We start from the raw sequence: 57,092 nt of genomic DNA, 5'->3' as shown, positions 1-57,092 counted from the left end.
GTCGCGCTTTGGCTGGGAATGGCCGTTCTTCGTGCTGGGCGGCATTGGTGTGCTGGCGGTATTTGTCTGGATGGGCTTTATGCGCAGTCCGCGCCACCATCCGCAGGTTTCGGATGCCGAGCTGCGCTATATCGAGCAGGGTGGCGCGCTGGTTGATATTGATGAGGCGCACACCTTAAAAGCCCGCCCGCCGCTGAGCAAAGCGATGTTTAAAAAGCTGCTGAGCAACCGCATGCTGTGGTGCGCCTATATCGGACAATATTGCACCATTGCGCTGAGCTACTTCTTTATTACCTGGTTCCCGATCTATCTGGTGCAGGCGCGCGGCATGAACATTCTGGATGCCGGCTTCGCCACCATCGCGCCGGCGCTGTTCGGCTTCCTCGGCGGCATCAGCGGCGGCTATATCTCTGACAAACTGCTGGCGAACGGCTGGAGCCTGTCGTGGGCGCGCAAAACGCCGTATATCGTCGGCATGTTGATGGCAGCGTCGCTGATTCTGGCGGCGGTCATTCCCAGCAACGTCGGTATTATCGCCATCATGTCATTCGCCTTCTTTGGCAAAGGCGTGGCGGCGGGCGCGGGCACCTGGACAATTGTCAGCGATACCGCGCCGAAAGAGGCGGTTGGTCTGGCGGGATCGATATTTAACGGCATCGGCAATATGGCTGGTTTCATCACGCCGCTGCTGTTCGGCATCATCGTCGGCCTAACCGGCAGCTACAGCATCGGGTTGGTATTCGTCGGTGCGCACTGTGTGGTCGCCGCACTGTTGTTCCTGCTGGTGATGGGGCCGATAGAGCGTGTTGGCGAGGAGCATAATTCCGCAGACGCTTATCAAAACCGGGCGAAAGAGAGCGGCGTTAAAGCGGTTTAATGACTTCTGATTATTTTTTGGAATCTCGATCTGAAATTCGCTATGATGTTAAATGTTGCACTTGAGCACAGTGCGTAAGTGCAATAAATTGCCTGCCATGTTTACACCTTGGTACGGCGGCAAATGAAGGGTTCAATTCACAGTTTCAGGGATGATTGGCTGCATTTATTTTTTGTTTATGCAACGCCGCATAAGCATATTCCGGTCATTATAGAGTCTGCACTGGCGCGCAAACTCGACATCATCCATGCGGCAACATCGCATCATGATTTGCGATCACCACCGGGTAATCGCTTTGAGGCATTGAAACCTCCGCTGCTCGGTTACTACTCAATTCGGATCAATGAGCAGTATCGACTCATTTTTCAATGGACGAATGGCGAGGCAAGAGATCTTTATCTTGACCCACATACTTACCGTAAACACCGCTAGCAGCCACTTGTGGCAAAGTACTAACAGTTAAAGAGAAACAACCATGAAACAGGCGATGCGTAAACCGACCAGCGTTGGCGATGTTCTGCAGTACGAATTTCTTGAGCCGCTTAACCTCAAGGTGAATGACCTTGCAGAAATGCTGAATGTGCACCGCAATACCGTCAGCGCGTTAGTCAATAACAACCGAAAACTGACCACCGAAATGGCGTATCGTCTGGCAGCTGTTTTCGATACCTCTGTCGACTTGTGGCTGAATTTGCAGCGCCATCTGGATCTATGGGAAGTGGAAAACGATGCCAGAACTCAGGAAGAATTGAGCCGCGTAACGCCGTTGAATGTCTTTTTAGCGCAGCGCGCTGCCGCGGTGGCGTAAACATTGTTCCCGTAGGGTGCGCATCGATGCGCACCCATTTCACAATCCTCCCCGATCGCACAAATCCACTCTGAAGATTTTTTGCTCAGCTGCCGATATCTCCTTACCACCCACTGATATTAAGGAGCGATATCGTGATAAAGCTGATTAACGTTGACGAACTGCGGCAGGGAATGTTTATCCACAAACTGGAGGTTTGGTGGGTCAAAGATAAGCGTATTCGCAACCAAATGCTGATCACTGATAAACGCCAGATCGCGATGATCCGCAATGAAGGGATCCTGCAACTGTGGATCGATCTCGACAAATCGGTTCAGGCGCCGGTGGCGCCGGTGCCAAAAAAAGATATTCCGCAAACGCCTTTTTTTCAGGAGATGGATCAGGCGCAGAGCATCTTCAATCAGGGTAAACCGCAGGTGCTGGCGATGTTTAACGAGGCGCGCATGGGGCAAGGCCTCGACCTCGATTACACCCTTGATCTGGTCGATCAAATTGCCGGTTCGATCACCCGCGAACCGACGGCGCTTCTCAGCGTGGCGCGGCTGAAAAATCACGACGATTACACTTACCTGCACTCGATGGCGGTGTGCGGCTTGATGATTTCGCTCGGCAAAAAAATGGGCCTTGATGAGCACCAGCTGCGTCGCGTCGGTATGGGCGGCTTGCTGCACGATGTCGGTAAAGCGGCGGTACCGCTGGAGATTCTCAACAAGCCCGGCAAGCTGAGCGATGAAGAGTTCACCGTGATGCGGCAGCACCCAATTGTTGGCGCGCAGATGCTGATGGAAGCCGATGCCGGCGAAGATCTGCTGGATATTGCGCTGCATCATCATGAAAAGTATGACGGCAACGGCTATCCGCACGGCCTGAAAGGGGACGAAATCTCGCTGTATGCGCGTATGGCGTCGGTGTGTGACGTCTACGATGCCGTGACCTCGAATCGGCCGTATCGCAAAGGCTGGACGCCTGCTGAGGCGATGCACAACATGCTGAGCTGGCGCGGTCACTTCGACAACTCGCTGCTGCACGCTTTTGTACGCACTATCGGCATTTATCCGGTGGGATCGCTGGTACGTCTGGCTTCCGGGCGCGTAGCGCTGGTGGTGCAGGCCGGAGAGAAATCGCTGCTGAAACCCAAAGTGCACGTGTTCTGGTCTTTGCACGCCCAGCGCGAGGTTAAACCGGAGGAGCTCGATCTCGGCGACAGCTTCTGCACCGACAGCATCACCGGCGCGGAAGACAGCGGTTTGTGGCAGAACATCGATTTGAATCGCATCTGGGCACTGGAAACCGCTTAATTTCGCACCATTTTTATACTTTATTTACGCCTGATTCCCGCCTTTTTACCTCTTCTTTATGCCGCGCCGCGCATGCTTGCAGCACTACCAAATCCTCTGGAGGTTGCTGTGAGCGTGGGCGTGATTGCCGGCATCGTGCTGGTATTTGTTCTTCTGGGCTACCTGATTTATGCCCTGCTTAATGCGGAGGCGTTCTGATGGCTGCGAATGCATTCTTGCTGATTGCGGTGTTCCTGCTGGTGCTGATGGTGCTGGCACAACCGCTGGGACGTCTCCTCGCGCACTTTGTCGCCGACAAGCCGCTGCTGCCGCGCACCGAACGCGCGCTGTGGCGGCTGGCCGGTGCGGATGGCGCCGCCATGCGCTGGCCGCACTATCTGCTGGCGATTCTGCTATTTAACGCACTCGGTTTTGCTGTGTTGCTGCTGATGTTGATGTCGCAGGCGGCGCTGCCGCTTAACCCGCAGCATCTGCCCAATCTGAGTTGGGATTTGGCGCTCAATACCGCCATCAGCTTTGTCACTAACACCAACTGGCAATCCTACGCGGGCGAAAGCACGCTGAGCTATTTCAGTCAGATGGCGGGCCTGACGGTGCAGAACTTCCTGTCGGCGGCGACCGGTATCGCGGTGGCGTTTGCGCTGATTCGTGGTTTCGCTAACCGTTCGCTGGCGACGCTCGGCAACGCCTGGCGCGACCTGACGCGTATCACCGTTTACGTGCTGCTGCCGATCAGCTTAGCGATGGCGCTGTTCTTCGTCAGCCAGGGCAGCATTCAAACCTTCGAACCTTACCACGCGCTCACCACGCTGGAAGGGGCGCGGCAGACGCTGCCGCTCGGTCCGGTGGCGTCGCAGGAAGCGATCAAAATGCTTGGCACCAACGGCGGCGGTTTCTTCAACGTTAACTCAGCGCATCCGTTCGAAAACCCGACGGCGCTGACTAACTTCGTGCAGATGCTGAGCATCTTCCTGATTCCAGCGGCGCTCTGTTTCACCTTTGGTCAGCATCTTGGCGATCGTCGTCAGGGCCACATGCTGCTGTGGGCGATGACCATCATGTTCGTGCTCGCGGTGATCACCGTGATGTGGGCCGAACTGCGCGGTAATCCGCACTTTCTCGCGCTTGGCGCGGACAGCGCCATCAACATGGAAGGCAAGGAGACGCGCTTCGGCATTCTCAACTCCAGCCTGTTCGCGGTGATCACCACCGCCGCGTCGTGCGGAGCGGTCAACGCGATGCATGACTCCTTTACGGCGCTTGGCGGCATGGTGCCGATGTGGTTGATGCAGCTAGGCGAAGTGGTGTTTGGCGGCGTCGGTGCGGGCCTGTACGGCATGCTGCTGTTCGTGCTGCTCGGCGTGTTTATCGCCGGGTTGATGATCGGTCGCACGCCGGAATACATGGGCAAAAAGATCGACGTGTGGGAGATGAAGATGACCGCGCTGGCGATTCTGGTGACGCCAACGCTGGTGCTGCTCGGGAGCGCGCTGGCAATGATGACCGACGCCGGACGCGCGGGCATGGCCAATCCGGGTATTCATGGCTTTAGCGAAGTGCTGTACGCGGTGTCATCGGCGGCCAACAACAACGGCAGCGCCTTTGCGGGACTCAGCGCCAACACGCCGTTCTGGAACCTGCTGCTGGGCTCGATCATGTTGGTGGGGCGTTTCGGCATCATCATTCCGGTGCTGGCGATTGCCGGTTCGCTGGCGGCGAAGAAAATTCAGCCGGTGGGCAACGGCACGCTGCCAACGCACGGCCCGCTGTTTATCGCGCTGCTGATTGGCACCGTCTTGCTGGTGGGCGCATTGACGTTCATCCCCGCGCTGGCACTTGGCCCGGTCGCGGAACATCTGCAATTAATTCAGGGATAACGGAATCATGAGTCGTCAACAACTGGCGCTGTTTGATGCGGCGCTCACTCGCGTTGCCATGCTGGATGCGCTGAAAAAACTCGATCCGCGCGTGCAGTTCCGCAATCCAGTGATGTTTTTGGTGTGGATCGGCAGCGTGCTGACCTCGGTATTGGCGGTCGGCATGGCAACCGGCTCGCTCAGCGGCAGCGCGGGCTTTACCGCCAGCGTCGCCATCTGGCTGTGGTTTACCGTGCTGTTTGCCAACTTCGCCGAAGCGCTGGCGGAAGGGCGCAGTAAGGCGCAGGCCAACAGCCTGAAAGGCATCAGCAAAACCAGCGATGCGAAAAAACTGGCGGAAGCGCGCTACGGCGCAGCGTGGCATAACGTGGCCGCCGATACGCTGCGCAAGGGCGATGTGGTGCTGGTGGAAGCCGGCGACATCATCCCCTGCGACGGCGAAGTACTGGAGGGCGGCGCATCGGTGGATGAGAGCGCGATTACCGGTGAATCCGCACCAGTGATCCGTGAATCGGGTGGGGATTTCTCATCGGTAACCGGCGGTACGCGCATTCTCTCTGACTGGCTGGTGGTGCAGTGCAGCGTCAATCCGGGTGAAACCTTCCTCGACCGCATGATTGCGATGGTGGAAGGCGCCAAACGCCGTAAAACGCCGAACGAAGTGGCGCTGACCATTCTGCTGGTGTCGCTGACGATCGTCTTCCTGCTGGCAACCGTTACGCTGTGGCCGTTCTCCGCTTATGGCGGCACGCCAGTGAGCATCACGGTGCTGGTGGCGCTGCTGGTGTGTCTGATTCCGACCACCATCGGCGGCCTGCTGTCGGCCATCGGTGTGGCGGGGATGAGCCGTATGCTCGGCGCCAACGTTATCGCCACCAGCGGCCGTGCGGTGGAAGCGGCGGGTGACGTCGATGTGCTGATGCTGGATAAAACCGGCACCATCACGCTCGGTAACCGTCAGGCGACGCAGTTCTTGCCCGCGCCGGGCGTCAGCGAGCAGCAGTTGGCCGATGCGGCGCAGCTGGCATCGCTGGCCGATGAGACGCCGGAAGGACGCAGCATCGTGGTATTGGCGAAGCAGAAATTTAACCTGCGCGAACGCGACCTGAGCAGCATGGGTGCCAGCTTTATTCCATTCTCGGCGCAAACGCGCATGAGCGGTGTGAACGTGCAGGATCGGCTGATCCGCAAAGGCGCGGTCGATGCGGTGCGTCGCCACATTGAAGCCAATCATGGCCGCTTCCCAATGGAAGTGAACGCTGCAGTTGAAGAGGTGGCGCGTGCTGGCGGCACACCGCTGGTGGTAGCCGAAGGCGCGCAGGTGCTGGGCGTGGTGGCGCTGAAAGATATCGTTAAAGGCGGCATCAAAGAGCGCTTTGCCGAGCTGCGCAAGATGGGCATCAAAACGGTGATGATTACCGGTGATAACCCATTAACTGCGGCGGCGATTGCGGCCGAAGCGGGCGTCGATGATTTCCTGTCGGAAGCCACGCCGGAAGCCAAGCTGGCGCTGATTCGCCAGTATCAGGCCGAAGGACGCTTAGTGGCGATGACCGGTGACGGCACCAACGACGCCCCGGCGCTGGCGCAGGCCGACGTGGCGGTGGCAATGAACTCGGGAACCCAGGCGGCGAAAGAGGCCGGCAACATGGTCGACCTCGACTCCAACCCGACCAAACTGCTGGAAGTGGTGCACATCGGTAAACAGATGCTGATGACGCGCGGTTCGCTCACCACCTTCAGTATCGCCAACGACGTGGCGAAGTATTTCGCCATTATTCCGGCCGCGTTTGCCGCCACCTATCCGCAGCTCAATATGCTGAACGTGATGGGGCTGCATTCGCCCAATTCGGCGATTCTGTCGGCGGTGATTTTCAACGCGCTGGTGATTGTGTTCCTGATTCCGCTGGCGCTGAAAGGCGTGAGTTATCGTCCGTTAAGCGCTGCGGCGCTGCTGCGTCGCAACCTGTGGATTTATGGCGCGGGCGGTTTAGTGGTGCCGTTTATCGGGATTAAAGCTATCGACCTGCTGCTGACGCTGCTTGGTCTGGCTTGAGGAGAAGAGAAATGAGTCAGTTACGTCCGGCTATTGTATTGTTAATGGTGCTTACGTTGCTCACCGGCGCAGTCTATCCGCTGCTGACCACCGGTCTGGCCCAGTGGTGGTTTCCGGCGCAGGCCAACGGTTCGCTGATTGAGCAGGATGGCGCGGTGCGCGGCTCCGAGCAGATGGGGCAGGTGTTTACTCAGCCGGGCCACTTTTGGGGGCGTCCTTCCGCCACCGGTGATGCGCCTTATAATGCGCTTGCCTCGAGCGGCAGCAATCTGGCGGGCAGCAATCCGGCGCTGGATAAAGCGGTGGCGGAGCGCGTCGCCGCGCTGCGTGCGGCCAATCCGCAGGCGCCCAAAGCGGTGCCGGTAGAGTTAGTGACCGCGTCGGCGAGTGGCCTGGATCCGGATATTTCGCCCGAAGCCGCCTTGTGGCAAGCGCCGCGCATTGCCGCCGCGCGCAACATGGCGTTGAAGGATGTGGAAGCATTGATTGCTCGCCACACCGAGCGCCCGCTGTTGCCGTTTATTGGCGAAGAGACGGTAAACGTGCTGCGCCTGAATCTGGCGCTGGATGATTTGCAATAAAAACCGGTCGCCATGAATGGCGACCCTACGCTAATTTTGCGAGATTTTCGTAGGGTGCGCATTCATGCGCACCTGCAAATATAGGCGATTTATCGCGCGGTTTTTACAATGGACGATCGATGAACGACGACATTTCCCGCCCCGATCCCGATGCTCTGCTGCTCAATCATAGCGACAGCCATCGCGGTAAACTGAAAATCTACTTCGGCGCCTGCGCGGGCGTGGGAAAAACCTTCGCCATGCTGCAGGAGGCGCAGCGTCTGCGCGCGCAGGGGCTCGACGTGTTAGCCGGCGTGGTGGAAACCCACGGCCGTGAAGAGACCGCCGCGCTGATTAACGGGCTGGCGGTGTTGCCACGTCGTACCTCCGGGCGTTCGCGCCATGCTGAATTCGATCTTGATGCCGCGCTGGCGCGCCATCCGGCGGTGATTCTGATGGATGAGCTGGCGCACACCAACGTGCAGGGTTCGCGCCATCCGAAACGCTGGCAGGATATTGAGGAGTTGCTCGAGGCGGGCATTGACGTCATCACTACCGTTAACGTGCAGCATCTGGAAAGCCTGAATGATGTGGTCGGCGGCGTCACCGGCATCCAGGTACGTGAAACCGTGCCCGATCCCTTCTTCGATAGCGCCGACGAAGTGGTGCTGGTGGATCTGCCGCCGGACGATCTGCGTCAGCGGCTGAAAGAGGGCAAAGTCTACGTCGGCGATCGCGCCGAACGCGCCATCGAAAACTTCTTCCGCAAAGGCAATCTGTTCGCGCTACGCGAGCTGGCGCTGCGTCGTACCGCCGATCGCGTGGATGACCAGATGCGCGCCTGGCGCGACCAGCAGGGGCGCGACAAAGTGTGGCACACGCGCGATGCCATTCTGCTGTGCATTGGTGATGATACCGGCAGCGAAAAGCTGGTCCGCACCGCCGCGCGATTGGCGGCACGGCTCGGCAGCGCATGGCACGCGGTGTATGTGGAAACGCCGCGCCTGAATCGCCTGCCGGAAGCACGGCGTCGTGCCATTCTGCGCACGCTGCAGCTGGCGCAGGAGCTCGGCGCGGAAACCGCCACGCTCTCCGATCCTGATGAAGCGCGTGCGGTGTTGCGCTATGCGCGCGAACACAATCTCGGCAAAATCGTCATTGGACGGCAGCCACAGCGGCGCTGGCGGCGCGACAGTTTTGCCCAGCGTCTGGGCGAACTCGGCCCGGATGTTGATTTACTGGTGGTCGCTCTGGATGAACCGGTGCGCGACGCGCCGCATCCGCTCAGCGGCCAGCGCGGTAGCAGCGAAAAATGGCGGCTCTATCTGCGCGGCTGTTTGATGGCGCTGCTGCTGTGTATTTTGGTCACGACGGTGGGCCGCTGGCTGCTGGTGGCGTTTGATCCGGCTAACAGCGTGATGATTTATCTGCTGGCGGTGGTGTTGGTGGCGCTGCGCTATGGTCGCTGGCCGTCGGTGTTCGCCACGGTGATCAACATCATTGCCTTCGACCTGTTTTTCGTCGCGCCGACCGGCACCGTGGCGGTGTCGGATTTGCAGTATCTGGTGACCTTTGCGGTGATGCTGGCGGTGGGGGTGATTGTCGGGAATCTGACGGCGGGCGTGCGCTACCAAGCCAAAGTGGCGCGCTATCGCGAACAGCGTGCGCGCCATCTGTATGAGATGGCGAAAGCCCTCGGCAGCGACCTCACGCCGCAGGATATCGCCACCACCAGCCAGCGCATCATTGATGTCACCCTGCAGGCGCGCAGTTTGCTGCTGCTGCCCGATGAGCAGGGCGAGCTGCAAACTATTGGCGATAGCGCAATGGGCACGCCGCCGGATCTCGCCATCGCCAAATGGAGCTACAGCAAAGGCCAGCCAGCGGGCGCCGGCACCGATACCTTACCGGCGGTGCCTTACCAGATTCTGCCACTGAAAAGCGGCCATCACTGTCGCGGTTTGCTGGTGGTTGAACCGGAAAACCTGCGCCAGCTGATGATCCCCGAGCAGCAGCGCCTGCTGGAAACCTTCACCGTGCTGATCGCCAACGCGCTGGAACGTATGGCGCTGTCGCACAGTGAAGCGGCATCGCGCCTTGCCGCCGAGCGCGAGCAGCTGCGTAATGCGCTGCTGTCAGCGCTGTCACACGATCTGCGTACGCCACTGACGGTGCTGTTTGGTCAGGCGGAGATGCTAATGCTCGATCTGGCCAGCGAAGAGTCAAAGTTTGTCGGCCAGGCCAATCAGATTCGTGAGCAGACGCTGAGCACCATCCGCCTGGTGAGCAACATGCTGGATATGGCGCGCATTCAATCCGGTGGACTCAATCTGCGCGAAGAGTGGGTGGCGCTGGATGAGGTGATCGGCGGGGCGCTGAGCAGTATGGGGCCGTCGTTGAAAGGCCACGAATTTACGCTCGATTTGCCAGAGATGGTGCTGATTAAAGGCGACAGCGCCATGCTGGAGCGGGTGTTTACCAATCTTGTCGAAAATAGCCTGAAATACGCGGGCAACGCCGCGCAGCATGGTATTCGCGCCTGGTGCGAGCGCGATCGGCTGGAGATTGCGGTGTGGGACAGCGGGCCGGGTATTGCGCCGGAGAACCTGACGCGCATTTTTGATAAGTTCGCGCGCGGCGATAAAGAGTCGGCGGTGCCGGGCGTGGGGCTGGGATTGGCGATTGGCAAAACCATTATTGAATCCCACCGTGGACGCATCTGGGCGGAGAATCGACCGGAAGGCGGCGCGGTGTTCCGTTTGTCCCTACCGCTGCCGGCAGCGCCAGAAATTTCTGAAGAAGGGCTGAAATAACTTCACATAAGTTCGGTTATACTCGCCCACTTGTCTGTTGATTAATGGGAACTTATGGAACGTTTTATCGAAAACCTGATGTATTCATCGCGCTGGCTGCTGGCTCCGGTTTACATGGGACTTTCGTTGGGCCTGCTGGCGCTGACTATCAAATTCTTTCAGGAGATTTTTCACCTGTTGCCGCACGTTTTCAGCATTGCCGAAAACGATCTGATTCTGCTGCTGCTGTCGCTGGTGGATATGACGCTGGTCGGCGGCTTGCTGGTGATGGTGATGCTCTCGGGCTACGAGAACTTTGTCTCCAAGCTGGATATTGATGAGCACAGAGAGAAGCTGAGCTGGCTCGGTAAAATGGACTCCGGCTCGTTGAAAAACAAAGTCGCGGCCTCGATTGTGGCGATTTCGTCAATTCACCTGCTGCGCATCTTTATGGACGCCCGCAACGTCGAAAACGAAAAGCTGATGTGGTACGTGATTATCCACCTGACGTTTGTGCTGTCGGCGTTTGTAATGGGCTGGCTGGATAATATGTCGAAGGCGGATAAGAACGCTGCGAAGATGTAGGGTGGTGTGCGCTGTTCACTTACCCTAACCCTCTCCCACAGGTGGGAGAGGGAACCGATTGATGCACGGTCCGCCCCCTCGCCCGCTTGCGGGAGAGGGCTGGGGTGAGGGAAAAACCGCTACCGCGTTGCTGGCTGCGCGCCCGCCAGCTTAGGCATCACTTCACGAATCATTTCGAAAAACTGCCGTAGTCGTGCCGGATAATAGCTGGCCCACGGATAAGTCAGCCACACCGGCAGCGGTGGCGCTTGCCACTCCGGCATTAACTGAATCAGATCCCCTTTAGCCAAATCTTCCTGCACCACCCAGGATGACACTACTGCTGCGCCCATCCCCGCCACGGCGGCTTTGCGCACCGCGTACAAACTGTCGCTGGCGAGACGAGGCGCAATCGCCAGATTCACCGGCTGGCCGTCGCTGATACGCTGTAAGGCGATTTCGTTACGATAAAAACTGGTCAACGCCAGCCACGGCAGGTTGTTGAGCTGCGTTACTTCGGTCACCGGCGGATAGGCCGCCAGCAGCGATGGCGCAGCCACCACAAAGCGCGGCACTTCAGCCAGCAATATCGCCACGATGGATGAGTCGCTCGGCGCACCGACCTGGATCGCGCAATCGATGTTTTCGCTGATAAAGTCCGGCGTGCGGTCATTCAGCATCCACTCTACCGTTAAGCGCGGGTAGCGGTGCAGATAATCAATCAGCGGCTCAATCAGCTGATCCTGACCAAAGGCGTGCGGTGCGCGCACGCGCAGGGTGCCAATCGGATCGTCGCTGGCCCCGGTCAGATCATCTTCCAGCGCATGCCAGGTCGCCACCAGCTGACGCGCCTGCGCATAGCAGCGCTCGCCATCATCGGTGAGCTTCAGCGCATGCGTGGTGCGCATAATCAGTTTGAGACCGAGCCGCTGCTCAAGTGCCTGCAGCCGACGGCTGATGGTGGGCTGCGTGGTGCCAAGCTGGCTTGCTGCTGCCGAAAGCGATCCACTCTCGACGATGCGGATAAAGGTCTGCATCAGTTCGATGCGATCAACGCTGGAAACCGTGTTCATACGTACCGCGCATAACAGTTCTGTGTTTGAGCAGTCTACCGCGTATGGCGGCAACGCGCTTTAATAAGCGCACTTTCACGGGGGAATCCATTATGTCAGCCATCTCATCTTCAGCCATGCCCGCTGAGAAACTGCCCGCGCCGCTGGTGTTTACGCTCGCCGCCGGTGCTGGACTCAGCGTTGCATCGATTTACTATAGCCAGCCGATGCTGGATATCATCAGCAAACAGTTCAACGTCGGGATTGGTAGCGTGGGCATGGTGCCGATGCTGACGCAAGCCGGCTACGCGCTTGGCATTCTGCTGCTGGCCCCGCTCGGCGACCGCCACGATCGACGCACCATCATCCTGATCAAAGGCTTGCTGCTGGTTGCCGCGCTGCTGCTGTGTGGCTTTTCGGGAGGATTGAACGCGTTGCTGATCGCCAGCTTCGTCACCGGCTTAACCGCCACCGTGGCGCAGGACATCGTACCGGCTTCGGCGGCGTTAGCGCCGGAGCGCAGTCGCGGCAAAATCGTCGGCACGGTGATGACGGGCTTGCTGGTGGGAATTTTGCTGTCTCGCGTGGTGAGCGGCGTGGTGGCGGAGTATTTCGGCTGGCGCACCATGTACCTGATAGCGGCGGTAGCGGTGTTGCTGATTAGCGGTGCGCTGTGGCGCGTGTTACCGCGCTTTACGCCAGGCACTTCGGTGAGCTATCCGCGTCTGCTGTTGTCGCTGGCGCATCTGTGGCAGCACCATCAAACTTTGCGGCGCGCGGCGTTGGCGCAGGGTTTGTTATCGGTAGGCTTTAGCGCTTTCTGGTCTACGCTGGCGTTAATGCTAAGCGACAAATTCCATCTGGATAGCGCCGTTGCCGGTGCGTTCGGCCTGGCCGGTGCGGCAGGGGCGTTAGCGGCACCGTTAGCCGGTAGCGTGGCGGATCGTATCGGTCCCGCACGTGTCACGCAGTACGGTGCCACATTGGTGATGGTATCGTTCGCGTTGATGTTCCTGCTGCCGCTGTTGCCGATGCCAGCGCAGCTTGGTCTGATTATCCTCAGCACCATCGGTTTTGATTTGGGTGTGCAGGCCACGCTGGTGGCGCATCAGACGCTGGTTTACAGCCTGGCACCGGAAGCGCGCAGTCGTCTTAACGCCTTGATGTTTACCGTGGTCTTTATCGGCATGGCAACCGGTGCGGCGCTGGGTAGCCTGGCGCTGGCGCATTGGGGCTGGACCGGTGTGGTCGCGCTCTCGACGCTAGCCGCTGCGCTTGCCTTGATGATTCGCCTGGCAAGCCGTCATCTGAAAAACTAACCGCGTAACATGTGCCAGGCTTAAAGGGAGAATATTATTTAAAAACGGAGCGTTATGAATTTCCTGGCCTGGACCGCCGCCACCGGCGGTCTGCTACTTCTTATGTCACTGGCTTCCGGCTGGATTCACCGCGGGCCAGTGACCTCATTTGGTCTCTATCTGTTCGCGGGTATCCTCTGTGGCCCGTGGATGCTCAATCTGCTGCAAGTCGATATTATCGGTCACGCCAATCTCGCTGCGCACATCACTGAAATTACCATGGCCGCCTCGCTGTTTATCACCGGGCTCAAGCTGCGTTTGCCGCTCAATGCGCATGCGTGGCGCATCGGCGTGCGGCTGGCGTTTCCGGCGATGCTGCTGACGGTAGGCAGTATGACGGTGCTGGTGCACTGGATCACCGGCTTTGACTGGGCGCTGTCGCTGGCATTTGGTGCCATTGTGGCGCCGACCGATCCGGTGCTTGCCAGCCTGATTTCCGTCAATGATGCGCGCGATGACGATGCGCTGCGCGTGGCGCTCTCCAGCGAAGCCGGCATGAACGACGGCTCGGCGCTGCCGCTGCTGATGCTGGCCATGTTGATGCTGCAGCCGGGCGCGCTGAACATGGCTTCATTCGGCGAATGGTTCGCCAAAGACGCGCTGTGGGCGATCGGCGGCGGGTTGGGGATAGGTTTTGCGCTGGGCTGGCTGATTGGCCAACTGGCGACGCATCTACGCACCGCTAATCAGGATGTGGCGCCGAACGATCTGTTTGCCCTTGCGCTGATTGCGCTCAGCTACGCCGCTGCGCAGTCGGTTGATGCTTCCGGCTTCCTCGCGACTTTCGCCGCCGGCGTCGGTTTGCGTCGTGCGGAATTACGCGTAGTGAAGCACTATCCGCAGGATGAGATGTCAGAAGAGGAGCGTTTCTTACCGGCAGAAGCGCGGGTGAATACCGGTCAACGTATGGCGCAAGGCAGTAGCGGCATGGTGAAATCGGTCGGTTTGGTGATCGGCGATGCGCTCTCCTTTGGTGATACTATCGAGCGCTTGCTCGCCGCAGGCATGATGGTGGTGCTCGGCATTACGCTGGCGCAGCACTGGAATCTCACCGGCATCGGCCTGGCGCTATTGCTGTTTGTGGTGGTGCGTCCGTTGGCGGTGTGGATCACTACGTGGCGTTGCGATATTCCGTTAATGCGACGGCTGCTGATTGGCTGGTTGGGTATTCGCGGCATCGGCAGTATCAATTATATTGCCTATGCATGGGTGCACGGCATGCGTGGACCCGAGGCGGAGCAGATGGTGGATATGGCGTTGACGTTAGTGGTGTGCAGTATTGTGCTGCACGGCATCACGGTAACGCCGTTGTTAAACTGGCGTGCCGCCCGTCAGGCTGCACGCGCGGAGCGCAATGAAAACTGATTTATTGGAAATTATTGGAGCCTGTTATGAAAGCGTTATTACTCGCCCTCGTTGGGCTGTCTCTTTCGGCCGGTGCGTTTGCTGCCGAGGGTGACAATAATCAGGAAGAGAATGTCTATGCCAGCCAGCTGTGTCATCTGGTGAGCAGCGAGAAGAGCACCAGCGATTTGGATGGCTACACCGAGAAGCTGAAGTCCCAACTGGCGGCTAGCCAGTCTTCATCGGCGATGCAGCAGCCTGAATTCAATGAAGAGATCGCGCAGGAAGTGATTAGCGCGTGGCTGGAACTGGGCGAAGATGAGCGCGGCAAACTGCGTAAAGATCAGCAGCAATGTGAACAAACGGTGATGACCCAGTTCCAGCAACAGGATTAATACCCGTCATACTTGCTGCCGCTCGAATTATTTAGGGTATTTGAAAGAACTCGCGCCTTTTTAGGCGCGTTTTTTTATGGCTTTTTTGTACGATTTACGTACATAATCGCCAACGTCGAAATCAGACATGCGTCACATAATGAGATTCAGCTGTTAAAGCTGGCATTTTTTGCATACTGGCACTGGGCAAGATGATTACACGTCGTCACTTTTTGTTGGCAACCGGAGCAACCGCTCTCTCGATGACCACGGGCAAGTTATTTGCTCGCGACGACGTCATTCCGCTGTGGCCCGACGATCCGCCTAGCGGCGGCGGCCCTTCGGGTTTGCTTAAAGTTAACAAATACGGCTCCTGGACCAACATCGTTTCTCCCGCCATTCAGCGTTTTCGCCCGGAAAATCCCAACGGCGAAGCGGTGATTGTCGCTGCGGGCGGCGGCTATCGTTTTATCGGTATGGGGCGCGAAGCCTGGCCGGTCGCGCGCTGGCTCAATGCAAACGGCTACACCGTGTATGTGCTCAGCTACCGTTTGCCGGGTGAGAAGTGGCAGGCGGGCAATCTGGCGCCGCTGCAGGATGCGCAACGGGCGATTCGTCTGGTGCGCTCCATGGAGCGCAAGGTGCATGTGCTGGGCTTTTCCGCCGGCGGACATCTGCTCGGCATGGCCGCCGCGCGACCGGATTTCGCATCCTATCCGGCGCAGGACCCGCTGGATCAGGTCAGACCGAGCGTGGATAGCGTCGGCCTGATCTATCCGGTGATCACCCTCGAAGCGCCGTATCAGCACACCAACACGCACCTGATGCTGGTGGGCCATAACGCCACGCCAACCCAGGAAGCCAACTGGTCGGTGCAAAACTACGTCACGCGGCAATATCCGCCCACCTTCCTCGCGCAGGCCGAAGACGATCGCACCTCAAATCCCCACAATACCGAAATCATGCGCGATACCTGTCGCCGCATGCGCGTGCCGGTTGAGTTGATTGAGCTTAGCAGCGGCGGCCACGGTTTTGGTCTCGGCAAAGCGGGCACGCCTGCCGCGCTGTGGGATCAGGCTTATGTGCGCTGGCTGGATAATCTGGGTTAATCACGTCAGATTAAAATGCGCATCCGGCCGTAACGGTTCGGGCAGCGTCATATCGCCATTCATCGCTTTCAAATTGCGTTCGATGTTGACGCACAGCGCATCGAGCGGCAGATGGTTCGGCGCGGTGCCAAACGGATGTTCCAGCTCTTCCGCCAGCGCCTCGAGCGACAAAAAGGTGTAGGAGATAAACATCGACACCAGCGGCGTCATCAGATGCAAATCCGCCACCAGCGCGAACGGCAGCAGCGTACAGAACAGATAAACGGTGCGATGCAGAATCAGGCTGTAGGCAAACGGAATGGGCGTGCTGGCGATGCGATCGCAACCGCCCAGAATGGTCGACAGCTGATTAAGATTCTCATCAATGCTCTGCCAGACGATATCCGACACCAACCCTTCATCACGGCGCTGCGCCAGCCATTCGCTGAGGCACAATAAAATCTGTGAGGTCGGCAGCGGATGATGGAGCACCGCGCTGTGCCAGCGGGCGGGCAGCAAGCGCTGCAAATCCGTCTGCACCTCCGTTTTACGCAGCCGGTGCTTCAGACACCAGCAAAACGCCAGCTGCAAGCCGGTAAATTCCCGTATCTGCTCTTCGCTGACGCCGCGAATGCTTTTAATTTGCCGCAGCAGCGATCGCTGGGTGATGTGCAGGCTGCCCCACAAATTACGCGCTTCGAGAAAACGCGCATAGCTGGCGTTGTTGCGAAAGCCGAGGAAGATAGCGATCGACACGCCGACCAGGCTAAAGGGTGCGGTGGTGAGGTGAATGCCGAAGGTGGAGTACCACGGATAGCCAAAGATGGCGATCAGCGACATTAACAGGTTGAGCGACAGGCGGAACACGATGTTGCTGAGCACCGAGCCGTGCCAGTCAAACAAGCGCATAAACCAATGTTGATGAGGACGTACGATCATTTTGCGATGGTGTATTTTTTTGATTTTGTGGCAACAGGTTACGCCGCCCAGTGCGCTTGAACAACGCCCATTCTCAGCATTTTTAAGGCCAATGGCATAGCAATTAGCTGTTTTTTTATTGGTAAATCAATCTTCTATAAACGCTTTGAACAAGTTGTAAAATTCTTTGCGTTATCTCTTCCTGTTCACCTTCTCTAAAGTTCATTCCAGCAGCACAACACACAAATTTAAAACCACTTTAGAGGAACACATCATGTCTAAATTCGATCTGCTCGACCCACAGAACTCCACGCTGATTTTCATCGACCACCAGCCGCAGATGTCTTTTGGTGTGGCGAACATCGATCGCCAGCAGCTCAAAAATAATACCGTCGCCCTGGCGAAAACCGGCAAAATTTTCGACGTGCCGGTGATTTACACCTCGGTAGAAACCGAAAGCTTCAGCGGCTACATCTGGCCTGAACTGCTGGCGGTACACCCGGAAGCGAAGCCGATCGAACGTACCTCGATGAACTCATGGGAAGACGCGAAATTCGTTGAAGCGGTGGAGAAAACGGGCCGTAAGAAGTTGATTATCTCCGCGCTGTGGACTGAAGTGTGCCTAACGTTCCCTGCCTTGATGGCGTTGAAAGAGGGTTATGAAGTGTATGTGGTGACCGATACCTCGGGCGGTACCAGCGTTGATGCGCATGAACGCTCGATTCAGCGTATGGTGCAGGCAGGCGCGGTGCCGGTCACCTGGCAGCAAGTGCTGCTCGAGTACCAGCGCGACTGGTCACGCAAAGAGACCTACGATGCGGTGATGGATCTGGTGCGTGAACACAGCGGTGCTTACGGCATGGGCGTTGATTACGCCTACACCATGGTGCACAAAGCCCCGCAGCGCACCGCCTGAATCACGATGGGCGCGGCAGGCTGACTTTCAGCGCATCAATAAACAGCCGCAGCGCCATCGACTGATGTTGCAGCAGATCGCGCGGATGAACAATCGCAGCACGTCGCGCCAGATATGCCGGCGCTGCCACGGTGACAAAGGTCAGCGCACCGCCGATCGGCACCGCCACCCTATCCTGCGGCACATCCTCAATCAGCCGAATGCCGGCATCAAAACCCGCGGCAGTGATATCCACCAACGCGCCTTGCGCAGCGAAATCGAGCTGGATATCGGGATAGCGCGCGCTAAAGTCCGCCACGACGTGCTGCAACAGCAAACCGATCGAGGCATCGCTGGAGAGCCGGCTGGCGGAACTGCGTGCACAGCGTGATGTGGCCTTTGGCGCGGATGGGTAACCGCATAGGATGTTAGGCGCAATCCGCAGATAGCTGCCAAACTCAGCCATTGTGCATTTTTGCCTGGTGCGCATGAATGCGCACCCTACAACGGTCAGAGTAAGGGCGCCATTGATGGCGACCCATCCGCAAGCAATCTTATGAGCCAAGGAGACGTTCCAACATGCAAGCGATGATCCTGAAGAATCCCGGTGGATTAGAGAATCTGCAACTGGCGGATCTCCCCGATCCCGGTAAACCTGGCGCAGGTGAGATCCGTGTGGCGATCCACGCGACGTCACTCAATTTCCACGATCTGCTGGTGGCGGATGGATCGATCCCCACCGCCGATGGCCGCATTATGATGGCGGACGGCGCGGGCGTGGTGGAGGAAGTGGGGGCAGGCGTCAGCGAATTTAAGCCGGGCGACCATGTGGTGTCGTGCTTCTTCCCGCAGTGGCAGGACGGCTTGCCGTTTAGCCAGGTGGGTAATTTCGCACAAACACCGGGCGATGGTGCGCACGGCTTTGCTGCCGACGTGGTGGTGCGTCCGGCGCAACATTTTACGCTGGCACCGCGCGGCTGGCGCCATGCGGAGGCGGCGACCATTACTACATCAGGCCTCACCGCCTGGCGTGCGCTAGTGGGTGATGCACAGATTAAAGCGGGTGACACCATCGTTACGCTGGGTACCGGTGGTGTGTCGATCACGGCGTTGCAGATCGCCAAATCAATGGGCGCACGCGTGATTGTAACCTCGTCTTCTGACGAAAAACTGGCGCGCGCGCGTGAGCTGGGTGCCGATGCCGGCATCAACTATCGCACCACACCGGAGTGGGGCAAAGCGGTACAGCAACTGACCGATGGGCAAGGCGCAGATGTGGTGATTGAGCTCGGCGGTCCCGGCACCATGGCGCAGTCGATTGAGGCGGTGCGCGTTGGCGGACATATTGCGTTAATCGGTGTGCTCACCGGTCGCGAAGGCGTGATCCCCACATCATTATTGATGGCGAAACAGGCGCGAATTCAGGGGCTGATTGTCGGCCATCGTCGTCAACAACAGGAGTTCGTGCGCGCGCTGGAGCAAACCGATGCTCGGCCGGTGATTAGCGATAGCTATGGTGCGCTGAGCGATCTGCCAGCGGCGTTTAAGCATCAGCAGAGCGCGGGGCATTTTGGCAAGATTACGGTGGAGTGGTAAAACGCAGAGTCTGTTTCCATAGCGGAAACAGACCTATAAAAGTCAATAGTAGTCGCCGTGGCGATAATCCCATGAAGGGAAGATGTCAGATAACAGCGCCATAATTTTATCCACATCTAACCCTTTACGGATCAGCACCGGGCACGGCGTGATTTTACGTTCGCCGTTTTGCTGTGGAATCAGACGACCTTCGCTATCTACCATCGACACCATCACACCCTGTTCATAGCGCACTTTATTAGTGTCGTTAGGCTGGATGGACTTCACGTAAGCATTGGCTTCGATAATTAAATCGGCGCGGGCTTCAATGCGCTCGCCAATACCCTCGACCAAACCGCGATTACCCTGGCCGGACGGATTTGCCGAACTGGCAAAGGAGAATTTACCGTGCTGCTCCCACAATGCTTTTGCGATATTTTCGCCTGGCTTGCCAAATTTAATCACGAAGCAGCTGGTTTGACGGCCATCCATCATCAACTCTTTTGAGCCATCAGCGGGAATACGCGCCAGCGCATCGTCGCGCCACGGCAAAATACAGCCCAGCAGAATATCTTCATCCCAATGGCGCTGATAAAGCTGGTCGATTTCTGGCGTCAGTTGCGCCAGCGAACGCAGCTGTTCCAGCGAGCCACACAGCACTACGCCTGGTTTGTTGCGCTTGCGCTGTTTAGCTTCGAACTTACGTTCCAGCCCGGCTTTGTCGGATGTCATGATGATGTAACCCACTTTGGTGGGACTCACAATCATGCCGCCATCTTTGGCGAGAATATCAATGGCCTCAGGTTGTAAACCGCCGTTCCAGCTTATCTGCTTACCGCTCATGGAGTTACCCTATCGATGTAAAAGAGAGTGAGCAGGAATATTACCTGCGATGAATACAAGGGCTTTATTAATTAACCCGTTATTTAATCAGGGTTAATTACATTATCGAAGTATCTCTTGCGATAATAGTACTAAAATTAATGGCGGTGCAACTGCTGAAAATAACGATGAATTAAATAGGGGTAATAATAAATAACGCCTGTGAATTGTAGTGTTATTGATAAAGTGGCGCTGAAAATATTATTCAGCGCCGGAAATAATCAGAATAGGATGGCGTGCGCCACTGCACGTAGCGCGATGCCGAGCAGAATGCCGGGCACGGCGAAGCGGAACAGGCGCGGAAAGCGGCTCGACAGGCCAAGATAAATACCGATGCCGGGCAGATCGAAGGTTTGAATCAGTAATCCCGCCGAGGCGTTGATGTTGTGCGCGCTGTACAAGCCTTTCTCCACCAATCCTGCCACCACGCCGTAATAAGCGGTGCCGCCCGCCAGGCATTTGGTCAGCGCCGGAAGAATGTAGACCTCAGAAATGTGCAGCTTGTCGAGCAGCGGCGATATCAGGCGCGTCAGCATATCTATGCCGCCAGCTTCTTTTAAAACGCCAACCACCGATAACGAAATTATCAGCATCGGCAGCGACCCGAGCGCCAGACGAATCGCATCGGAACCGGCGCTGTTAATAATGCCAATCAGCCCCATTTTGCTTTCGTTGCTGGTCACGGCGTCATCTTCGTTCAGCAGGGCTGCGTCCGAAAGTTTGCGACCAAAGAAGTGATAGGTGGTCGCCGCCGCTACGACTCCGCCGCAGACCGAGATAAATAGCGCGCTGCTCCAGTGTAATCCCGCGGGAATCAGCGGATAAAAGGTGCTGGCCTGACCCATGGCAAACAGCATCGCCAGGGTAGCCGCCATATGACGATCGGAGGTACCGCGCTTTTCCATAATCGCCAGCGCCGCCAGCGGTGCCGCAAAGCTGACGAAATTAAGCTGAATCATGGCAAAAAAAGCCAGCCCGGTAATACCGAAGGGTTTTAATAACGGCGTGGCATGACGGACGACGAAGTCCAACAGACCTTTGACTTCCAGATATTTCATGATGAATAACATCACCACCATAATTGGAATTAAGGTGTAGAGCGCCACGTCCACCGAGGCTTTGCCTGCGGACATGATGATATCGATAATATTCATGCCCAATTACGACCTGTTTTCACACTGTTCTCCCCGAAAAAATATAAACCGGCAATGCCATTAAGTTTGCGGTGCGCATTAATGCGCACCCTACAACATCGCGGTAACGCGTTGTAGTTTCGTCATTAATGGCGGCCGAATAACTCAGCATCCGCGAAGAAATAAATCTTATCCGTTACGTGGACTGTTGAGTAGTGAAGAAAATGGGTTTTGTATTTCAGGAAATGAAGTATACCGAACTATTTTCCAGGACTGATTGCGGTTAAGTTCCAATAAGCGATAACGAAAAATAAGACGGACCTGCTATCGATGTAGAGGAAGGCTGGGCAGTTTGATCCCCGAGTGATGTGTGGAAACGCATTTTAGGGGGAATGATGGAAAACAAACATATTCAAATGCTGACCGATGCTTTTCAAAGCTGTTCTCAACAAACTGATAGTGGTGTGGAGTTCTGGTTAGCGCGAGATGTGCAACATCTGCTGGGATATGGCAAATGGGACAACTTTCAAAGTGTGGTTTTGAAAGCCAAAACGGCTTGCGAGATTTCAGGGCATGAGGTGTTGGATCATTTTGCCGACGTCGGGAAAATGATCGAACTTGGCAAAGGTGGGCAGCGCAAAATTGATGATGTCATGCTTACGCGGTATGCATGTTATCTGATTGCTCAAAACGGCGATCCCAGAAAGCAGGAGATTGCCTTTGCGCAGACTTACTTCGCCATGCAGACGCGTAAAGCAGAACTTATTGAATTAAGGCTGTTAGAAACTGAGCGGGTGCAGGCAAGGAAAAAACTGAGCGGAACCGAAAAAGAGCTTTCAAACGTAATCTACGAACAAACGGGTGGAAGCCAGAACTTCGCACTTATTCGCAGTAAAGGTGATTTTGCCCTGTTTAATCGTACTACTCAGGTTATGAAAGCACAGTGGGCTGTGCCAGAAAGTCGCCCATTAGCTGATTTCGCACCAACCATAATTCTAAAAGCCAAAGATTTCGCCACAGAAATTACTATTCATAATGCTCGTACGTTACAAATGCAAAGTGAGCTGCAGATATCCGGCGAGCACGTTAATAATAACCAGGCGGTAAGAGAAACATTACTCAGTCGAGGAATTAGACCTGAAAGTTTATCGGCTGCTGAAGATGTAAAAAAAGTTGAGCGGAGATTGGCTTCAGCAGAAAAGAAGTCACTTGTTAAACCAGCGAAACTGGAAAAAGATAGCGATGAACTTTAATAAATCAACATCAGGATGCATAAGCATCCTGATGTTATTTACGAGATTAGCGGTTTATTAATCAAACCGATATTAACGCATCGTCACAAATTCTTCGGCCGCGGTGGGGTGGATCGCCACGGTGTTATCGAAGTCTTTTTTGGTTGCGCCCATTTTTAGCGCCACCGCGAAGCCTTGCAGCATTTCATCCATACCGTTGCCGATACCGTGGATGCCGACAATCTTCTCTTCCGGACCGACGCACACCAGCTTCATGCGGCACGGCTGGCGATGTTGCGTTACCGCGGTGTACATCGCGGTGAAGGAGGAGGTGTACACTTTCACCTGATCGTCGCCGTGCTGCTCGCGCGCCTGCGGTTCGCTCAGGCCAACGGTGCCAATCGGCGGATGGCTGAACACCACGGTTGGCACGTTGCTGAAATCCAGATGCTCGTCCGGCTTGTTGTTAAACAGACGCTCGGAGAGACGACGACCGGCTGCTACCGCGACTGGCGTGAGCTCAACCGCGCCGGTGTTATCACCCACCGCATAAATGCCTTGCACATTGGTGTTCTGGAATTTATCGACGCTGATATAGCCTTTTTCATTCAGCTTAACGCCGGTTGCCGCCAGATTGAGGTTATCGGTCGCCGGTTCACGGCCAATCGCCCACACCAGACAATCCACAGTTTGCTCGTGGCCGCTCTCCAGCTGCAGCGTCAGGCTGCCGTCAGCGTTTTTAATCACGGCTTTCGGGATCGATTCGGTGTGCAGCGTTGGCCCTTCCGCCTGCATCACTTCTACCAGCGTATCGACGATCAGCGGATCGAAGCTGCGCAGCGGCGCGTGTTTACGCACGAACAGGTGCGTTTCTGCGCCCAGCGCATTAACCACGCCGGCCAGTTCTACCGCGATATAACCTGCACCCACCACCGCCACGCGCTTTGGCAACGCATCCAGCTCGAAGAAGCCGTCTGAGTCGATACCGTACTCCGCGCCCGGTACGTCTGGGTGGCTTGGACGACCGCCGGTGGCGATCAGAATGTGATCGGCGGTGAGTGTTTCACCGTTGACTTCCACGGTATTGGCATCGATAAAGCGCGCGAAGCCTTTGATCACTTCCACCTTATTTTTGCCCAGCACGTTGTCGTACGAGCTGTGAATGCGATCGATGTAGGCGCTACGGTTTTTCACCAGAACTGACCAGTCAAAACGGTTTACCGTGGTATCGAAGCCATAATCCGGTCCATAAAGATGAATCGCTTCAGCGATTTGCGCCGCGTGCCACATCACCTTTTTCGGTACGCAGCCGACGTTGACGCAGGTGCCGCCCAGCTCTTTGGCTTCAATCAGCGCGCATTTCTGGCCGTGCATCGCAGCGCGGTTAATCGAGGCGATACCGCCGCTGCCGCCGCCGATGGCGAGGTAGTCAAAATGTCTGGTCATCCGTTATGTCCATCTGTTGGAAGAAAATTGGCATAGAGTTTAACGCTTGAGGCGTGAGGCGCGCAAAGATTGCACCTATAAATGTAATAGGGTTGAATCCCGAAACCCGCCATACTTCAAGCCGCAGGCGCGTTGGCTGCATCCTTTAACCCCAGTCACATAGTGAACTATGCTCCTGGGATTAAAGGATTTGCCGCCTTCCTGCAACATGAATTATGACGGGTGCTACTCGTCAAAAGGAAATGAATATGCAACTGACTTTTCTCGGCACCGGCGGCGGTGCGCCCAGCCTGCAACGTAATGTCACCGCGATTGCGCTAACGCTGTCGAAACGCGGTGAAACCTGGCTGTTCGACTGCGGCGAAGCAACACAGCATCAATACATGCGCTCGGCGCTCAAGCCGGGCAAGCTGGAAAAAATCTTCATCACCCATCTGCATGGCGACCACATCTTCGGGCTGCCAGGATTGCTCACCAGCCGTTCGATGGCGGGCATCCCCGAACCGATGACCATTTACGGTCCAGCAGGTATTCGCCAGTTTATCGAGACGGCGCTCAGTTTAAGCGGCTCTTACACCTCCTATCCGCTGGAAATTGTCGAAATCGAAGCCGGTTTGGTGCTGGATGATGGCGAATTTCGTGTTACTGCCTGGCCGATGAATCATGTGATTGAGTGCTTTGGCTATCGCATTGAGCAGCACGACAAGCCGGGCTTCCTTGATGCGCCGCGTTTGAAAGCAGAAGGCGTACCGCGCGGTCCGTGGTATCAGGATTTAAAAGCAGGCAAGCGCATCCAGCTGGAGGATGGTCGGGAGATCAACGGCGCGGAGTATCTTGGGCCTGCTACCAAAGGCAAAGTGCTGGCGATATTTGGCGACACCGCACCCACCGATGTTGCGCTGCAGCTGGCCGCCAATGCCGATGTGATGGTGCATGAAACCACGCTGGAAACGGCGCTGCAGGAGAAAGCCAACGGGCGCGGTCACTCAACCACGATTCAGGCAGCCGAAGTGGCCAAACAATCAGGCGCTAAGCGCTTGATCGCCACGCATTTCAGCTCGCGCTATTTATCGAAGGATCGGGAAAAACTGCTGGCGGAGTGCCAGTCGGTGTTTGCTGCGACCGAGCTGGCACATGATTTCGCGGTGTTCGAGGTTTAGTGCTGTAGCGCCGGATAGGTGAAGAACAGCAGGTGCGTCATGTTGAAAATGAAATGCACGCCGGTGGCAACCCACAGGCGTCCACTCCAGTGCCACGCCAGACCGTAAATCAGCCCGGCCAGCGTGGCGAAGATCATCAGCAGCGGCCCGCCGGGAAAATGCGCTAAACCAAACAGCAGCGACGTCAGCAGCAGTGCCGCCACGGCGCCGATGTGCTGGCGCAGGCGCTGCTGCAGATAGCCGCGAAAGAACGCTTCTTCCGCCAGTGAAACGAAGAACAGGTTCGCCAGCATAAAACTGCCCAGCCACTCCGGCCAGTGCGGCTCAACGGCCAAACCACCTAACTGCACCGCCACGTAGAGCAGCAGCGGAATCGCCGCCAGCAGCGCCAGCCACAAAATTTTGTAACGTGGCGGAGCGGCCTTGGTGCGAAACAGCTGCGGCAAGCAGATGAGCAACACAAACGGAATCAGCGCTTTATCGAAGTTGTAGGAGAAGCTGAACGGCAGGCTGAGCGGCCCGGCCTGCACATCTTCAACCTGGCGCGGATTTTTGAAGCCCGGGAAAAAGTGCATAAACAGGCCAATGGCGATGGCAACCAGCGCGGCTTCACTGACCAGCTGAATCCAGCGCGCGCTGTTTTCGACGCGAACCCACGCGATAATGGCTATTGCGCCGAGCAGCAGCATCGCCGGCCAATCCAGCACATCCTGAAACAGGCCGAGAATCGTGGCCAGCGTGAGCAGCAGTACCGAAAAACGTTTGGCGGGCGACAGCACAGCGAGCGCGCCAGCCAGAATGATCCACATGATAATTATCCTATTTGGCTGGCAGCGCCGTGAGCGAACTTACTCTGGTACGATCTGCGTGACGCTGAAGTGACCGGTGCCGGCTGGCACCAGCTTCTGATGCAGCCACGGCAGCAGCTCTTCCATCTGTGCTTTGAGCTTCCACGGCGGGTTAATGACGATCATGCCGGAGGCGGTCATGCCGCGCTGATCGCTGTCCGGACGTACCGCCAGCTCAATCTGCAGAATGTTGCGGATATTAGTGGCCTGCAAATCTTTTACCATGTGCTTGATCTGCTGACGCATTACCACTGGATACCACAGCGCGAACACGCCGGTGGCGAAGCGCTTGTGGCCTTCCTGAATGCCTTTCACCACATCCTGATAATCGCTTTTCATCTCATATGGCGGATCGATCAGAATCAGACCGCGACGGCTCAGCGGCGGCAGTTTGGCTTTCAGCTGCTGATAGCCATCGCCACGCGCCACGCGCGCGCGCGAATCTTTGCTGAACTCGGTGCGCAGCAGCGGATAATCGCTGGAGTGCAGCTCGGTCAGCTCCATCTTGTCCTCTTCACGCAGCAGGAAGCGGGCAATCAACGGTGAACCGGGATAATACTTTAAGGTGCCGTGTGGGTTGAGATTACGCACCGCCGAAAGATACGGCTTCAGCAGCTCAGGCACATCCGGCTGCTGCCAGATACGGCCGATGCCTTCCAGATATTCACCGGTACGCTCGGCGTGCTCACCGCTCAGCAGGTAACGTCCGGCACCGGCATGGGTATCCAGATAGAGGAAAGGTTTCTCCTTCTCCATCAGGGCGGTGAGGATCAGGCTTTCAACGGTGTGTTTCAGCACGTCGGCATGGTTGCCGGCATGAAAACTGTGGCGATAACTCAGCATAAAAGAGAGGGGTCCGCGGTTGGATCAAAGGGAGTCAATACATCGTGTGTGGCGCGATTATAGCCGTGCTGGGTAAAAATTGCTGACGTTTTGCGAGACGCTTAAGTTTTGCGATAAAGCGTCGCTATAGCGGGTTGCGACTTGCCTGGTTATCAGCGAATATTCCTAAGGAAAATTCCTTACTCGAATTTCATCCATAGATTAAGTAAGTTAGTCTGCGCTAAACCAAGCGGTCATAAGCCAAATGCCAGAGAGTCTGGCAGGAAACTTTCCGGTTAAGGCCGTATAATTTTTTGCTTCAAGCATCTCTAACAACTCCTGGTGAAAATAATGAAAAAAATGACTGGTATCGCGGTGGCAAGCCTGTTGGTACTGACGGGCTGCGCGAAACAACAACCCGTTCATAGTTTGGTCACACCGCCAACTGCGGACGAGCAGCCTGCTGCGCAAAATGCGCCAGAGCAGCAAGGTACTCCTTTTGTGGCTTCCGCACCGGCTCAGCCAGCAAGCGCCTCATTTAGTGACGACCGTGCCAGCAACATTCAGCAGTGCCGCAAAGAGCTCGACGCGATGCGCCTTTATAGCCAGGCCTCGTATGACAGCTATCAAGCCGAATTCCAGAAAATCGGTGCCCAGACCAATAAATATCTGCAAATTAAAGATTCAATTGGCGCGGATATTAACGATTTAGTGATGCCACGTTATCAGTTCCAGATTCGTGAGTTGTGTTTCCGTATTAAGACTCGTCTGTCACAGCTGATTATTCGCCAGGCCGGTTAACACGCGCGTTCTTAATCATACCCGCGAAGTAGCAGCGCGATATTTCGCGCGCAGGATGGGCTTCATCTCTATTTTATCCATAGAGATGAAGCCTTTTGTGTTCTTAAGGCTGCCTCAGGAGATTGTGATGACACAGCGTCATCTGCCCGTTGTCCTTTTCATCACCGCACTATTATTCCCGGCGCTGGCTTGCGCGGCTTCTGAAGAGGAGATGCTGCACGCCTTTGGCGATGCCGCACGCACGCTGCCTCCTGTACCAGGCCAAAAGCCAAAACCGCAGTTACCGCCGGTAGCAAAACCGGTCGCCAGGCCTGTCGTCCATGCAGCCGATCAGAGAGAAGTGAAGCAATTGCGCGCCCGCATCAGCGAGCTGGAAAAGCAATTGGCGGCCAGGCAGACCAGGAGCGATGCCAGCACGATCGCGGCACCGCAAAGTGATGCCGAACGTGATGGCTATACGCTGGGCCAATCCATCGCCAGCAATGCCGTCGCGCAGCTGCAAATGGTAAAAGATGTCGGTCTCGACATCAGCATGGATCAGTTGATCGCTGGCGTAACCACGCAGTTGAAAACCGGCACCTCGGCGCTAAGCAGTAAAGAGATGGCGCAGCGTTATGCCACGATGCAGGCGTCGATCAATAAAGGGATGAGTGCGCTAATTGCCAAAGGCTATGCGCAGCTGAATCAGCAGCTAGAGAAGCGCAAGGCGCTGCGGGCAGAAAACGGTATGCACTGGTTTGCGGTGAAATCGGTGCAATCGAAGCTCATTCCTGACCAGCCGGTAGAACTTAACGTAAAAGTCAGCACCTTGAGCGGCAAAGTCATTAACAATTTTGCGGATGACAACGTGCCCTTTGATAATCATCTGCCGCCGCTGATGCATGACGGCATGTCGCTCACCGGTAAAGGGGGCGAAGTGGAAGGCTGGGCGCTGGCCAAAGATATCTTTGAGCGTGAACCATTGCCGCCGTGGGTGGCGCCGTACGATGTCATCCATTATCAGCTCGCGATTAAATAATCTTCAGCCTGCCTTCTGGCGGGCTTTTCTTCGCTAGTCCATCCTTAGTGGCATTGATTTTCATGCCATCAAGCCGCATGTTAGTAAAATTGTGTCGCGCGAGAGTTCGCGCGCAACTTCATCATGAAAGGACTGCGCTTATGACCAATCCGTTACTCACGCCTTTTTCGCTTCCGCCGTTTTCTGCCATCAAACCTGAACATGTGGTTCCAGCGGTTACCGAAGCGCTGAACGACTGCCGTGCAGCGGTGGAACGCGTAGTGGCGCAAGGCGCGCCCTACACATGGAATAATCTGGTTCAGCCGCTGGCTGAAGTGGACGATCGCTTAGGTCGCCTGTTCTCGCCGGTCAGCCACCTCAATTCAGTGAAAAATAGCCCGGAACTGCGTGAAGCTTACGAGCAAACGCTGCCGCTGCTCTCCGAGTACAGCACCTGGGTTGGCCAGCACGAAGGTTTATATCAGGCATATCGCAACCTGAAAGAGGGCGATAGCTACGCGGGCCTCGATACTGCGCAGCAGAAAGCGGTGGATAACAGCCTGCGTGATTTCGAGTTGTCCGGTATCGGCCTCGATAAAGCGAAACAGAAGCGCTATGGCGAAATCGCTGCGCGTCTGTCTGAGCTGGGCTCGACGTATAGCAACAACGTGCTTGATGCCACCATGGGCTGGAGCAAGCTGGTGACCGATGAAGCCGATCTGGCGGGCATGCCGGAGAGCGCGCTGGCCGCAGCCAAAGCACAGGCCGAAGCCAGAGAGCAACAGGGCTGGCTGCTGACGCTGGATATCCCAAGCTATCTGCCTGTCATGACCTATTGCGATAACGCCGCGCTGCGTGAAGAGCTGTATCGCGCCTATTCAACGCGTGCGTCCGAGCAGGGCCCGAATGCCGGCAAATGGGACAATGGTCCGGTGATGGCGGAAGAGCTGGCGCTGCGCCACGAACTGGCTCAGCTGCTGGGCTTCGACTCCTACGCTGACAAATCGCTGGCCACTAAAATGGCGGAAAGTCCGGCGCAGGTTATTGAGTTCCTCACCGATCTGGCGAAACGTGCGCGTCCGCAGGGCGAAAAAGAGCTGGCTCAGCTGCGCGCCTTCGCCAAAAAAGAGTTCGGCGTCGACGAGATGAATCCGTGGGATTTGACCTACTACGGCGAAAAGCAGAAACAGCATCTCTACACCATCAGCGATGAGCAGCTGCGTCCGTACTTCCCGGAAGCGCGCGCGGTAAGTGGCCTATTTGAAGTAGTAAAACGCATCTACGGCATTACTGCCAAAGAGCGCAAAGACGTGGATGTTTACCATCCGGACGTACGCTTCTTCGATCTGTTCGATGAAAGCGGCGAACTGCGCGGCAGCTTCTATCTCGACCTGTATGCGCGCGAACACAAGCGTGGCGGCGCGTGGATGGACGATTGTGTGGGCCAGATGCGTAAAGCCGATGGCAGCCTGCAGAAGCCGGTGGCGTATCTCACCTGTAACTTCAACCGTCCGCTGCAGGGCAAACCGGCGCTGTTCACGCATGATGAAGTGATCACGCTGTTCCACGAATTTGGTCATGGTCTGCATCACATGCTGACGCGCATCGAAACGCCGGGCGTATCCGGTATCAGCGGTGTGCCGTGGGATGCCGTGGAGCTGCCGAGCCAGTTTATGGAGAACTGGTGCTGGGAGCCGGAAGCGCTGGCGTTTATCTCCGGCCACTATGAAACCGGCGAACCGCTGCCGAAGGAACTGCTGGATAAAATGCTGGCGGCGAAAAACTATCAGGCGGCGCTGTTTATCCTGCGTCAGCTGGAGTTCGGCCTGTTCGATTTCCGCCTGCATACCGAGTTCGATCCGGCGAAAGGCGCGCAAATCCTCGAAACCCTGCGTGAAGTGAAGAAGCAGGTTGCCGTGGTGCCAAGCCCGGAGTGGGGCCGCTTCCCGCACGCCTTCAGCCACGTGTTCGCCGGCGGTTATGCGGCAGGTTACTACAGCTATCTGTGGGCCGATGTGCTGGCTGCCGATGCCTATTCGCGCTTCGAAGAAGAGGGCATTTTCAACCGTCAGACTGGCCAGTCGTTCCTCGACAACATCCTGACGCGTGGCGGTTCTGAAGAGCCAATGGAGCTGTTCAAACGCTTCCGAGGCCGTGAACCACAGCTCGATGCGATGCTGGAACACTACGGAATTCAGGGATAAGCCGGCTTGTGAAAATTGGTTTAATCGATGAATCAGGCGCCGGAGACGGCGCCTTATTACATTTGGCTGAGCGCTGGGGCCTGCAGCAGGACGTTCAGGCGACCATGGCGCTGGTGTTAACGCCGCAGCACCTTGAACTGCGTAAGCTGGATGAGCCTAAACTTGGCGGCATCTTTGTGGATTTCGTGTCGGGTGCGATGGCGCATCGGCGTAAGTTTGGTGGCGGTCGCGGCGAAGCGGTGGCGAAAGCAGTCGGCATCAAAAGTGGTTATCTGCCTGAAGTGATTGATGCGACGGCCGGATTAGGGCGCGATGCCTTTGTGCTGGCGGCGCTCGGTTGTCGTGTGCGTATGCTAGAGCGGCATCCGGTGGTGGCGGCGTTGCTGGAGGATGGTTTGCGTCGTGGCTACGAGGATGCAGAGATTGGCGGCTGGCTGCGCGATCGCCTTACGCTACTGCATGTCGTTAGCCAACAGGCACTGAGCGAGATCACTCCCGCACCGGATGTGGTGTATCTCGATCCGATGTATCCGCATCGGCAGAAAAGCGCGATGGTAAAGAAAGAGATGCGCGTGTTTCAGTCGCTGGTGGGGCCCGATCAAGATGCCGATGCGCTGCTGGAACCGGCGCGCCGACTGGCGAAGAAGCGTATCGTGGTGAAGCGTCCGGACTACGCGCCGCCGCTAGCGGGCGTGGTGACACAAGATGCGGTGGTGACTAAAAGCCATCGTTTTGATATTTATCCGCCGCTGGCGTAGATCGTGCGGGCATGAAAAAGGTCGGCATGAATGCCGACCCTACGAATTGTCAGGTCAGCATTCACGCTGACCTGATCAATTATTCTTCGTCTTCATCGCGCAGCGGCACGATTAACATGTCGATATGCACGGTATTAATCAACTGGCGTGCTGAGGACATCAGCTTGCTCCAGAAGTCCTGATGGTGGCCACATACCACCAAATCCACGTCATATTTCTTAATCGCATCCACCAGCACCTGGCCGAGATCGCCGCTGCCACTCAGGGTTTCACTGATCGGATAGCCGGCATTGATCGAAAGCTCTTTCAGCGCGGTGTGCGTCTCTTCAGAAATACGCTTCTGCATGTCACCCAGATTAACGTCAATCAGCCCGGTGTAGAGGTCTGAATAGTTCACATCAACATGGATCAGCGAGATTTTCGCGTCGTAAGGGCGGGCCAGCGAAACGGCTTTATCAACCAGCAACTGGCTTTCCGGGGAAAGGTCTACTGCAATCAGGATGTGTTTATAAGCCATGATAAAACTCCTTTCTCAAGATTCGGGGCAATCTTCCTGCTTTCACGGTAGGCGGTTCCTTTGCGCGAGACGGCGATGAAGCGCCACCAACCACTATTTCAGCCTTGCAGGCGGTTTTTGTTATGCCCTGAGTATAGCCAGAGTTGTTAACAAATGCTGCAAGCGAAAGTCCGCTTGTGAGGAAGATCAAGCGTTATCGGCTTTTTCACTCGCCCCGAACGAAAATCATCGCTGGAAAAAAATTGAACAGATCTCCTACACTGAAAATAAGTGCCACTGCCGTATGAGTCGCGCACTCAGGTTCGCATAACAACAATGCAATCGGAATCATTCAGTGGCTGGTTTATTTCCCGTGCGGCGTCTACAGCAATTCCCCGCTGCGTTCGACGTCGTTGCGGCTCCAGCCGGGAGGGGAACATGATCAGCACTATCGCGCTTTTTTGGGCTCTGTGTGTGGTTTGTCTGGTGAATATGGCGCGCTACTTCTCTTCTTTGCGCTCACTATTGGCCGTTTTGCGCGGTTGCGATCCGCTGTTATATCAATACGTGGATGGCGCGGGGTTCTTCACCTCGCACGGGCAGCCGAGCAAGCAGGTGCGGCTGGTGCGCTATATCTGGGATAAGCGCTATCACGATCATCATGACGACGAATTCATTCGCCGCTGTGAGCGCGTGCGCGGTCAGTTCGTGCTGACCAGCGGGCTCTGCTTTTTGGTGGTGGTCAGCCTGATTGCGATGGCAATCTGGCAATAAAACTGCGCTTAAAAAGTGCCATAAAAAAGGGCGACATCGCTGTCGCCCTCATACCCGTCATACTTCGACTTGCAGCTGCGTTAGCTGCGTGTGTTCACCCCAGTCACTTACTTCAGTAAGCTCCTGGGGACTCACCCACTTGCTGCCTTCCTGCAATTCGAATTATTTAGGGTATCTATTAAATTAATTTCAACGCAATCCAGTAAAGCGAACCCGACAGCAAAATACACACCGGCAGGGTGAATACCCACGCCATGGCGATATTTTTGATGGTGCGGCTCTGCAATCCACCGCCATCCACCAGCATAGTACCGGCTACCGACGATGACAGAATGTGCGTCGTGGAAACCGGCATACCGGTATAACTGGCGACGCCAATCGATACCGCAGCCGTCACCTGCGCCGACATACCCTGCGCATAGGTCATGCCTTTCTTACCGATTTTCTCACCGATGGTGGTGGCAACGCGACGCCAGCCAATCATGGTACCGATGCCCAGCGCCAGCGCCACAGCAACAATAATCCAGATCGGTGCGTACTCAACGGTGCCCAGCAAATCGCTTTTCAGCTTGTTGAGGAAGCGCTTATCTTCCGCACTGGTTTCCGGCAGCTTAGCCACTTTATCCACGGTATCGGAGACACACAGCAGCAGACGACGCATCTGTCCGCGTTGATCAACCGACAGCTGATCATAGCTCTGCAGGTTGTTCAGCAGCAGCTGCGCACGATCGATGGCTTGCAGCGCACGGCTGCTATCGCAATGGAACTCCTGCGGGCCGCCGACTGACTCTTCCGGCGTTGGTACCACCGGCGGTGCAAGCTGCACCATATGCGCCAGCGACTCGTTATGCTGCTGATAATACTGTTCCAGATGGTTAACAGCATCGCGTGTGCGGGTGATGTCATAACCCGACGCATTCAGGTTAACCACAAACCCGGCTGGCGCGACGCCGATCAGCACCAGCATAATCAGGCCAATGCCTTTCTGACCATCGTTTGCGCCGTGTGAATAGCTCACGCCAATCGCCGAAACGATCAGGGCGATGCGCGTCCAGAACGGCGGCTTTTTCTTGCCATCAATCTTTTCACGATCGGCAGGCGTCATGTGGATGCGTGAACGCTTAGTGGTTCCGCTCCAGTAGCGACGCAGGATAAAGATCAGCCCGCCTGCTATCACCAGACCAACAATCGGCGAAAGAATCAGGGACATGAAGATATTGATGACTTTCGGCAGGTTGAGCGCGTCAACCACCGAGGTGCCGGTCATCAGGGCGTTGGTGAGACCAATACCGATGATGGCGCCAATCAAAGTATGAGAACTGGACGCCGGCAAACCTAAATACCAGGTGCCAAGGTTCCAGATAATCGCGGCCAGCAGCATGGAGAAGACCATTGCGAGGCCGTGGGCCGAACCGACATTCAACAGTAAATCGGTCGGAAGCATGTGAACGATGGCATACGCCACGCTCAATCCACCAAGCAAAACACCCAGAAAGTTGAAAACACCCGCCATGACAACCGCCAGTTGCGCCCGCATCGCACGGGTATAAATGACAGTCGCGACCGCGTTAGCAGTGTCGTGAAAACCGTTGATTGCTTCATAAAACAATACAAACAGCAGAGCAAGAATCAGTAACAGGCTGGTACTGAGGTCGAGACCAGCAAACAGATGTAGCATAAACGTTACGCCATTTTGGGAGGACATGAACGCGGCGCATTATCTGCGACAACGTGCGCGATATGAAAGAAAAATATAGCTCTTTCTTGTCTTAAAATTGTAATGCAGCGTATAGATTTAGCTGAAAACAGCTAAAAATTAGTGAGTTACATTATGACATATTTACGGCAATTTTTTGACGCTAGCGCTAAAAGCCGCAAATCCCTACAATCAGCGCCTTTCGGGCAAGGCGGATAAAGCAGTGGAAAAGTTTGACGTTATCATTATTGGTGCAGGCGCAGCCGGCATGTTCTGTGCGGCGCAGGCAGGGCAATTGGGTCGTCGCGTGCTGCTGCTGGATAACGGCAAAAAAGCCGGACGCAAAATTTTGATGTCGGGTGGCGGCCGCTGCAACTTCACCAACATGTTCACCGAGCCTGCGGCGTATCTGTCGCACAACCCGCATTTCTGTAAATCGGCGCTGGCGCGTTACAACCAGTGGGATTTCATCGACCTGGTGAATCGCCATGGCATTGCGTATCACGAGAAAACGCTGGGACAGTTATTCTGCGATGACTCGGCGCAGCAGATTGTCGATCTGTTATTAAAAGAGTGTGAGGCTGGCCAGGTTACCGTGCGTTTGCGCAGCGAAGTGATGAGCGTGGATCGTGACGACAGCGGTTACACCTTGCAGCTTAACGGCACAGCGGTGCAGGCGGAAAAACTGGTCATCGCCAGCGGTGGACTCTCGATGCCGGGCCTGGGTGCGACGCCGTTCGGCTACAAAGTGGCCGAGCAGTTCGGCCTGAAAGTGTTCCCCACGCGCGCGGCATTGGTGCCTTTCACGCTGCATAAACCGCTACTTGAACAGCTCAATACGCTGTCGGGCGTGGCATTGCCTACCACCATCACCGCGCAGGACGGCACCTTATTTAAAGAAGCGATGCTGTTCACCCATCGCGGCCTGTCTGGCCCGGCCGTGTTGCAAATCTCCAGCTATTGGCAGCCTGGTGAATTCGTCACCATTGATTTGTCGCCTGCCACCTCACTGGATGATTTCATTAATGTGCAGCGCGAGGCTCATCCTAATCTCAGCCTGAAAAACAGCCTGGCGAAGATCCTGCCGAAACGGCTGGTGGAAGTGCTACAGGAGCTGAAACAGATTCCCGACGTCACGCTGAAGCAGCTGAATAGCAAGCAGCAGAGCGAGCTGGTTAACACATTGCATCATTGGCGTGTGCAGCCGAACGGCACCGAAGGTTATCGTACCGCTGAGGTGACGCTGGGCGGCGTAGATACCACGCAGCTGTCGTCGAAAACCATGGAAGCACGCGATGTGCCGGGGCTGTTCTTTATTGGTGAAGTGGTGGATGTCACCGGCTGGCTGGGTGGCTATAACTTCCAGTGGGCGTGGAGCTCAGCCTGGGCGTGCGCGCAGGCGCTGTAGTGCGTGCTGAATAGGCCGCATGCGCGCAATCTGCTACTATCGCGCGCTTTACTCTTCAGCGGGTGACGCCCTTCATGTTAAAAATCAAATTTCTTCTGCCGTTGCTGATTGTGCTGAGCGCCGTTGTCTGGTGGCTGATGCCGCACTACAGCGACGAGGATAAAGCCTACTACATCGCCACGTTCTGTACTCTCACTCATGATGGGCGCGGCAATACATCACAGGATATGCAGCACATCATTGAAGGCAGCAATTCCGATTACGCGCTGCAGAAGATTCATTTCAAGCCAGGGCTTGCAGATCATCTGCAAAGCATTTGGCAGGATTTGTCACCGGAGCAACAGCAACAAGCGCGGCAGGAGAGTCTCTCCTGCCGCCGTTTGATGTCTGACAAACTGTTACCCGGCCAGCCGGTTCAGTAATTATTTAACGGGCATCGCCAGCACAGCATCAGTGGTTTTAATTTCAGCGAACACATCTGCGACGCCGGTCAGTGCCGCTTGCTGCAAGACTTTATGATCCACCACCTTGTTGTCCCAGGTTGCCAGATCACGTGTTGCTGTCGCATCTTCCGGAATAATGACGGAGTAGCCGAGCGGCACCGCATCACGCGCGGTGGATGACACACACATGTGCGTCATCAGACCGGTAATGATCAGCTGTTTGATGCCCAGTGAGTCCAGCTGCTTCTGCAGGTCGGTGCCGACAAATGAGCTTGGCGTGGCTTTGCTGATTACGCGATCACCCTTGGCTGGCTGCAAATCCTTATGGAACTCAGCAAAACGGCTGCCTTTCGCAAACAGCGGACCATCGGCATCACCTAAATGCTGGACGAAGAAGACCGGCATCTTGTTTTTGTGAGCGAACTCGACGATGCGTTTGCTATTTTTCAGCGCCTGCATGCCATCCGGGATCGGCATTTTACCGCCAGGGAAATATTCGTTTTGAATATCAATGACGATCACAGCAGTTTGTTTCGCATTGAGTGAAGTAGTAGCAGTAGCACCGCTCATGGTACGAATAGTTGGCGCTTTCTCAGGCTTAGTCTCAGCGGCGAAAGCATTGCCTGAAATTGCCATGGCCAGTGCCAGAGTTCCTGAAGCAAAAATATTTTTCATACGTAATAATCCTTTGATGGTTTAGCGTAGAGAGGAGGCCAGCACGGCTTCCGATGGGGTGCAGTATGGCGATTTCGCCATGAGTGAAGGAGTACAACGGATGACAAATAACGTTCAGTTTGCGCCAAAAACGCCAGGTAAGGCTTCGCCCATCAAAGTCGGTGTCGTGGTGTTCGACGACATCATCCCGTTCCACCTTTCAGTGCCCTGCGCGGTATTTGAAAAGGCGGCTCAGGACGACGGCACCCTGTGTTATCAGTTAATGATTTGCGCTACGCATCCCGGCCCATTAAAAACCAACAGCGGTTTTTCGATTATTGCTGAGCATGGATTAGCACAGCTGGCCGATGCCGATATGGTGGTGGTGCCAAGCTGGAGCGATCCCTCGGTGCCGCCACCCGCTGAGCTGCTGCAGGCGCTCCAGCAGGCGGCGCAGCGCGGAGCGAAAGTCGTGGGTTTGTGTCTCGGTGCGTTTGTACTCGGCGCCGCCGGCTTACTGAACCAGCGCCGTGCAACCACACATTGGCGTTGGATGGCGGATTTTGAACGCCTGTATCAGGATGTGGCGATTGATCGCGACGTGCTGTACATCGACGAAGGGCAGATTGTCACGTCGGCAGGTACCGCCGCGAGTATTGATTGCTGTCTGCATCTGGTGCGCGAGCAGTGTGGTGTTGATGTGGCCAATAGCGTCGCGCGTATGCTGGTGGTGCCGCCGCATCGACAGGGCGGACAGGCGCAGTACATTGAGCAGCCGGTTTATCATTCGGCAGGCAACGATCGCTTTATGTCGGCGCTGAGCTGGGCGACAGAAAACCTGCAGCAGGCGCTCACGCTGGAGCAGCTGGCAGAGAAAGCGCTGATGAGCCGCCGCAGCTTCACCCGCCGCTTTAACCAAACCACCGGCAGCTGTTTTAGCGATTGGTTAGTGAATCAACGCCTGGCATTGGCGCAGCGTTTTCTGGAGAAAACCGATCAACCGGTGGAGTTGATTGCTGAAAAAGCCGGATTCTCATCGCCGCTGATGCTGCGCCGTCATTTTAAGAAGCAGCTGAACACCTCCCCACTGCAATATCGTAAAACCTTTCGCGGCAGATCCTAACGCAAAGTTTGCGAGCGCTCTCGCATCCCATTGCACGTTACTTGTTGTACTAATTGATATTTTTCGCCGTGCAGCGCAAAATGCAAACAGTCACATGGTGCAATAATTGCTCGCTGGGCATGATGTTTGACAGACGCGTCACATCAACTCAGGAGCTTCACGGATGACACTCGCGATGATGAATACTCACAAAGCTTTTAAAGCGTTGCAGCTGGCTGGTGTCAGCGATCAACAAGCCGAAGCGATGGTAGAAATCTTTACTGAAATGCAGCAGGACAATGCGCTGTCACGTGCGGATTTGATGAAGGCTGGAGAAGGGATTTCCGGGAGTATTAAAGAGCTGGATCTTCGCCTTAGTGGAGCAATTAAAGAACTGGATGATCGGCTGAGTGGAGCAATTAAAGAACTGGATGATCGGCTGGGCGGTGCAATTAAAGAACTGGACGTTCGGCTAAGTGGGGCAATCAAAGAGCTAGATGATCGGCTGAGCGGTGCGATTAAAGAACTGGATTCTCGACTAAGTGGCGCGATACAGGAACTGAACACGCGCCTGTTCGCAGTTGAAACGCGCCTCGACGCGGTGGAAAAAGATATTGGCGAACTTAAAGCTGATGTCAAACAACTGAAAGCAGACGTCTCTGCATTAAAAACTGACATGCGCTGGATTAAACGCTTACTGATGGTGATGGCCACCACCATGGTGATTGCGGCTGTTAAATATATCTTCTCGTAAATTCTTGCGCGCTGGGGTGTTGAGTACAATCGGCTGTACTTTCAGCGCGGCACGATTCACATTCCCGCACACACGCTGCTGTATGAAGCGCTCTCCCTAAGGGAATTTGATACGGCGCACACTTATACCCAACTAAAACCACAACACTGCCCTCCAGATAATCAGACTGGAGTCCAGCATGTTGGAAGTCACACCTGTCCCCGCACTGACGCGCGCGATTGCTATTCTCGACTTTATTGCGCAGCACGGACCGTGCAGCGCCGCTGAGATTATAGAAACGCTCGCGCTGCCTAAAAGCAGTGCCTATCTGCTGTTCGCCGAACTGAAAAAACAGCGTCTGATCACCATCGATCGCAATAACAACTACTGCCTGTGGACGCGACTGGTGGAGTTCGCCGGTCACGCACTGCAGCACATGGACATCCGCGATATCGCGCGCCCGCGTCTTACGCGGTTAATGCAGCAAACCAATCTGTTGTGTCATCTCGGCATCCTTGATGGCGGTCATGCCTGTTACATCCTCAAACTCGAATCGGCTGCCACTATCAGCGTGCGCTCGCACGAAGGTAAAAGCCTGTCGCTGTATCGCTCCGGCATTGGTAAGTGTTTGCTTGCCTGGCAACGCCCCGAAGAGCAGGAACGCATCATCAACGACATGCGCTTTGTGGCGGTAACGCCCACGTCGCTGCGTAGCGCCGATGCCTTGCGTACTGAGCTGGCGCGCATTCGCCGTCAGGGCTGGAGCTTTGATAACGGTGAGGATTATCCCGATGTGCGCTGTGTGGCTGCCCCAATTTTTAATGCTCGCGAGCAGTTAGTCGCCGCCATTTCGCTGGTGGGTACCCGGCTGGAAATTGATGACGATAAGCGCGATTACCTTGCCGGCCTGGCGATAGCCTGCGCCCGCGATATTTCCCGTCTGCTGGGCTGGCGTAGCCCGGCGGAAAAACACGCCTCGTAACCCGGAGAAGCTCATGTCCCTACCAAAAATTAAAACTGTCCGCGCCTACTTTGCCGGTGGCGCAACGGCCGATAAAGCGGCGGCTGGCGGCGATTACCACGATCAGGGTGCTAATCACTGGATTGATGACCATGTCGCCACGCCGATGAGCAAATACAAACAGTATGAGCAGTCGCGACAATCCTTCGGCATCAACGTGCTAGGTACGCTAATTGTTGAAGTCGAAGCCGATAACGGGCAAACCGGGTTTGCCATCACCACCGGCGGTGAAATGGGCTGCTTTATCGTTGAAAAGCATCTGAATCGCTTCATCGAAGGGCGCTGCGTTAGCGATATCAAACTGATTCACGACCAGATGATGAATGCCACCATGTACTACGCCGGTTCCGGTGGCGTGGTGATGAATACTATTTCGTGCGTCGATTTAGCGCTGTGGGATCTGTTCGGCAAAGTTACCGATCTGCCGGTATACAAGCTGTTGGGCGGCGCGGTGCGTGATGAACTGCAGTTCTATGCTACCGGCGCTCGTCCGGATCTGGCGCAAAAAATGGGGTTTATCGGTGGCAAGATGGCGGTGCAGTGGGGACCGCACGATGGTGACGAAGGCATCCGTAAAGAGGTGGCGCGCATTGCCCACTATCGTGAAACCTGTGGCGCAGATTTCTGGCTGATGCTGGATTGCTGGATGAGCCAGGACGTGAATTTTGCCACCAAACTGGCACACGCCTGCGCGCCTTATAACGTCAAGTGGCTGGAAGAGTGTTTGCCGCCACAACAATTTGAAGGCTACGCCCAGCTGAAAAAGCAGGCGCCGCAGGGCATGTTAATCACCAGCGGCGAGCATCACGGCACGCTGCAATCCTTCCGCACCCTGGCAGAAACCGGCATCGATATTTTGCAACCCGATGTCGGTTGGTGCGGCGGCCTGACTACGTTGGTTGAAGTGGCCGCGCTGGCGAAATCACGCGGTCAGCTGGTGGTGCCGCACGGCTCTTCGGTTTACTCACATCATGCGGTAATCACGTTCACCAATACGCCATTCAGTGAATTCCTGATGACCAGCCCGGATTGCAGCACGCTACGCCCGCAGTTTGATCCGCTGCTCATCAATGAGCCGGTACCAGTTAATGGCCGCATACACAAATCGGTACTGGATAAACCGGGCTTTGGCGTAGAGCTGAATCGCGAAGGTCTGAAACGTCCTTATCACCATTAACTGCGCGGGCTGCGGCTGATGGTCGCAGCCCTTTGTGAGGGCTTTCCCAATGGATAATCTGGTGCACAGCGCGGTGAAGAAAAACCGTGCCCGCCTCATTCCTTTCATGTTGATGCTCTACGTGCTGGCGTTTCTTGATCGCGCCAACATCGGCTTTGCCAAAGAGGCGTATCAACTCGATACCGGCTTAAGTAACGAAGCTTACGCGCTCGGTGCCGGGATTTTCTTTGTGGTGTACGCATTGCTCGGCGTGCCGGCCAATTTGCTGATGCGACGTTTTGGCGCACGCAGCTGGATTGGCGGCACCACGCTGCTGTGGGGATTTCTTTCGGCGGCGATGGCATTTGCCGACACCGAGGCCAAATTTCTGCTGGTACGCACACTGCTCGGTGCCGCTGAGGCGGGATTCTTTCCTGGCATGATCTATCTGACATCGCTGTGGTTCCCGCAGCAGCAGCGCGCCAGCGTAATGGGTTTGTTCTACATGGGCGCACCGCTGGCGTTGACGTTAGGCTCGCCGCTTTCGGGGGCGCTATTGGAAATGCATGGCGTGCTGGGACATCCGGGTTGGTTCTGGATGTTCATTATTGAGGGATTATTAGCGGTAGCCGCCGGGTTTTTCACCTTCAGCTACATCGACGACACGCCGGCAACCGCGCGTTTTCTCAGCGCTGATGAGAAACAAGCGTTGCAGCGCCAGCTGGAGAGCGAGGAGCAGCAAAAGCCCACCGCACAGCTGCGTGATGCGCTGCGTAACGGTCGCGTCTGGCAGCTCGCCATTATCTACATGACCATTCAGATTGCGGTATATGGCCTGATCTTCTTCCTGCCTTCGCAGGTGGCGGCGCTGATCGGCACCAAAGTCGGATTTCTCGCTTCGCTGGTGGCGGCGATTCCGTGGGTTGCCGCGCTGTTTGGCACCTGGTTGATTCCGCGTTATTCCGATCGCAGCGGCGAACGGCGTCGGGTGGCGGCGTTTACCTTGCTAGCGGCGGCGCTGGGGATTGGGCTATCCGGATTGGTTTCGCCGCTGCTGGCCATCCTCGCACTTAGCGTGGCGGCGGTAGGCTTTATTGCCGTGCAGCCGGTGTTCTGGACCATGCCAACTCAGCTGCTGTCCGGCACCGCGCTGGCGGCGGGCATCGGCTTCGTCAATCTGTTTGGTGCCGTCGGTGGCTTCCTCGCCCCGCTGATTCGCGTCAATGCCGAGGCGCAGTTTAACAGCAGCAGCGCCGGGTTACTGGCGCTGGCGCTGATCGCTGCCATCGGTTCACTGATTATTCTCAGCCTGAAAGTGGAGCGTCAATTGCCACAATCTCAGCAGGCGTCGCATTAAAGAAGGAGCGGGTATGCAGGATCCATTAAAAAATGCCTTTAAAGCTGGCCTGGCCAACGGTGAAACGCAGATTGGTTTATGGCTCAGCAGCACATCGTCGTATCTGGCCGAGATTGCCGCCACCAGCGGCTACGACTGGTTATTGATTGATGGCGAACATGCACCGAATACCGTGCAGGATCTCTATCATCAGTTGCAGGCTATTGCGCCTTATCGCAGCCAGCCGGTGATTCGTCCGATAGAGTTCCAGGCGGCGTTGATTAAGCAGGTGCTGGATATCGGTGCACGTACTTTGCTGGTGCCGATGATTGATACTGCCGAGCAGGCACAGGCGCTGGTACGGGCGACACGCTATCCACCTTATGGCATGCGCGGGGTAGGAGCTGGGGTAGCGCGTGCGGCGCGGTGGGGGCGGGTGGAAAATTACATGGCGCGTGCCAATGACGAACTCTGTTTGCTGATACAGGCCGAAAGCAAAACCGCCATTGAGAATCTGGATGCGCTGCTAGAGGTTGAGGGTGTTGACGGGATATTTATTGGCCCAGCGGATCTGTCAGCTTCATTAGGTTTTCCCGATAATGCCGATCATCCCGAGGTGCAGAAGATCATTGAACACAGTATTAAACGCATCCGCAGTGCGGGAAAAGCCGCTGGTTTTCTGGCGGTTAATCTGGCCATGGCGGAACGTGCTCTCGAATGGGGGGCAAATTTTGTCGCCGTCGGGGTAGATACCATGCTTTATACCGCCGCGCTGGATAATCGTTTAGCGCATTTTAAAAACAGTGCAATCGCGCTGAATAAAGCGAGCTATTAAATGAAAAAACGGATGGTGCGCCATCCGTTTTTCAGCGTTGATATAGCCTTTAAATTTGACATGAATAAGTCTATTAGCGTCAGAAATGAGTGCAAAGGCGTTAATAAAAGCGTGATGGATTCGTTAGCGCATCACGCAGCTGATACGTGGTAAAAATTCATTACTGCGTACTTTAGGAGCAACAATTTCTCGCGTGCGTTCTGTAACATCAAATCCGGCCTGTCGACAAAGTACGCAGGGATCATTACTTTCGTGCAGAGCTTGTTGGGTTTCCTTATCGAGCTGCCTTTTGCGACAGAAGAGTGGCGTGCAGCCGAGTACGTGTTTAAACGATCGCGTGAAAGATTGCTGACTTTCAAAGTGGTATTTTACGGCCAGGCTAATTATCGGCGCATTGCTGTTTTTCAAATCATTGATGCAGTGAATCAGTTTCTTTTTACGAATGTAGCGTGCCAGGGTTTCATTGTGATAGCGGGCAAAAAGTTTCTGCAAATACCATTTTGAATAGCCCGATTTTAATGCGATATCATCAATGCTTAAACGTTGATCCAAATTAGACATAATCCATTCGGTCACCGAATCAATCACCCCTTCATTATATTTTTGCTGTGTCATTGTAGTCCTCCATAAACACTTAGAGAGTGTAATTTAATTAATCTTTCCAATCTGCAATTAATGTAAAGTTTTCTGATTATTTGGCTTATTTATTATTTGTCATCAAGACTGGTCTTGTTTTCCGTGCGCAAAACCGTTTGCGTGTTGGTCTGATGTTGAATATTTATCGTAATAACGGACGTTATTATTAACTCAAATTTTTCATAGTGTTGATGGGCTAAATGTAAAATTTACATCCCTCTGCGGCACACGCCATCAATACGTAAAACGGATTAACGTGTCAGACTGAAGGTTTTCTCTGTTAAGGAAGGGCACTATGGGTTTTCGTTTTAAGACAAAACAGTCACTTGCCGTTATTTTGGCCACGGTGGCGATAGCCAGTACTGCACCTGCGTTCGCCGCCAATGTGTATGGCGAACAGCTGGAAGGCTTCCGCTATCCCTATCCACTGCAGCACTTTTCCTTCTCTTCGCAGCAGCAAACGCTGAGCATGGGCTATATGGACGTTAAGCCTGAGCAGCAGGCCAATGGAGCCACCGTAGTACTGATGCACGGCAAAAACTTCTGCGGCGCCACCTGGGACGACACCATCAAAGCGCTGAGCCAGAAAGGCTATCGTGTGATTGCGCCGGATCAGATTGGCTTCTGCAGTTCAACCAAACCGGCCAACTATCAATACACCTTCCAACAGCTGGCGCAGAACACCCATCAACTGTTGCAGCAGCTCGGCGTCGAAAACGCCATCATCATTGGGCATTCAACCGGCGGCATGCTGGCAACGCGCTACGCGCTGATGTATCCCAGGCAAACGCAGCAGCTGGTGCTGGTGAACCCTATTGGTTTAGAGGACTGGAAAGCCAAAGGCGCACCGTGGCGCTCGGTCGATCAGTGGTATCAGCGTGAACTCAAACTGGATGCGGCGGGCATCAAGAAGTACGAGCAACAGACCTATTACAGCGGCCAGTGGAAGCCAGAATATGACAAATGGGTCGATATGCTGGCTGGTTTGAACGGCGGGCCGGGGCACAAGAAAGTGGCGTGGAACTCGGCATTAATCTACGACATGATTTTCACTCAGCCGGTCTATTACGAGTTTAAAGATTTACGCGTCCCAACCACCCTGATGATTGGTACCGCCGATACCACGGCGATTGGCAGTGATATTGCGCCACCGGAAGTGAAAGCGAAGCTGGGGCATTACAACGTCCTGGGTAAGCAGGTGGCGCAGATGATTCCCGGTGCCCGTTTAATCGAATTCCCTGGCATGGGACATGCGCCGCAAATGGAAGAGCCGCAGAAATTTAATCAGCAATTGATTGAGGCGCTGACGCGTAAATAGCGGCCAAACGCAATGATTATGAGGTCGCCACGGTTGGCGACCCGCTTGTTATACGCTCTGCTGCTTTTTGCCGTTTTTAGCGGCGTACATACGCTCATCGCTGCCTTCCAGCAGCTGCTCCAGCGATTGCGGATGGTCGGGATCAAACTCAACAATTCCCGATGAGAAGTGCAGAACGTAGCGGCGATCCAAATCCTGGGTTTGCTGCTGCAGGAACCGATCAAAGCGCGCCAGCACGCCTTCGGCATCGGCTTGCTGCAAGCCGTTAAACAGCACCACAAACTCATCGCCGCCCAGGCGGGCAAAGATATCCGCATGGCGGAAGCTCACCTTCATGGCATCAGCAAAATCCATGAGCGCACGGTCGCCTTCGCGGTGGCCGAGCGTATCATTGATGGCTTTAAAGCGATCGAGATCGAGGAAGGTCAGGCTGGCGGGTAACTGCTTCACCTGGCACTCATTCAGCGCCAGCTGGCCGAGCGTCATAAAGCCGCGGCGGTTGGTGATTTGCGTCAGCTCATCGGAGGTGGCGGTCTGAAATGCGACCAATTCCGCTTCCGCCATGGCAGCCAGATCGCGCAGGGTATGGATATCGTCAGCGTCAAACTCGCGCACATGATGGTCAATCAGACACAGCGTGCCGACTTTAGCGCCAGCGGGCGTGCGCAGCGGACAACCGGCGTAAAAACGTATCGGATTGTCGTTATCTTTCACCAGCGGGTTGTCGCAGAAACGCTCATCTTCTAAGGGATTTTCCACCACCATCACATCGTCTTGCAGAATGGCATGGCCGCAGAAGGAGGTATTGCGCGGCGCGGTGGCAGCACTCGGTCCAGCGATGGATTTGAACCATTGATGATCCTCTTCCATTAAGCTCACGAGCGCCACCGGCACGCCAAAGAGACGACGGGCAAGGCGGGTTAAACGGTCGAAACGCTCTTCTGCCGGCGTATGCAGAATGTTGAGCGCACGTAACTGGGCCAGACGATGTGACTCGTCCGCAGGCAGTGCAGGTGCTTTCATCGCGTTACTCTTATTAATTATGGAATTACGACAACACTGGTGTTTTTGCCACACAGGCAGAAAGCGCCGGGCAGTGGTTGCGATAACCACTGCCAAGCGTAACGAGGATCAGAGCATTTTTTGCTCGGCGAGATCAAGGGCAAAATAGCTGAAAATGAGATCGGCGCCGGCACGTTTAATCGCACCGAGGCTTTCCAGAACCACATTGCGTTCATCGATGGCACCGGCCTGCGCGGCGAATTTAATCATCGCGTATTCACCGCTAACCTGGTACGCAGCCAGCGGCAGCGTGGTGCGCTCGCGGATGTCACGCAGGATATCGAGGTAGGCTCCGGCCGGTTTGACCATCAGGGAATCAGCGCCTTCCGCTTCATCAATCAGCGACTCACGAATCGCTTCGCGGCGGTTCATGGGATTCATCTGATAAGTCTTACGGTCGCCTTTCAGCGCGGTACCTGCCGCTTCACGGAACGGACCGTAGAAGGAAGAAGCGAACTTGGTGGAGTACGACATGATAGCGGTATCGGTGAAGCCGGCAGCGTCCAGCGCCTGACGGATCGCTTTTACCTGACCATCCATCGCGGCAGAAGGTGCGATAAAGTCCGCGCCGGCCTGCGCCGCCACCACCGCTTGCTTACCGAGGTTGATTAGCGTTTGGTCGTTATCGACGCCGTGATCGCACAGTACGCCGCAATGGCCGTGGCTGGTGTATTCGCAGAAGCAGGTATCGGACATTACGATCATTTCCGGCACGGTGTCTTTACAAATACGCGACATACGCGCCACCAGGCCATTTTCATTCCAGGCATCGCTGCCGGTGGCGTCGGTGTGGTGCGAAATGCCAAAGGTCATCACGGAACGGATGCCCGCTTTGGCAATACGCTCGATCTCATACGCCAGTCGTTTCTCAGGAATTCGCATCACGCCCGGCATGGCGTTAATAGGCACGTAGTCATCTACGCCCTCTTCGACGAAGATCGGCAGCGCCAGATCGTTCAGGCTCAGGTTGGATTCCTGGAACATTTCGCGCATTGACGCGCTTTTACGCAGCCTTCTTGGGCGCTGGATAAGATTAAATTCAGACATGCTCGACAACTTTTGCAGGTTAAAAAAGTGGCAATAGTTTACCCCTTTTCACGGCTGCGGATGAAGGATTGTGTGCGGAAACGAAAACTCCCGCCGGGCGGCGGGAGTGGGGAAGATTACTCGTTGATGTCCGGGTGCTGCTGCACCAGGTTTTTACGTTTCGCCTCAAGCTTGGCGATCTCACCATCAATATCTTCGATTTTCTGCTCGATGTTGTCGTGATGCTCCTGCAGGATTTCACGCGCCTCTTCCATGTCCGAGGCCGCCGGTGTTGCGCCGCGCAGCGGCTTGTTGGCGGTCTCTTTCATGTAGATACCGGTGATTAAGCCAATCACTGCCACCACCATCAGGTAGTAAGCCGGCATATACAGATTGTTGGTGGCTTCAACCAGATAGGCAGTCAGCGTTGGCGTTAAACCGGCAACCAATACCGAAATGTTGAACGCACTCGCCAGCGCACTGTAGCGGATGTGCGTCGGGAACATCGCAGGCAGCGACGAAGCCATCACACCGGTAAAGGCGTTGAGGATCACCGCCATCAGCAGCAGACCAGCAAAAATCAGGCCCAGCACGCCGCTATTGATCAACATGAAGGCCGGAATCGCGAAGATGAACAATGCGATGCTGCCGATGATAACAAACGGACGACGACCAAAGCGGTCACTCAGCATCCCCATTACCGGCTGCACAAACAACATACCCATCATGATGGCAATGATAATCAGCACACCGTGATCTTCCGAGTAGTGCAGGTTATGCGACAGGTAGCTCGGCATGTAGGTCAGCAACATGTAGTAGGTCACGTTGGTGGCGATCACCAGACCGATACAGGCCAGCAGGCTCTTCCAGTGTTTAGTCGCAATCTCTTTGAACGAGACTTTCGGGCCATCGCGCAGACCTTCGCGGTCACCCTGTTCCAGCTTCTCAACGTGCTGCTGGAACGCCGGGGTCTCTTCCAGCGCATGACGCAGATACAGACCGATAATACCCAGCGGCAGCGCGAGGAAGAACGGCAGACGCCAGCCCCATTCAAGGAACTTCTCTTCACCAATGATGGTGGAAATCAGCACCACGACGCCCGCACCCAGCACGAAGCCGGCAATGGAGCCGAAATCAAGCCAGCTGCCCATAAAGCCGCGTTTACGGTCCGGCGAGTATTCGGCGACGAAGATTGAGGCGCCGGTGTATTCACCGCCAACCGAGAAGCCCTGCGCCATTTTCGCCAACAGCAGCAGCACCGGTGCCCAGATGCCAATCGAGGCATAAGAGGGTATCAGGCCGATACAGAAGGTACTGATCGACATGATGACAATGGTGATGGAGAGGATTTTTTGACGACCGTATTTGTCGCCCAGCATACCGAAGAACAGGCCGCCCAGCGGACGGATCAGGAATGGCACCGAGAAGGTTGCCAGTGCGGCAATCATCTGAATACCTGGCGTCGCATCCGGGAAAAACACTTTACCCAGCGCATACGCTACAAAGCCATAAACACCAAAATCAAACCACTCCATCGCGTTGCCCAGAGACGCTGCGGTAATGGCTTTACGTAAACGGGCATCGTCGATAATCGTGACGTCATCCAGCCCAATAGGTTTTACACGCTTCCTACGTATTTTCATGAGGTTACCCTGTATTGGAATTCGAAAAATCCTCAACGCTGCGGACTCAATGAATGCTAACAGTCCGCGGCGTTGAGAAAATTAAAGCATAGCCGTGAAATAACGATTTTCCCTGGCATGCCAGGCAATTATTAGGGGAGTAATGATTGCCAACCGCGACAGAGTATACCGATTTTGTGTGATATTTGTCATGTTTCCGCCATTAACTGTCTATTTTTTAGCTAATGCTGTGGCTTATAGCGTGTTTAAACGCGTCAAAAAAACCAGCTAAATCTCGTAGTAATTTGCGGTAAGCGTGCGCCAAACGCTGAAACTACTTATACTTGCGCCAATTGCTTTTTGGAAATCAGGATCCGCATGGCGCGCTTTGTTTTGTTTGCCAAAAGTCTGTGTTTTGATGCCAAACAACAGGTGTTATATCCGCTGAATTCTCCCGCCCAGCGCGTGGCGCTGACGCCTTTGCAAAGCGCCATGTTGCATCGTGTGGTTAACGCGCAGGGGAAGCTGGTGCGCAATCAGGCACTGCATGTGCTGTTCCAGCGTGAAACCTCGGATGCTCCCTTTGCCGAGCGGCTTACCGTTGCCATCACTGAGATCAATCGTCTGGCGCAGCTGGCAGATGCTCCGGGTCCGTTGATTCATCATGTGCCGTTAATCGGCTGCGTGCTGGCGGAGCAGGTGGATGTTGTGCCTGTCGATGACGATGCGCCTTCTCTTCCGGCCGCAGAAACAACGCCAGTGGCGTCGCCCGAACCGCGGACGAAACCGCCGCTAGTAAAGAAAAAATCCTGGCGGCTGCGCGGCGTGCTGGCGGCGGCGCTGCTGCTCAATGCAGGCCTGGCATTAATGGCACGCCAGGAGTTTGTGCCAACCGACCATGAAGGTACGCGCTACAAATCTTATGGGCAGGAGCAGCAGACGCAGGTGTTTATTACCGAAAGCCTCTCCGCAGATTCGTACGTGGTGAAAGATGCACTCACCCGGTTCCGTGCCTTAAAACCTCATTTGCCCGATGGCTCCGTCCCGCAGTTGTTGTATATCAACCGCTCGCGTACCCGCGTATTTACCAGCGCCTTCCTCTGCGCTAAACCAATGGCGCAAAAGAATAACGAATGTATGTCGTGGATGGTTTTTTTCCAGGAGTTACCGGATGCGTAAATCTTTGCTGGGCAGCGCTATTGTTGTCGCCTTTATCTTGCCGTGGGCGCTGGTATTGCTCATTCGTCCCGCTGAGCCGGTGCCGGAATGGTGTGAGTTTCCTTACCGCATTGATAATGAAGGAAAGCCAGCAGGAACGATTGAGGCGACTTCACGTAATCGTTATAAAGCCGATGGCAGCGGCAGTGCCATGCTGCTTGGCACGGTAACCTCAAGCGATAGCCACTATCGGCTGCACCGCATCTCCAGCGGCACATGGCATCGCCAGGGGGATTTCATGCGGGTCTATACGCAAAAAGTCCAGGTCATGGGCGACGATACCTTACCTGCGGCCCTCGCACCCATCATCCTTTTCACTTCGGCCCGTGAAGCAAATAATGATTTTTATCAGATGTATCAACTGCCGAATGGTGACCAAATAATCAATTATGCTGGTATGCCGCGGCTTTATTGCCATACCTGATTGTTGCGCAAATAAATAAGAAAAACTTACCATTAAGCGAGGCGGTAACCACTGCTTGCCAGCTTTAAAACATTCAGTAATACTCTGCCGCCTTGCTTTGGTGGAGTGTTCATGTCGAGGAAAAACGCCCAGCTTTTTGAGAATCCCTGGCTGTCGATGATTGACAGTGTAGAAAGGAATCTTATCAATCTTGTGCCTGCGGCACCGCGTACGGCTGCCGTTCCTGCTGCCTCGATCGAATGGATAAACTGTGGTGAGCGTGCGGATGCGCAGCTGGCATTACTGGCACAACAACCGGATGAGCTGTTGCTGCGCCTGAAAAGCTGGCGCCAGGCGGGATTACTCTCCAGTCAGGCGCTGGAAAGCGTGCGCCAGCTACAACGGCTGACGCAAACCAGCATCGCACGCAACCAACCCATCACGCAGCTTGATGAATATCAACAGCTGGTAGGGCAATTAACGCCCACGCTGGAACGCATCAACCAACGTCTTAACGCGCAGCGCGATCTGCCGGCCAGCGCACTGGCGGAAGACAGCCTTGAAGTGGCACTACGCATTGCCGAAAAACGTCGCGCGGGCCGCTCAGAGCAGTGAGCGCAGCGGCGCACCCGTTAACCATCCCTGAATATCCTCCACCGCCTGAGTAAAGTAGCTGTGATAGTTACTGTCGGCAACATAGCCGAGATGCGGCGTGGCCAGCACATTAGGTAGCTGGCGCAATGGATGATCCGCGGGCAGCGGCTCCTGTTCAAACACATCTAATCCCGCACCGGCCAACTGTCCGGATTGCAGCGCGGCGATCATCGCGGCTTGATCGACAATACCCGCGCGCGAGGTGTTAATCAGCAGCGCGTCCGGCTTCATCTGCGCCAGCGCGGCTTCGTCCAGCAAATGGCGCGTACGATCGCTGAGCACCAGATGGATCGACACCACATCACTTGTATTCAGCAGCGCAGTCAGCGACGGCATGCGTTCCACGCCGCACTCTGCCGCACGTTGCGCGGTTAAATTTTGGCTCCACGCGCATACCTGCATGCCAAATGCCTGCGCCACTTTGGCCATTTCGCCGCCAATCTTACCTAAGCCGAGTAATCCCAGCGTTTTGCCGTGCAGGCTCATCCCTAAGGTGTGCTGCCACGGCCCGTTGCTGCGCAGCGCCTGGTTCTCCGGCACGATGTGGCGCGCCAGTCCAAGCAGCAATCCCCAAGTGAGCTCCATCGGCGCAGCGCTGCTGCTGGCGGTGCCGCATACCGCGACATAGCGTTCGGCGCAGGCATCCAAATCAATTGAAGCATTGCGCATGCCGGAGGTGACCACCATTTTCAGGTCAGGTAGGCGGCCAATGAGCTCGGCGCTGAGCGGCGTGCGCTCACGCATCACCACCAAAATGTCAGCATGGGCGATTTTCTTAACCAGTTCATCCTGGTCGGCGTAATGTTCAGTGAGGGAAGTGGTGTGAACCAGCGGTTCGAGAGACGCCCAATCGGCAAGCGTTAGGGCGACGTTCTGATAATCATCAAGAATGATGCAGTTCAGGTTCATGATGTTCCTCAACGAGAATCGGCTGGTGCCCATGCTCATTGAGCCAGGCACGTAGCCGGTCATTATCCAATGGACGGGCATAATAGAAGCCCTGAATAAATATCACACCACGCCGGCGTAAGTACTCAAATTGTGTCGCGGTTTCGACGCCTTCCCCGAGCACATCCAGCTCCAGCTTGTGGCACAGATTAATAATGGCATCCAGCACCGGCGTCTCAATCTCGAGACCTTCAATGGCGTTGATAAAGCCGCGATCGATCTTCAGGTAATCCAGCGGGAACTTCATCAGATACGTTAAGGAACAGTGGCCGGTACCGAAATCATCGATCGCCACTTTCAAGCCCTGCGCGCGCAAATGGCGCAGTTTCTCGGCCACCATTTCGCCATCTTCAATCAGGCTACGTTCGGTCAGCTCTAGCGTAATGGACATCTGTTTATCTTTAATGCGCGCCGCAAATAGCTCGATATCTGCCACAAAATCAGCATGCTGCAAGTGTTCCGCTGCCAGGTTCAGCCCGATATGAAAACCGGGTTTTACCTGCCAGCTCTGAATATCTTCGGCCATCAGCTCCAGCAAATGCTGCGTCAACGGCACAATCATTCCTTCGGTTTCGGCAGCGCTGATAAAGATATCAGGGCGAATCATCTCACCGTTCGGCAGTTCCCAGCGCAGCAGAGCTTCTGCACCGGAACAGGCCTGTAACTTATTGCTGTAAACCGGTTGATAGTGCACTGAAAACTGGCGGGCACGGATGGCGCGGGCAATCTCATCGTGCCAGGAGATGCGGCGACGCAGCCAGTTAGCGGTGAGGATCATCAGCAGAATCGAGAAAATTGCCGCCATGGGCAGGAAGATGAACAGCGCCTGACGCCAGGCTTTGAGCAATTCGGAGGCGGGCGCCGTAACAGTAACGCTAATTGGATAGCGGCTGGATTCGGTCTGGAAGGTCTCGCTTTGCAGATACAGCTCAGGCGTGTTGTCGTTTGGTCCGCTGCTGATCACCGTGCCGCCGCTAAACTGCAGGCTCATTTGATAATCGCGCGATTCGCCAATCGCGTGCATAAAGTCCAGCAGATATTGGCCATCAATCACCGCCCAAAAACCGGTGGTATCCGGCAGCTGACGGACAAAGACTACCGCCGGACGATTGGGCACGCCCACCGTGCCGCGCACCGAGATGCTCCACCAGGCTTTGCCGGTAATCGGCGGCGGCTGCATCATCATTTCGGTCAGCGTGCCGGGCGCCAGGCCGAAGGCGGAAGAGCAGCTGATATCATCGCCTTTCAGCATGCCAATCGAGCGAAAATAGGGATTGAGGGTGCCGGCGCGCTGCAATTTGTCCTCAATCTGCGCACAGGATTGGTAATGATACTGGCGCAATTCGGTAATCATATCCCACGCAGTGTCGCTCATCTTTTCGGCCTGGGTGAGCAACGCATTGGCGGTGGAAATCTGCTGCTGGCTGACGGTATGGCGTGCTTCGATAGCGGTACAAAGGATGCCGAGCACCAGCGGTAATAATCCGGCGCAGATAATTAATAGCCAGCCAAAATCGCGATTTCGTTTTTGCGGAGGCACCAGGCATTCCTCGGTCGGTTAAAGCAGTTGAAAGCAGGCAAACAGCGGCGTCAGCAGCATACCACTTTCATCGGGCGCTGCATGTTAGCGATTTAAGAATTAACCGATCTGATATAGGTCAATTATCAACCTCACTTTGCGTTTAATGACAATGTTTTGCCGTTATTGGCATTTCCCAGCGGCAAAATCGCTATGCCACGATGTTAGGCAAGCATATTGACCTGAAATGAGGAACGGAAATGAGCACTGAAACACTGGATGTCGCGTCATTACGGCAGCGTATCAGCGAAGGCGAATGGCAGGCGCGGGTGAAGCTGGCTCAGGCCTATCACCTGGCGGCGAAACTGCGCTGGACCGATCATATCTACACCCATTTTTCCCTGCGCGTGCCGGGCGATAAGCCGCACTTTCTCATCAATGCTTTTGGCCAAACCTTCGATGAAATTCAGGCGGAAACGCTGGTGAAGATCGACATCGACGGCAACATTATTGACGACCCAACCGGGCTGGGAATTAACCTTGCTGGATTTGTGATTCACAGCGCGATTCATCGCGCGCGTCCCGATGCGCATGCGGTGCTGCATACGCACACGGCCGCAGGCATTGGCGTTTCGGCGCAGAAAAATGGCCTGCTGATGATTTCGCAGCACAGCACCCGTTTTCATAATCGCCTTGGTTATCATGATTATGAAGGCATCGCGCTGGATCTTGATGAGCAGCAGCGCATCGTCACCGACCTCGGCGATCGCAACGCGCTGATTCTGCGTAATCACGGTTTGCTGACCAGCGGCGGCAGTATCGAAGAGGCGTTCTACAACCTCTATTATCTTGAGCGTGCCTGCCAGGCCCAGTTGGCGGCGCAATCTGGCGGCGCGCAGCTGATCATCCTGCCGGATGCGGTCGCCGAGAAAGCCGCCCAGGCATTTGATAACAGCATCCGTCATCACAAATATCAGCTGCACTGGGATGCTTACATCCGCCAGCTCAACCGCAACGCACTCTGAGAGCTGACCTGATGAAATGGATGAAACCGGTGGTTGCTACGCTATTGCTGTGCGCGGCGTTTGGCAGCCAGGCCGCGCCTGATTTGAGTAAGGTCACGCTGGTGCTGGGCGATCAGGCGCGCAATCTGCGCTCGCTGATCGAAGCGGCGGATGTGATGAAAGATGCGCCCTATCAATATCGCTGGGCGAACTTCCAGGGCGCTGCACCGCTGTTTGAAGCGCAGCGTGCCGGCGCGGTTGATACCTCCTATGCCGGAGATTTGCCGGTATTGATGGCCGCATCGGGCGGCGTGCCGCTCAAAATCATCGCCACCAATGTCGGCGATGGTGGTTCGAATGGCCTGATCGTCCCCGCCGATTCGACGATCCACAGCGTGAAGGATCTGGCGGGCAAGCAGGTGGTGGTGTCATCGGCGCGCGGTAGTATCTCGCAGCACTTGTTGTATGAAGCGCTGGAAGAGGCACAGGTGCCGCGCGATACGGTGCCGGTGCGCTTTGTATTGCCAACCGACGCCAGCGCAGCGTTCAATTCTGGACAGATTGCTGCGTGGGCGACCTTCGATCCTTATCTGGGCATTGCTGAGCAGCACGGTGCGCGCCTGTTGCGTGACGGCAAAGGGCTCACCACCGCGCTGTCGTTTGTTACCGCGACGCAAAGCTCACTTGACGATCCTGGCAAGCGGGCGGCAATTGCCGATTTTACGCATCGTCTGGCCAAAGCGCGCGCATGGGCGCTGGCCCATCCGCAGCAGTATAACGCGGTGTATGCGCAGCTAACGCGGCTGCAACCGGCGGATGCGCAGCAGATTACCGCGCGAATTTCACACGGCGTGCGCGGCGTAACGGCGGATGATGTAGCGAAAGTGCAGAAGGTATCGGATCTGTTCAGCGAGTTGAAAATCTTGCCAAACAAAGTCGATGTCCAGGCGATTACTGATAACAGCGTGTTCCAAACGCACTGATCGAAAACCGCGCGATAAATCGCGCCGCTACGGAACCTGTGCAACCATTTGTAGCGGCGCAATTTATTGCGCGATGTGTTGTAAAAAGGCGTTATCGCGCCCGTTTACCCGGCCGCCCATTACCCAGCATAATCGCCAACCGGCTACCGCCCGGCGTGGTTTCCATCAAAATCTTGGTCACGCTGGTGAGCGGCACCGAGAGCAACATGCCAACCGGGCCCAGCAGCCAACCCCAGAAAATCAACGACAGAAACACCACCAACGTTGAGAGTCCCAGCCCGCGCCCCATCAGTCGCGGCTCGAGCATATTGCCAAACACCATATGAATTGCACTGAACAGCGCGGCCACCAGCATGGCGTCATAAATGTTGTTCAGCACCAGCGCCTGAATAAACGGTGGAATGCCGGCGATGATCGGCCCGATGTTAGGGATAAAGTTGAGGATGAACGCCACCACGCCCCAGAACAGCGCAAACTTCACGCCGAGCAGCAGCAGCGACAGCCAAACGGCCACGCCGGTAATCAAGCTCACCAGGGTTTTCAGGGCCAGGTAGTGCGTCACCCCTTTTAGCGCGAGGTGTAAACCGGCAATACGGATCTGCGGATTGACCATCGCGTTACGCATTTTGTAGGGCAGATGGCGCACTTCAAACAGCATAAACACCACCGTCAGAATCAGCAGCAACACGTTGGTCATCGCGCCTGACAGCTGCGTTAATATGGTGGTGGCCATATTCATTACTACGTTGGGATCGAGGCGTGCCGCCAGCGCATCGGTAGAGATGTTGATGTGAAAACGTCCGGCGAAGTGCTGAACCACAGCGAGCTTCTGTTCCAGCATGGTACGAATTTGCGGATAGGTATCGCTGAAATCACTCGCCGAGCTGGCGAGCACCGCGACCAGCAGCAGTAACACAATGAAAATCACCGTGATCACCAGCGTAATCGCCAGGCTGCGCTTGACGCCGCGGCGCATCAACATCGTCACCAGCGGATTCAACACAATCGCCAGGAAGCTGGCTAATAAGAAGGGCACCAGGATGTCCGAGGCGGCGCGAATGCCCGCCAGAATAATCACCAGCATCGCCAGTTTTACCAGGATGTTCTGGCCAATTTTTTCCTGTAGCAGGTTATTCATTCTCTCTCCTGAGACATATTTTGCTCAGGCAAGTGTAGCTGATTAAAATTAACTCTCTGTATTTTAAGATAAAGAGAAAAATGGTTTCCAGGTGCGCATGAATGCGCACCCTACGAAATCCGCACCGTTCCTTTGTAGGGCCGCCATTCATGGCGTAATGCCGATTAGTTAAGCGCTGAGCGACTTTC

At 55.6% G+C, this 57,092-nt stretch carries 55 protein-coding genes (1 of these 55 running past the window's edge); 37 read left to right on the top strand and 18 right to left on the bottom strand.

Translation table 11 applies throughout. The features are described from left to right. From PMI17_RS12330 to PMI17_RS12295, 10 genes are all read left to right on the top strand, one after another. A protein-coding gene (locus tag PMI17_RS12330; RefSeq protein WP_007889953.1) for an MFS transporter crosses the window boundary here: on the top strand, window positions 1-877 show its 3' portion. Its footprint begins 515 nt before the window's first position; 877 of the gene's 1,392 nt are visible here — the last part of the coding sequence; the start codon falls outside the window, past its left edge; it ends in the stop codon at window positions 875-877. Window positions 878-1,000: 123 nt separating this feature from the next. After that, complete coding sequence (locus PMI17_RS24860; RefSeq protein ID WP_071531057.1) at window positions 1,001-1,309, top strand: type II toxin-antitoxin system RelE/ParE family toxin; 309 nt, start codon at window positions 1,001-1,003, stop codon at window positions 1,307-1,309. Window positions 1,310-1,352: 43 nt separating this feature from the next. Beyond that, window positions 1,353-1,685: a HigA family addiction module antitoxin gene (locus PMI17_RS12325; protein ID WP_007889952.1), complete on the top strand. Its 333-nt coding sequence runs from the start codon at window positions 1,353-1,355 to the stop codon at window positions 1,683-1,685. A gap of 134 nt (window positions 1,686-1,819) precedes the next feature. Further along, entirely contained in the window at window positions 1,820-2,983 is a 1,164-nt protein-coding gene (locus PMI17_RS12320; protein WP_007889950.1) for an HD-GYP domain-containing protein, read from the top strand. 108 nt (window positions 2,984-3,091) lie between these two features. Next, window positions 3,092-3,181, top strand: coding sequence for a K(+)-transporting ATPase subunit F (gene kdpF, locus PMI17_RS24855; RefSeq protein ID WP_081113208.1), 90 nt, complete (start codon window positions 3,092-3,094; stop codon window positions 3,179-3,181). After that, window positions 3,181-4,860, top strand: a complete 1,680-nt coding sequence (gene kdpA / locus PMI17_RS12315) for a potassium-transporting ATPase subunit KdpA (protein ID WP_007889941.1) — start codon at window positions 3,181-3,183, stop codon at window positions 4,858-4,860. Before kdpF ends, kdpA begins: the two co-directional genes overlap by 1 nt. Before the next feature lie 7 nt (window positions 4,861-4,867). After that, window positions 4,868-6,916 (top strand): potassium-transporting ATPase subunit KdpB, encoded by a 2,049-nt coding sequence (gene kdpB / locus PMI17_RS12310; protein ID WP_007889940.1) that lies wholly within the window; start codon window positions 4,868-4,870, stop codon window positions 6,914-6,916. Window positions 6,917-6,927: 11 nt separating this feature from the next. Then, entirely contained in the window at window positions 6,928-7,497 is a 570-nt protein-coding gene (gene kdpC / locus PMI17_RS12305) for a potassium-transporting ATPase subunit KdpC (RefSeq protein ID WP_007889939.1), read from the top strand. Between the two features lie 119 nt (window positions 7,498-7,616). Next, entirely contained in the window at window positions 7,617-10,289 is a 2,673-nt protein-coding gene (gene kdpD, locus PMI17_RS12300) for a two-component system sensor histidine kinase KdpD (RefSeq protein ID WP_007889938.1), read from the top strand. A 54-nt stretch (window positions 10,290-10,343) separates the two neighbouring features. Further along, entirely contained in the window at window positions 10,344-10,853 is a 510-nt protein-coding gene (locus PMI17_RS12295; protein WP_007889937.1) for a TIGR00645 family protein, read from the top strand. A gap of 119 nt (window positions 10,854-10,972) precedes the next feature. Here PMI17_RS12295 and PMI17_RS12290 read toward each other — a convergent pair whose 3' ends face one another. Further along, window positions 10,973-11,905, bottom strand: coding sequence for a LysR family transcriptional regulator (locus PMI17_RS12290; protein WP_007889936.1), 933 nt, complete (start codon window positions 11,903-11,905; stop codon window positions 10,973-10,975). A gap of 92 nt (window positions 11,906-11,997) precedes the next feature. Between PMI17_RS12290 and PMI17_RS12285 the strand changes: the two genes are divergently transcribed. From PMI17_RS12285 to PMI17_RS12270, 4 genes are all read left to right on the top strand, one after another. Continuing rightward, complete coding sequence (locus PMI17_RS12285) at window positions 11,998-13,203, top strand: MFS transporter (protein WP_007889935.1); 1,206 nt, start codon at window positions 11,998-12,000, stop codon at window positions 13,201-13,203. Between the two features lie 54 nt (window positions 13,204-13,257). After that, window positions 13,258-14,607 carry a sodium:proton antiporter gene (locus PMI17_RS12280; RefSeq protein WP_007889933.1) on the top strand — a complete coding sequence of 450 codons (1,350 nt, stop codon included), beginning with the start codon at window positions 13,258-13,260 and terminating at the stop codon, window positions 14,605-14,607. Between the two features lie 26 nt (window positions 14,608-14,633). Next, window positions 14,634-14,981, top strand: a complete 348-nt coding sequence (locus PMI17_RS12275) for a hypothetical protein (RefSeq protein WP_007889931.1) — start codon at window positions 14,634-14,636, stop codon at window positions 14,979-14,981. 191 nt (window positions 14,982-15,172) lie between these two features. After that, entirely contained in the window at window positions 15,173-16,069 is an 897-nt protein-coding gene (locus PMI17_RS12270; RefSeq protein WP_036621044.1) for an alpha/beta hydrolase, read from the top strand. On the opposite strand, the gene PMI17_RS12265 is transcribed toward PMI17_RS12270, so the two are convergent. Then, window positions 16,070-16,987, bottom strand: coding sequence for a bestrophin family protein (locus PMI17_RS12265; RefSeq protein ID WP_007889927.1), 918 nt, complete (start codon window positions 16,985-16,987; stop codon window positions 16,070-16,072). A gap of 253 nt (window positions 16,988-17,240) precedes the next feature. Between PMI17_RS12265 and PMI17_RS12260 the strand changes: the two genes are divergently transcribed. Continuing rightward, window positions 17,241-17,882: a hydrolase gene (locus PMI17_RS12260; protein ID WP_007889925.1), complete on the top strand. Its 642-nt coding sequence runs from the start codon at window positions 17,241-17,243 to the stop codon at window positions 17,880-17,882. Window position 17,883: 1 nt separating this feature from the next. On the opposite strand, the gene PMI17_RS25160 is transcribed toward PMI17_RS12260, so the two are convergent. Continuing rightward, window positions 17,884-18,327 carry a LysR substrate-binding domain-containing protein gene (locus tag PMI17_RS25160; protein WP_238541542.1) on the bottom strand — a complete coding sequence of 148 codons (444 nt, stop codon included), beginning with the start codon at window positions 18,325-18,327 and terminating at the stop codon, window positions 17,884-17,886. Between the two features lie 113 nt (window positions 18,328-18,440). On the opposite strand from PMI17_RS25160, the gene PMI17_RS12250 reads away from it, so the two are divergent. Next, window positions 18,441-19,457, top strand: coding sequence for an NAD(P)-dependent alcohol dehydrogenase (locus PMI17_RS12250; protein ID WP_007889921.1), 1,017 nt, complete (start codon window positions 18,441-18,443; stop codon window positions 19,455-19,457). Between the two features lie 42 nt (window positions 19,458-19,499). On the opposite strand, the gene PMI17_RS12245 is transcribed toward PMI17_RS12250, so the two are convergent. Then, window positions 19,500-20,279 carry an L-threonylcarbamoyladenylate synthase gene (locus PMI17_RS12245; RefSeq protein WP_007889920.1) on the bottom strand — a complete coding sequence of 260 codons (780 nt, stop codon included), beginning with the start codon at window positions 20,277-20,279 and terminating at the stop codon, window positions 19,500-19,502. A gap of 260 nt (window positions 20,280-20,539) precedes the next feature. Continuing rightward, entirely contained in the window at window positions 20,540-21,472 is a 933-nt protein-coding gene (locus tag PMI17_RS12240; RefSeq protein WP_007889919.1) for a nucleoside recognition domain-containing protein, read from the bottom strand. A 374-nt stretch (window positions 21,473-21,846) separates the two neighbouring features. On the opposite strand from PMI17_RS12240, the gene dinD reads away from it, so the two are divergent. Continuing rightward, a complete protein-coding gene (gene dinD, locus PMI17_RS12235; protein ID WP_007889917.1) occupies window positions 21,847-22,704 on the top strand; it encodes a DNA damage-inducible protein D in 858 nt (285 codons plus the stop codon). A 72-nt stretch (window positions 22,705-22,776) separates the two neighbouring features. Here dinD and gorA read toward each other — a convergent pair whose 3' ends face one another. Continuing rightward, window positions 22,777-24,129: a glutathione-disulfide reductase gene (gene gorA / locus PMI17_RS12230; protein ID WP_007889915.1), complete on the bottom strand. Its 1,353-nt coding sequence runs from the start codon at window positions 24,127-24,129 to the stop codon at window positions 22,777-22,779. Between the two features lie 248 nt (window positions 24,130-24,377). Here gorA and rnz point away from each other — a divergent pair, with 248 nt between their 5' ends. Then, window positions 24,378-25,289: a ribonuclease Z gene (gene rnz / locus PMI17_RS12225; protein ID WP_007889913.1), complete on the top strand. Its 912-nt coding sequence runs from the start codon at window positions 24,378-24,380 to the stop codon at window positions 25,287-25,289. On the opposite strand, the gene PMI17_RS12220 is transcribed toward rnz, so the two are convergent. Next, window positions 25,286-26,098 carry a CPBP family intramembrane glutamic endopeptidase gene (locus PMI17_RS12220; protein WP_007889905.1) on the bottom strand — a complete coding sequence of 271 codons (813 nt, stop codon included), beginning with the start codon at window positions 26,096-26,098 and terminating at the stop codon, window positions 25,286-25,288. The two genes, rnz and PMI17_RS12220, sit on opposite strands and share 4 nt — an antisense overlap. A gap of 39 nt (window positions 26,099-26,137) precedes the next feature. Further along, complete coding sequence (locus PMI17_RS12215; RefSeq protein WP_007889903.1) at window positions 26,138-26,980, bottom strand: 23S rRNA (adenine(2030)-N(6))-methyltransferase RlmJ; 843 nt, start codon at window positions 26,978-26,980, stop codon at window positions 26,138-26,140. 330 nt (window positions 26,981-27,310) lie between these two features. On the opposite strand from PMI17_RS12215, the gene PMI17_RS25725 reads away from it, so the two are divergent. From PMI17_RS25725 to rsmJ, 4 genes are all read left to right on the top strand, one after another. Further along, entirely contained in the window at window positions 27,311-27,760 is a 450-nt protein-coding gene (locus tag PMI17_RS25725; RefSeq protein WP_007889901.1) for a hypothetical protein, read from the top strand. 127 nt (window positions 27,761-27,887) lie between these two features. After that, a complete protein-coding gene (locus PMI17_RS12205; RefSeq protein ID WP_007889898.1) occupies window positions 27,888-28,778 on the top strand; it encodes an FKBP-type peptidyl-prolyl cis-trans isomerase in 891 nt (296 codons plus the stop codon). A gap of 140 nt (window positions 28,779-28,918) precedes the next feature. After that, window positions 28,919-30,961 carry an oligopeptidase A gene (gene prlC, locus PMI17_RS12200; RefSeq protein WP_007889897.1) on the top strand — a complete coding sequence of 681 codons (2,043 nt, stop codon included), beginning with the start codon at window positions 28,919-28,921 and terminating at the stop codon, window positions 30,959-30,961. Window positions 30,962-30,969: 8 nt separating this feature from the next. Continuing rightward, on the top strand, window positions 30,970-31,719 hold the full coding sequence (gene rsmJ, locus PMI17_RS12195; protein WP_007889895.1) for a 16S rRNA (guanine(1516)-N(2))-methyltransferase RsmJ: 750 nt from the start codon (window positions 30,970-30,972) through the stop codon (window positions 31,717-31,719). A gap of 79 nt (window positions 31,720-31,798) precedes the next feature. On the opposite strand, the gene uspA is transcribed toward rsmJ, so the two are convergent. Further along, a complete protein-coding gene (gene uspA / locus PMI17_RS12190) occupies window positions 31,799-32,236 on the bottom strand; it encodes a universal stress protein UspA (protein ID WP_007889892.1) in 438 nt (145 codons plus the stop codon). Window positions 32,237-32,653: 417 nt separating this feature from the next. Here uspA and uspB point away from each other — a divergent pair, with 417 nt between their 5' ends. Beyond that, on the top strand, window positions 32,654-32,989 hold the full coding sequence (uspB, locus tag PMI17_RS12185; RefSeq protein WP_007889890.1) for a universal stress protein UspB: 336 nt from the start codon (window positions 32,654-32,656) through the stop codon (window positions 32,987-32,989). Between the two features lie 178 nt (window positions 32,990-33,167). Here the strand turns inward: uspB and pitA are convergent, their stop codons facing one another. Further along, a complete protein-coding gene (gene pitA, locus PMI17_RS12180) occupies window positions 33,168-34,667 on the bottom strand; it encodes an inorganic phosphate transporter PitA (RefSeq protein WP_152929126.1) in 1,500 nt (499 codons plus the stop codon). Between the two features lie 241 nt (window positions 34,668-34,908). Here pitA and PMI17_RS12175 point away from each other — a divergent pair, with 241 nt between their 5' ends. Beyond that, window positions 34,909-36,093, top strand: coding sequence for an NAD(P)/FAD-dependent oxidoreductase (locus tag PMI17_RS12175; protein WP_071531058.1), 1,185 nt, complete (start codon window positions 34,909-34,911; stop codon window positions 36,091-36,093). A 74-nt stretch (window positions 36,094-36,167) separates the two neighbouring features. Continuing rightward, on the top strand, window positions 36,168-36,515 hold the full coding sequence (locus tag PMI17_RS12170) for a hypothetical protein (protein WP_007889885.1): 348 nt from the start codon (window positions 36,168-36,170) through the stop codon (window positions 36,513-36,515). Here PMI17_RS12170 and PMI17_RS12165 read toward each other — a convergent pair whose 3' ends face one another. Further along, window positions 36,516-37,211, bottom strand: coding sequence for a cysteine hydrolase family protein (locus PMI17_RS12165; RefSeq protein ID WP_007889883.1), 696 nt, complete (start codon window positions 37,209-37,211; stop codon window positions 36,516-36,518). It lies immediately after the preceding gene. Between the two features lie 100 nt (window positions 37,212-37,311). Between PMI17_RS12165 and PMI17_RS12160 the strand changes: the two genes are divergently transcribed. The 6 genes from PMI17_RS12160 (at window position 37,312) to yfaU (ending at window position 43,373) form a co-directional block, all read left to right on the top strand. Continuing rightward, window positions 37,312-38,313 carry a GlxA family transcriptional regulator gene (locus PMI17_RS12160; protein WP_007889880.1) on the top strand — a complete coding sequence of 334 codons (1,002 nt, stop codon included), beginning with the start codon at window positions 37,312-37,314 and terminating at the stop codon, window positions 38,311-38,313. Window positions 38,314-38,476: 163 nt separating this feature from the next. Then, window positions 38,477-39,046, top strand: coding sequence for a DUF1640 domain-containing protein (locus PMI17_RS25395; RefSeq protein ID WP_007889879.1), 570 nt, complete (start codon window positions 38,477-38,479; stop codon window positions 39,044-39,046). Between the two features lie 178 nt (window positions 39,047-39,224). Continuing rightward, window positions 39,225-40,007 carry an IclR family transcriptional regulator gene (locus tag PMI17_RS12150; protein ID WP_007889878.1) on the top strand — a complete coding sequence of 261 codons (783 nt, stop codon included), beginning with the start codon at window positions 39,225-39,227 and terminating at the stop codon, window positions 40,005-40,007. A gap of 13 nt (window positions 40,008-40,020) precedes the next feature. After that, window positions 40,021-41,223 carry an L-rhamnonate dehydratase gene (gene rhmD, locus PMI17_RS12145; RefSeq protein ID WP_007889877.1) on the top strand — a complete coding sequence of 401 codons (1,203 nt, stop codon included), beginning with the start codon at window positions 40,021-40,023 and terminating at the stop codon, window positions 41,221-41,223. Between the two features lie 49 nt (window positions 41,224-41,272). Further along, entirely contained in the window at window positions 41,273-42,559 is a 1,287-nt protein-coding gene (locus PMI17_RS12140; RefSeq protein ID WP_007889876.1) for an MFS transporter, read from the top strand. Window positions 42,560-42,572: 13 nt separating this feature from the next. Next, window positions 42,573-43,373 carry a 2-keto-3-deoxy-L-rhamnonate aldolase gene (yfaU, locus tag PMI17_RS12135; RefSeq protein WP_007889875.1) on the top strand — a complete coding sequence of 267 codons (801 nt, stop codon included), beginning with the start codon at window positions 42,573-42,575 and terminating at the stop codon, window positions 43,371-43,373. A gap of 123 nt (window positions 43,374-43,496) precedes the next feature. On the opposite strand, the gene PMI17_RS12130 is transcribed toward yfaU, so the two are convergent. Next, a complete protein-coding gene (locus tag PMI17_RS12130) occupies window positions 43,497-43,988 on the bottom strand; it encodes a helix-turn-helix domain-containing protein (RefSeq protein WP_007889871.1) in 492 nt (163 codons plus the stop codon). A 316-nt stretch (window positions 43,989-44,304) separates the two neighbouring features. Between PMI17_RS12130 and PMI17_RS12125 the strand changes: the two genes are divergently transcribed. Next, on the top strand, window positions 44,305-45,327 hold the full coding sequence (locus PMI17_RS12125; protein ID WP_007889870.1) for an alpha/beta fold hydrolase: 1,023 nt from the start codon (window positions 44,305-44,307) through the stop codon (window positions 45,325-45,327). A 48-nt stretch (window positions 45,328-45,375) separates the two neighbouring features. Here PMI17_RS12125 and PMI17_RS12120 read toward each other — a convergent pair whose 3' ends face one another. From PMI17_RS12120 to proP, 3 genes are all read right to left on the bottom strand, one after another. Continuing rightward, window positions 45,376-46,350, bottom strand: coding sequence for a sensor domain-containing diguanylate cyclase (locus PMI17_RS12120; RefSeq protein WP_007889869.1), 975 nt, complete (start codon window positions 46,348-46,350; stop codon window positions 45,376-45,378). Window positions 46,351-46,458: 108 nt separating this feature from the next. Next, on the bottom strand, window positions 46,459-47,436 hold the full coding sequence (gene hemB / locus PMI17_RS12115; RefSeq protein WP_007889868.1) for a porphobilinogen synthase: 978 nt from the start codon (window positions 47,434-47,436) through the stop codon (window positions 46,459-46,461). A 116-nt stretch (window positions 47,437-47,552) separates the two neighbouring features. Next, window positions 47,553-49,058, bottom strand: coding sequence for a glycine betaine/L-proline transporter ProP (gene proP / locus PMI17_RS12110; protein ID WP_007889867.1), 1,506 nt, complete (start codon window positions 49,056-49,058; stop codon window positions 47,553-47,555). Between the two features lie 357 nt (window positions 49,059-49,415). Here proP and PMI17_RS12105 point away from each other — a divergent pair, with 357 nt between their 5' ends. The 3 genes from PMI17_RS12105 (at window position 49,416) to PMI17_RS12095 (ending at window position 51,273) form a co-directional block, all read left to right on the top strand. Further along, a complete protein-coding gene (locus PMI17_RS12105; RefSeq protein ID WP_007889866.1) occupies window positions 49,416-50,216 on the top strand; it encodes a hypothetical protein in 801 nt (266 codons plus the stop codon). Next, on the top strand, window positions 50,209-50,679 hold the full coding sequence (locus tag PMI17_RS12100) for a hypothetical protein (RefSeq protein ID WP_007889865.1): 471 nt from the start codon (window positions 50,209-50,211) through the stop codon (window positions 50,677-50,679). Before PMI17_RS12105 ends, PMI17_RS12100 begins: the two co-directional genes overlap by 8 nt. 111 nt (window positions 50,680-50,790) lie before the next feature. After that, window positions 50,791-51,273: a hypothetical protein gene (locus PMI17_RS12095; RefSeq protein ID WP_007889861.1), complete on the top strand. Its 483-nt coding sequence runs from the start codon at window positions 50,791-50,793 to the stop codon at window positions 51,271-51,273. Here PMI17_RS12095 and PMI17_RS12090 read toward each other — a convergent pair. Beyond that, a complete protein-coding gene (locus PMI17_RS12090; protein WP_007889859.1) occupies window positions 51,262-52,221 on the bottom strand; it encodes a D-2-hydroxyacid dehydrogenase family protein in 960 nt (319 codons plus the stop codon). The genes PMI17_RS12095 and PMI17_RS12090 overlap by 12 nt on opposite strands. Then, window positions 52,196-53,800: an EAL domain-containing protein gene (locus PMI17_RS12085; RefSeq protein ID WP_007889857.1), complete on the bottom strand. Its 1,605-nt coding sequence runs from the start codon at window positions 53,798-53,800 to the stop codon at window positions 52,196-52,198. Before PMI17_RS12085 ends, PMI17_RS12090 begins: the two co-directional genes overlap by 26 nt. A gap of 239 nt (window positions 53,801-54,039) precedes the next feature. Here PMI17_RS12085 and PMI17_RS12080 point away from each other — a divergent pair, with 239 nt between their 5' ends. Beyond that, on the top strand, window positions 54,040-54,804 hold the full coding sequence (locus PMI17_RS12080) for a class II aldolase/adducin family protein (protein ID WP_007889856.1): 765 nt from the start codon (window positions 54,040-54,042) through the stop codon (window positions 54,802-54,804). A gap of 11 nt (window positions 54,805-54,815) precedes the next feature. Beyond that, entirely contained in the window at window positions 54,816-55,766 is a 951-nt protein-coding gene (locus PMI17_RS12075) for an ABC transporter substrate-binding protein (protein WP_007889854.1), read from the top strand. Between the two features lie 91 nt (window positions 55,767-55,857). On the opposite strand, the gene PMI17_RS12070 is transcribed toward PMI17_RS12075, so the two are convergent. Then, window positions 55,858-56,904: an AI-2E family transporter gene (locus PMI17_RS12070; protein WP_007889852.1), complete on the bottom strand. Its 1,047-nt coding sequence runs from the start codon at window positions 56,902-56,904 to the stop codon at window positions 55,858-55,860. Window positions 56,905-57,092: the final 188 nt, after the last annotated feature.

The sequence above is a fragment of the Pantoea sp. GM01 genome, from assembly GCF_000282675.1.
GTDB classification, from domain to species: domain Bacteria; phylum Pseudomonadota; class Gammaproteobacteria; order Enterobacterales; family Enterobacteriaceae; genus Pantoea; species Pantoea nemavictus.
The sequence above is the reverse complement of the archived record's forward strand: the minus strand, read 5'-3'. Positions and strand labels throughout refer to the sequence as shown.

Coding starts and splice junctions, on each gene's coding strand:
- PMI17_RS24860 (WP_071531057.1), top strand. CDS start 1,001: ATGAAGGGTTCAATTCACAGTTTCAGGGATGATTGGCTGCATTTATTT.
- PMI17_RS12325 (WP_007889952.1), top strand. CDS start 1,353: ATGAAACAGGCGATGCGTAAACCGACCAGCGTTGGCGATGTTCTGCAG.
- kdpA (WP_007889941.1), top strand. CDS start 3,181: ATGGCTGCGAATGCATTCTTGCTGATTGCGGTGTTCCTGCTGGTGCTG.
- kdpB (WP_007889940.1), top strand. CDS start 4,868: ATGAGTCGTCAACAACTGGCGCTGTTTGATGCGGCGCTCACTCGCGTT.
- kdpC (WP_007889939.1), top strand. CDS start 6,928: ATGAGTCAGTTACGTCCGGCTATTGTATTGTTAATGGTGCTTACGTTG.
- kdpD (WP_007889938.1), top strand. CDS start 7,617: ATGAACGACGACATTTCCCGCCCCGATCCCGATGCTCTGCTGCTCAAT.
- PMI17_RS12295 (WP_007889937.1), top strand. CDS start 10,344: ATGGAACGTTTTATCGAAAACCTGATGTATTCATCGCGCTGGCTGCTG.
- PMI17_RS12290 (WP_007889936.1), bottom strand. CDS start 11,905: ATGAACACGGTTTCCAGCGTTGATCGCATCGAACTGATGCAGACCTTT.
- PMI17_RS12285 (WP_007889935.1), top strand. CDS start 11,998: ATGTCAGCCATCTCATCTTCAGCCATGCCCGCTGAGAAACTGCCCGCG.
- PMI17_RS12280 (WP_007889933.1), top strand. CDS start 13,258: ATGAATTTCCTGGCCTGGACCGCCGCCACCGGCGGTCTGCTACTTCTT.
- PMI17_RS12275 (WP_007889931.1), top strand. CDS start 14,634: ATGAAAGCGTTATTACTCGCCCTCGTTGGGCTGTCTCTTTCGGCCGGT.
- PMI17_RS12270 (WP_036621044.1), top strand. CDS start 15,173: ATGATTACACGTCGTCACTTTTTGTTGGCAACCGGAGCAACCGCTCTC.
- PMI17_RS12265 (WP_007889927.1), bottom strand. CDS start 16,987: ATGATCGTACGTCCTCATCAACATTGGTTTATGCGCTTGTTTGACTGG.
- PMI17_RS12260 (WP_007889925.1), top strand. CDS start 17,241: ATGTCTAAATTCGATCTGCTCGACCCACAGAACTCCACGCTGATTTTC.
- PMI17_RS25160 (WP_238541542.1), bottom strand. CDS start 18,327: ATGGCTGAGTTTGGCAGCTATCTGCGGATTGCGCCTAACATCCTATGC.
- PMI17_RS12250 (WP_007889921.1), top strand. CDS start 18,441: ATGCAAGCGATGATCCTGAAGAATCCCGGTGGATTAGAGAATCTGCAA.
- PMI17_RS12245 (WP_007889920.1), bottom strand. CDS start 20,279: ATGAGCGGTAAGCAGATAAGCTGGAACGGCGGTTTACAACCTGAGGCC.
- PMI17_RS12240 (WP_007889919.1), bottom strand. CDS start 21,472: ATGAATATTATCGATATCATCATGTCCGCAGGCAAAGCCTCGGTGGAC.
- dinD (WP_007889917.1), top strand. CDS start 21,847: ATGGAAAACAAACATATTCAAATGCTGACCGATGCTTTTCAAAGCTGT.
- gorA (WP_007889915.1), bottom strand. CDS start 24,129: ATGACCAGACATTTTGACTACCTCGCCATCGGCGGCGGCAGCGGCGGT.
- rnz (WP_007889913.1), top strand. CDS start 24,378: ATGCAACTGACTTTTCTCGGCACCGGCGGCGGTGCGCCCAGCCTGCAA.
- PMI17_RS12220 (WP_007889905.1), bottom strand. CDS start 26,098: ATGTGGATCATTCTGGCTGGCGCGCTCGCTGTGCTGTCGCCCGCCAAA.
- PMI17_RS12215 (WP_007889903.1), bottom strand. CDS start 26,980: ATGCTGAGTTATCGCCACAGTTTTCATGCCGGCAACCATGCCGACGTG.
- PMI17_RS25725 (WP_007889901.1), top strand. CDS start 27,311: ATGAAAAAAATGACTGGTATCGCGGTGGCAAGCCTGTTGGTACTGACG.
- PMI17_RS12205 (WP_007889898.1), top strand. CDS start 27,888: ATGACACAGCGTCATCTGCCCGTTGTCCTTTTCATCACCGCACTATTA.
- prlC (WP_007889897.1), top strand. CDS start 28,919: ATGACCAATCCGTTACTCACGCCTTTTTCGCTTCCGCCGTTTTCTGCC.
- uspA (WP_007889892.1), bottom strand. CDS start 32,236: ATGGCTTATAAACACATCCTGATTGCAGTAGACCTTTCCCCGGAAAGC.
- uspB (WP_007889890.1), top strand. CDS start 32,654: ATGATCAGCACTATCGCGCTTTTTTGGGCTCTGTGTGTGGTTTGTCTG.
- pitA (WP_152929126.1), bottom strand. CDS start 34,667: ATGCTACATCTGTTTGCTGGTCTCGACCTCAGTACCAGCCTGTTACTG.
- PMI17_RS12170 (WP_007889885.1), top strand. CDS start 36,168: ATGTTAAAAATCAAATTTCTTCTGCCGTTGCTGATTGTGCTGAGCGCC.
- PMI17_RS12165 (WP_007889883.1), bottom strand. CDS start 37,211: ATGAAAAATATTTTTGCTTCAGGAACTCTGGCACTGGCCATGGCAATT.
- PMI17_RS12160 (WP_007889880.1), top strand. CDS start 37,312: ATGACAAATAACGTTCAGTTTGCGCCAAAAACGCCAGGTAAGGCTTCG.
- PMI17_RS25395 (WP_007889879.1), top strand. CDS start 38,477: ATGACACTCGCGATGATGAATACTCACAAAGCTTTTAAAGCGTTGCAG.
- PMI17_RS12150 (WP_007889878.1), top strand. CDS start 39,225: ATGTTGGAAGTCACACCTGTCCCCGCACTGACGCGCGCGATTGCTATT.
- rhmD (WP_007889877.1), top strand. CDS start 40,021: ATGTCCCTACCAAAAATTAAAACTGTCCGCGCCTACTTTGCCGGTGGC.
- PMI17_RS12140 (WP_007889876.1), top strand. CDS start 41,273: ATGGATAATCTGGTGCACAGCGCGGTGAAGAAAAACCGTGCCCGCCTC.
- yfaU (WP_007889875.1), top strand. CDS start 42,573: ATGCAGGATCCATTAAAAAATGCCTTTAAAGCTGGCCTGGCCAACGGT.
- PMI17_RS12130 (WP_007889871.1), bottom strand. CDS start 43,988: ATGACACAGCAAAAATATAATGAAGGGGTGATTGATTCGGTGACCGAA.
- PMI17_RS12125 (WP_007889870.1), top strand. CDS start 44,305: ATGGGTTTTCGTTTTAAGACAAAACAGTCACTTGCCGTTATTTTGGCC.
- PMI17_RS12120 (WP_007889869.1), bottom strand. CDS start 46,350: ATGAAAGCACCTGCACTGCCTGCGGACGAGTCACATCGTCTGGCCCAG.
- hemB (WP_007889868.1), bottom strand. CDS start 47,436: ATGTCTGAATTTAATCTTATCCAGCGCCCAAGAAGGCTGCGTAAAAGC.
- proP (WP_007889867.1), bottom strand. CDS start 49,058: ATGAAAATACGTAGGAAGCGTGTAAAACCTATTGGGCTGGATGACGTC.
- PMI17_RS12105 (WP_007889866.1), top strand. CDS start 49,416: ATGGCGCGCTTTGTTTTGTTTGCCAAAAGTCTGTGTTTTGATGCCAAA.
- PMI17_RS12100 (WP_007889865.1), top strand. CDS start 50,209: ATGCGTAAATCTTTGCTGGGCAGCGCTATTGTTGTCGCCTTTATCTTG.
- PMI17_RS12095 (WP_007889861.1), top strand. CDS start 50,791: ATGTCGAGGAAAAACGCCCAGCTTTTTGAGAATCCCTGGCTGTCGATG.
- PMI17_RS12090 (WP_007889859.1), bottom strand. CDS start 52,221: ATGAACCTGAACTGCATCATTCTTGATGATTATCAGAACGTCGCCCTA.
- PMI17_RS12080 (WP_007889856.1), top strand. CDS start 54,040: ATGAGCACTGAAACACTGGATGTCGCGTCATTACGGCAGCGTATCAGC.
- PMI17_RS12075 (WP_007889854.1), top strand. CDS start 54,816: ATGAAATGGATGAAACCGGTGGTTGCTACGCTATTGCTGTGCGCGGCG.
- PMI17_RS12070 (WP_007889852.1), bottom strand. CDS start 56,904: ATGAATAACCTGCTACAGGAAAAAATTGGCCAGAACATCCTGGTAAAA.